Below are 57,671 nucleotides of genomic sequence, written 5' to 3'. Positions count from 1 at the left end.
AAATCCAGCTTTCCGGGGTCGGCATAAACCGGTCCCGGGGCAGCGCCGACCAGCACCTCTTCCGCCAGGGGCTGGAAATCCGCCCGGAAATGCACGGAACTTTTCAGGGCGATGATCGGTTGCTCGGCCGGTTCCAGGCCCAGATGGCGCAACATGGAGGTGTCGCCTGCCTGCATGGCTTTTGAAGCGATAATGACCTTAATTCCGTTTGTTTCCACCAATGCCATTTTGCCAAGCTGAAATTTTGCACCGCCCCACATGGGGCCGGTGCCGGTGAATTTGCCGTCTCCCAGTTTTAGAACCGTGCATTCACAGCGATAAGGGCTGTCTTCGGGAAATTCTTTGCCGCCGATATCAAGGGTAACGCTTGCCCCCTCGCCCGCTTCATGGGCCTGATCTGCCGATGAAGGGTCGATGATCATGGCCACAACCGCACCATTGGCGTTTCCCGCCACCATGGCACGCAACATGCCGGTGGTGTCGCCAGGACCGCCGCCGCCGGGATTGTCCTGAGTATCGGCGATGATGACGGGGCGACTGCTGTTGGCCGACAACTTCTTCGCTTCACGCACGCCATCTGCCGCCTCGTAGATCTTGCCGCCGAAAGCCGGTTCTTTTGCATTGACTGCCGCCAGCATGGCATCGGCGGCCTTATCAGCCGCCTCCTGACTGCCGGCATAGGCAACGACCGATGGTCCCGCATCGTGAATATCCGCCAAATGGAAGCCGGCGGCAAATGACAGCGCCATGAGAGACCGATTGTCGGATAAAATCTCGGGCAAGGTGACTTCATACAGACGCTTGGCTGGTTCCATATAGGTGCAGCCGTGGGTCAGCGCGATCAGAAAATCAGCCTGCCGGAATGCTTTGAATGGTTTTACCCCATTGCATAGGATTTTGTTCAGATGCCTGGCCGTGCGTGCCCCAGTCGCCCCCATATCCACATGGGGATAGGTTCTGAAGATGTCCATTATTGTGGCAAAATCAATCATTTGCGGTGTGACATTGGCATGAAGGTCAAGGCTGACTGCGATGGGGAGGTCAGCGCCGACCAAATCACGAATCCGGCGTAATAACTCACCTTCGCCATCTTCCAGATGCTCGGTCACCATGGCGCCATGCAGATCAAGATAAATGCCGTCCAAGGGACCTGCGGTCCTGATATCTTCCAGGAACATCTCAGAGATGCGTTCAAAGGCGTCCTTGGTCACATGGGCGCTGGGGGTTGCGGAGCACCAGAGCAAGGGCACAAGTTCATGGCAGGCGTCACGCAGGGCATCGATGGCACCTGTCAGCGGAATATGCACACCTTCAACACCATCAAACAGGCCATCGCCCCGGCAAAGGGCCGGCCATCCATCCGCGCGCTCAAACTTGTCAAAGCTGGCTTTGACCGGTGCAAAAGTATTGGTTTCATGCTGGAAACCGCCAACGGCGATGCGTGCCATGTTCAGGACCCTTCCCTGTTTCTTTATTATTGAAGGAATATTCTAAAGGAAAAGGCCGCCCCCAATACGTGGGAAGCGGCCTTTTGACCTATTGTTTGCGACACGCCCGGCTGATTGGCGGCAGGGCGTAGGGGGCCTTATTCAAATTCGCCCAGATCCCTTACTGCGCCCTTATCCGCAGAGGTGGCGAAGGCCGCATAGGCTTTGAGCGCCCGGGAGACTTTCCGCGTCCGAGGTTTGACCGGTTTCCAGGCATCTTTACCGCGGGCCTCCATGGCGGAGCGACGCATGGCCAGCTCATCATCGGAAACCAGGACATTGATGGTTCGGTTCGGGATGTCGATTTCAATAGCGTCACCGGGTTCGACCAGACCAATGGCACCGCCTTCAGCTGCTTCAGGAGAGGCATGGCCGATGGAAAGGCCAGAGGTGCCGCCGGAAAAGCGGCCGTCGGTGAGCAAGGCACAGGCCTTACCCAGGCCCATGGACTTCAAATAGCTGGTCGGGTAGAGCATTTCCTGCATGCCAGGTCCGCCTTTGGGACCTTCATAGCGGATGATGACCACATCGCCTTCAACCACTTCACCCGCCAGAATGCCGGCGACCGCCGCATCCTGGGATTCGAAAATCCGGGCGCTGCCCTTAAATTTCAAAATGCTCTCATCAACGCCGGCTGTCTTCACGATACAGCCATCTTTAGCGATATTGCCAAAGAGAACCGCCAGGCCGCCCTCTTCGCTGAACACATCGTCGCCTTCGCGGATGACACCGTTGGTACGGTCCGCATCCAGTTCCTTATACATGCGGTTCTGGCTGAAGGCCTGGGTGGTGCGCACGCCGCCCGGTGCGGCGCGGTAAAATTCTTTGACCTCTTCACTGACATCACGGGCAATATCCCATTTATCAATGGCTTCACCGATGGTTTTCTCATGGACGGTTGAGGTGTCGCGATGGATCAGGCCCATCCGGTCCAATGACCCCAGAATCCCCATGATGCCCCCTGCCCGGTGCACATCCTCCATATGGACATCCTGAACGGATGGCGCGACCTTACAGGTCTGAGGCACGCGCCGGGACAGCTTGTCCATGTGGGACATGTTGAAATCGACCTCGGCTTCCCGCGCAATGGCCAGGAGATGGAGCACGGTGTTGGTTGAGCCGCCCATGGCGATATCGAGCGTCATGGCGTTTTCGAATGCCTCAAAGGTTGCGATGCCACGCGGGAGAACGCTTTCGTCCTCTTCCTCATAATAGCGGCGTGCTAAACCGACAATAGACTGACCAGCCCGTTCAAAAAGCTGCTTGCGGAAAGCATGGGTGGCCAAAACAGAGCCGTTGCCCGGCAGGGCCACACCAAGCGCCTCTGCAAGGCAGTTCATGGAGTTGGCGGTGAACATGCCGGAACAACTACCGCAGGTCGGACAGGCGGATCGTTCGAATTCGTCCACTTCCTCATCACTGCGTTCCGGGTTGGCGGCTTCGACCATGGCGTCAACCAGATCGACCATGCGCTCGCCGTCCTTTAACTGCACCTTGCCGGCTTCCATGGGGCCGCCAGAGACAAAAATGGTCGGGATATTGAGGCGCATGGAGGCCATCAACATGCCCGGCGTGATTTTGTCACAGTTTGAGATGCAGACCATGGCGTCAGCGCAATGGGCATTGACCATATATTCAACGGAATCCGCGATCAGATCGCGGGACGGAAGGCTGTAGAGCATGCCGTCATGGCCCATGGCGATACCGTCATCAACGGCAATGGTGTTGAATTCCTTGGCGACACCGCCGGCCTTTTCAATCTCGGCCGCGACCATCTGGCCCAGATCCTTGAGATGCACATGACCGGGCACGAACTGGGTGAAACTGTTGACAACCGCGATGATCGGCTTGCCGAAATCCTCGGAACCCATGCCTGTGGCGCGCCAGAGCGCACGGGCGCCAGCCATGTTCCGGCCGTGGGTGGAAGTGCGCGAGCGATAATCGGGCATGATGATGTCCTTAAGTCTTTTGATCCTGATATACTGTCTGGCGGCAAAAATAACTGCGCGACGGGTCTCTGGAAAGTCCTAATCGTGCACGTGTGAGGGTATCACAGGACTTTATATTACCTGTCAAAAATGATTGTGAATTAATGAATGCTGGTTACAGGCCGAGCGTGTCTTTCCAATGGATCCGGCACATTGAGACATAACGGTCATTGCCGCCGATAGCGACCTGGTCGCCATCCTTGACCGGATTGCCTTCTTCATCCATGCGTACAACCATGGTGGCTTTACGGCCGCAATGACAAATGGTCTTGACCTCTTTCATCTCATCAGCAATGGCGAGCAAGGCGTTGGATCCAGGGAATAAATTTCCTTGAAAGTCGGTTCTTAAACCATAGCAGATTACCGGGATTCCCAACCGGTCCGCCACGTCGGAAAGCTGGAATACCTGGTCCCTGGTCAGAAACTGAGACTCATCCACCAGGACACAGGAAAGCTCTGTTTTGGCATGCTGTTCCCTAACTTGTTCCAAGAGATCATCACCATCGGTGAAAATCAACGCTTCTGCTTCAAGGCCGATCCGGGATGTGATCTGGCCCACGCCATACCGGTCATCCAGGGCGGCGGTGAAGAGCAGCGTATTCATGCCCCGTTCCTGATAGTTATAGCTGGATTGCAACAGGATCGTGCTTTTACCCGCATTCATGGTTGAAAAATAGAAATACAGTTTGGCCATGATCTAATCCCTTAAAGACTGATCAGGAATTGATCCGATTCGTAGAGGTTAGACAAGAAAAAGGCCCCGGTGCCAGCACCGGAGCCTTTTAAAGAACAATTTAGTTGATCGATAGCCGTTCACATGGCTGCCAGAATGCGATCCAGGGAAGCCTGCAGCTTTGCGCGGGCATCCTGTTCTTCGGTCAGGCGCGCTTTATTCTCTTCAACAACTTCTTCCGGCGCCTTGGCCAGGAATCCCTGGTTGGAGAGTTTTTTATCGATCTTGGTGATCTCGCCGTCTGCTTTCTTAATCGCCTTTTCCAGACGCGCTTTTTCCTGTTCCAGATCGATTACACCAGCAAGGGGCAGAACAATTTGCGCGCCGCCATGCAGGATCTCGACAGAGCCTTTCGGAGCCTCGCCATCCAACACATAACTTTCCAGGCGGGCCATACGGCTGATCAAGTCCCAATGGGCCTGCAGCCAGCCTTTGGCTTTATCATCTGCGTCATTGAGGAACGATGGCATCTTGGAGGCTGGCGGGATGTTCATTTCCGAGCGGACAGAGCGGACAGAGGTGATGAAGCGCACAACCCAGTCCATCTCTTCCGCGGCGGCCTGATCAATTAGGTCTTCGCCAAGATCAGGCCAGGATGAGGTGATCAGCGGCTGATCAGCACCCTTGCCCAGTTTTTCCCACAATTCCTCGGTGATGAACGGCGTGAAGGGATGCATCAGATGCAGGATTTGCTCAAGGATCCAGCCCGCACAGGCTTTTGTTTCAGCCTTGGCAGCCTCATCTTCGCCATTCAGCAGTGGCTTGGAGAATTCCACATACCAGTCACAGAAAGTGCCCCAGACGAACTGATAGATCGCGTTGGCAGCATCGTTAAAGCGATAACTGGCAAGCGCTTCATCAATGGTGCTGCGGGTCTTGGCCACTTCGCCAATGATCCAGCGGTTCAGGGTTTCCTTAGCTGATTTTGGATCGAATTCACGCCCCGGAAGGCAGTCATTCATCTCGCAGAAACGTGCTGCGTTCCAAAGCTTGGTGGTGAAGTTTCGATAGCCTTCGACCCGGCTGGTGGCGAGCTTGATGTCACGGCCGGGCGCCGCCATGGAGGTCAGCGTGAAACGCAGCGCATCAGCGCCATATTGGTCGATCAGATCCAGCGGGTTGATGACATTGCCCTTGGATTTGGACATTTTCGCGCCTTTTTCATCGCGCACCAGGGCATGGACATAAACCGTATGGAACGGCTCTGTCTTCATGAAATGCATACCCATCATCATCATCCGTGCAACCCAGAAGAAGATGATGTCAAAGCCGGTGACCAGGACATCAGTCGGGTAGTGATGCTTGACCAAATCCGGCGTTTCGTTCGGCCAGCCAAGCGTTGAAAATGGCCACAGCGCAGAGGAGAACCAGGTATCCAGGACATCTTCGTCCCGGGTCAATTCAACATCCTTACCGTAATGGGCCTTGGCGGCGGCTAGAGCCTCTTCCTCGGAGGTTTCGACAAAGACTTCCCCATCCGGGCCGTACCAGGCCGGGATCTGATGGCCCCACCAGAGCTGGCGGGAAACGCACCATGGCTGGATGTTGTGCATCCACTCGTAATAGGTCTTGGTCCATTGTTCCGGCACGAATTTGGTCTTGCCGGAATCAACCGCTTCAATGGCGGGTTTGGCCAGGGTTTTGGCGTCCACATACCATTGGTCGGTGAGATAGGGTTCGATCGGAACGCCGCCGCGGTCGCCATAGGGGACCATATGAACATGATCTTCGGCTTTTTCGAAAAGGCCCAGGGCATCCATATCCGCAATCACCGCATCGCGGGCTTCGAACCGGTCCATGCCACGGTATTTTTCGGGCGCTTCGTCATTGATCTGTGCGGTCGGGGTGAAGATGTTGATCATCTCCAGATCGTGGCGCTTGCCGACTTCAAAATCATTGAAGTCATGGGCTGGGGTCATCTTAACCGCACCGGTGCCCTGTTCGGGATCGGCATAATCATCGCCGACGATTTTCAAACGGATGCCGGTCAGTGGATGCACGCAATGTTTGCCAATCAAATGCTTGTAGCGCTCATCTTCGGGATGAACTGCAACACCAGTATCCCCCAGCATTGTTTCGGGGCGGGTGGTGGCAACGGTCAGATACGCGCCTTCTTCGCCTTCCACCGGATAGCGGAAATGCCACATCTTGCCCTGGGTTTCTTTCTGGTCGACTTCCAGATCGGAAATGGCGGTGACCAGCTTCGGGTCCCAGTTCACCAGGCGTTTATCGCGATAGACCAGACCCTGCTTGTAGAGCTCGACAAAAACCTTGAGAACGGCTTCTGAAAGCCCCTCATCCATGGTGAAACGCTCACGGCTCCAATCACAGCTGGCGCCGAGACGCTTCAACTGGCCGGTAATAGTGCCGCCGGATTCGGCTTTCCATTCCCAGACCTTTTCCAGGAATTTTTCGCGGCCGAGATCCCGGCGCTTGATCCCTTGCGCATCCAACTGGCGCTCGACAACCATCTGGGTCGCGATGCCAGCATGATCCATGCCGGGTTGCCAGAGTACGTCCAAACCAAGCATGCGTTTGTGACGGATCAGGATATCCTGGAGGGTGTTGTTGAGAGCATGGCCCATATGCAGACTGCCGGTCACATTGGGAGGCGGTATCACAATGGTATAGGCATCCGCACCGGGTTTTTGCCCGCGCTTGAATGAACCGTCTTTTTCCCAACGCGCATAATGCCTGCCTTCAACGGAAGCAGGCTCGTATGTCTTGTCCAGCATCTGGACCCTCTAATTCTGTTATATCTATATCTTCAACGGCCAAATAAGGCCGCAACTCAAGAAACGATTACTAACGCTCTTGACCGGTTTGGCCAAGAGCGCTTTTCAATCTTTTCCTTGTATAGGCGGGATTATTCCTCGTCCTGACGCTTTCGTGCACCGCCAGCCATCATTTCAATTTCGCGCTGGACCAATCGCTCCACCAATTGAGGTAGATTTTCATCCAGCCAGGATTGAAGCATCGGGCGCAGCAGGCCTTTGACGATGTCTTCCAGTGTGTCTCCCACCTGGCCCATGCGAATGGATTTCTCCAGGTAGGCAAAAGAAGCCGTGCCAAGAGCATCTGTCGCCTGGGAAACGATCCGGTTCTCCTCTGCAGGAGGCTCTGTCGGAACCGGAGGTGCGGGCGCATAGACAGGTGCCTGTTCCACAAAAGGTTCAGGCTCCGGTTCGGGCTCGACATACTCTTCCGTCAACTCAAGCGCATCATCTTCGAGCTCGTCAGTGAGTTCGAGCGGCTCAGGCTCGGGTTCCGGCTCAGGCTCGGGTTCCGGTTCAGGCTCGGGTTCCGGTTCAGGCTCGGGTTCCGGTTCAGGCTCGGGTTCCGGTTCAGGCTCGGGTTCCGGCTCAGGCTCGGGTTCCGGCTCAGGCTCGGGTTCCGGCTCAGGCTCGGGTTCCGGTTCTGGCGCCGGTTCTGCTTCTGCCGCCGGTTCTTCGTCAGAATCCTCATCTCCATCTTCCGAAATAATTTTCCGGATAGAGGCAAGGATTTCTTCCATCGACGGTTCTTCTTCGGCGTCACTCATTTCTTAAACAGCCTCTATTGACCTTGGCCTTTTGGCATATTTCCCAACAGTTTCTGCCTTTTACGGGTGAAAAGACAGTAATATGGCAATTATGCTATCGTGATTCGCCAGCTGTCACATTTTTTTAGCGCAAAACGGAAAATCTTCTTATCGGAAGACCGGTGAAAGCGGTCCCTCACCCTCGGTTTCCTCACCGATTCCCCACAGCTGGTCCTTTACGTCGTTATAATATTTTTTCTCGTCATAAAGGCTGACCGGCAGGTCAAGGTCGCGTGCCGTCAATCCACCGACGGCGGATAACAACTCGAAACGGGCGACCAATTCATCGCGCTTGCTTTGGACAAGGCTGACGCGTGCATCCAGTAGCTCCTGTTCCGCATCCAGAACATCGAGGACCGTACGGGAGCCGACAGCAGCTTCCTGCTCAACACCTTCCAGGGCAATCGTGGTGGCACGAACTTCATCTTCAAATGCTGCGATCTGAGCCAGGCTGGATTGGAATGTTTCCCAGCCGCTCGCAGCGCTTTCGATTGAACTGCGACGTGCCTCGTCAATCTCACGGGCGGCCTGTGCTGCAGACTGCTTGGCTTCGCGAACCTCGCTATGGGCTGCCCCTTGCTGATACAGTGGCACAGTCAGGGTTGCGGTTACGGTTGCATCGTCGGTGGTCCGGTCATCAAGAGATGTATTTCGGCTGCGGCTGAGGGATCCAGACAGGTCCAGCGATGGCAACAGATCCGCATACTCACCCCGAATAGTACTGACCGATGCCTTATGATCAAATTCCGCTGCGACCACGGAAGGGTTTTTTTGCTGGGCCAGTGCAATGGCATCATCTCGGTTGACCGGTAACTCAAGTTGGATCACCGGTGCAGAGATGCTGTTCGGCTGTTCGCCGATAATTTGCTCGTAAACCGCTTTGCTTGTCTCGAGATTGCCTTTGGCATCAATGCGATCGGCACGGGCACGGGAAACACGGGATTCCGCCTGAGCTACGTCTGTTCTTGTGACTTCACCCACTTCAAAACGGTCCCGGGTGGCTTCCAGCTGTTTTTCAAGGCGTGCTTCATTCTGGATATTGAGTTCCAAAACAGCTTGATCACGCACAACATCCAAATAGGCTGTTGCCGCCTGAAGCAAAATGGACTGTTCCGTGGAATGCAGGCTGGCCCTTGCGGACAAAATATTTGCCTCCGCGGCTTCGATATCTGCTTCGGTGCCACCGCCTTCGTAAAGGTTTTGGGTCACGGACAGCTCGGCAGACCAGAAAGTCCGGTCATTGTCGGAAGAAGAGCCGGTTGAATGGATTTTCTGGTTGCTGCGGCCTTGTGTCCCGGTCAGTGAAATGCTGGGGCGCCAACCATCCTTGGCTTGGGGAAGGGATTCATCCGTGGCTCTCAAGGAAGCCCGGCCGGCTTGCAGCGTCGGATTGTTGAGATAGGCGGCAGCGAGGGCTTCCTGGAGCGTCTGGGCCTGACTCGGGAGACTAAGGGCTGACACCCCCCCTCCCATCAGAAACACGCCAAAAGCAGCCACTGTTACTTTTCTCATACCCTACCCCCTAATTCCTTTGTTGCGGTTTTCGATGACATCCATCACCGGGGCACAGAGCTGAACGCTTCCTGAATGCCCAAAAAATAGTCTCTAAAATTCAAAACCCTTCGGCTTTTCGAAACCGGGAAGGTTCTTGATGTTGGCGTCGAACAAGACGCGGTCAGAAACCACACCATTTTGTTTCCAGAAAAGCGAGGCCCGCCCAACGGATCCCTCTGTGCCGATAACAGCCCCCATGCGGCCGCCTTCATTTAGCTGATCCAGAATGGCGGTCGGTATTTCTTCCACAGCACCTTGAAACAGGATCACATCAAATGGCGCATGTGCCGGACAACCGGCATTCAGGACGCCGTCAACAACAACGACATTGTCGAGAGCAAGGTCGGTTAACGCACGCGAAGCGTCTGCGGCGAGGTCTTCCTGGCTTTCCAAGGCAAAAACAGGCCCACCCAATTTGCCGGCTACCGCAGACATGTATCCAGTGGCGGCACCTATCACCAAAACAGAATCGTTTTCGCTGATCTGAACCGCCTGGATGAGACGTGCCATGGCCATGGGTTCCATTAAGTATCGACCCTTGGATACTTCAAGATCCTCATCAATATAGGCCAGCGAATTCTTGGAGCTGGGCACGAATGCTTCGCGCGGCAGTTCACTCACGGCGGACAACAGGCGTTCGTCGGTGACTTTGTTTGTGCGCAACTGGCACTCGACCATGTTCCGACGGGCTACGGCAAAATCCATGACCCTGACTTCTCCTGAGACTTTGGAAATACAATAAAAATAAAGTTCACAGAGTTATAGGTTGCAATCCACGCTATTGCAATCTGTTGGCGGGTTTAGAGAGAAAAGTTTTTTGTAACTGAAATGTTGCGCTTGACCCGTCCCTCGGGGATGCGTATATCAGCGTCGTCCCGACGGACATGCCATGCTTGGGCCTTCTGGTTTCAGGCATGATGATCGGGGGCGCGATGGCAGAGTGGCTTATGCACGGGATTGCAAATCCCGGGACCCCGGTTCGATTCCGGGTCGCGCCTCCAAATTTCCTTAAAATCTCAATAGGATACCGGAATTAAATGCGTGAAGGCGTTTTTGGGGCCTTCATTGTTGATATTTCAGGTTTACTTGCAGTTTATTAAGGAATTGGGCTGTTTAACCTGTTTTCCTCTATCGAGGACTTAGGTGATTTTTTCTGGGGCCAAAACTAAAGAGCAGGTTTGAACGGTCGGGCGATCAACTGTTTTGCCATGTCAGAAGATTCCGCATCTTCACTTGAACAGATTCGCTCAAGGTCCTCAGATCTTCCCTGATAGTAAAAAGCTGATTGGATCGAATGAATGAGTTTGGGGGGCAGTTGGGCCTGTTCAAGCGCTGTTCGGGTGATTTTGTCCAGCAATTTTGTATCGTTGGTAAACCCCGCCTCGTCGCAAAGTTCGGATAGGAAATGCTGGTCCATCAGATCCAGATCCTGCGATTCGTTCGCTGAGCGGCGGAATAGACGATTTCTAAAATGACGAATAATCTCAATTTGCCGCGCTTCCAGTTCCGGCAGCGACGCGAATAGAGTTTCCCGGACATCTTCATAAAAACGTTTGCGATGTTCATCGCTCATTCTCAAGTCATGGAAACGTACAAAATGCAGGATCTTTAACAATGTGCCGCTCATAAGAATCCGGGTCGCCCGGTCAAACTGATCGATATCGCCTGTCGGTAATGTCAAATCACATAATTCGCGGATGGAATCATGAAACTCGAGGAAATCCCGGCAGTCGTCCGATAGGCAAATCGCATGAAAACGGCGATTCCACTCAACGAGGGAATCTTCCAGTTTCTGGAGATAGTCCACACTGATGAAGCTGCCTTTCCCGATTTGCTCCAGGCTTTTTAATAATCGGTCTTTGGATTCCAGATGATCGGCTTCTTCTGAAAGGATGATTTTCGCCGATCTCAAAGGTTTGGTACCCGCAATCGCTGCACCGTCACTGCAATTGATTATGGTGACTTCGGGCATGGTGAGCGCCAGTAATTCAAGGCTGTTTTTCATGAAGGTCATCAAGGGGCTGGTATGCACCAATTCTCTGAAATTTCCTTCACATGTGAGCGGGTAGTTTTCGATCGCCAGCTTCATATCCTTGACGCGATCACGTTCGCTGGCATCGGCTAAACTGGTGTAAATGGAACCCTCGGCATGATGCTTTGCAGGATTGGTGCTGCCGAGATCAATTCCGAAAAGATACAGGTTGGCAAAGCCCATTTGGATGGCGACGCGGGCACCGGCATTTGTGCAAGAGGGAGAGGCATGGGAAAGCTGGCTTCGATCCTGTTGCATCCAGCGTACAGCGCCGCCACCTTCCCGGAAAAACACCACATGATCTTCAAAGAAGTTAAAGACAGCGGGATGCACCGTTGTTGATGCAATCAGCGTGATGCCTGAAAGATCAAACTTCCCCGCGACCTCTGCAATGACGGGGACCGTTGAAAACACATTTTCCAATTCGCAGTGAAAATCAGGTTTGATACCGTGGGACAGAAGAATTCGGATGGAAGAGCCGCAACTGAAGATAACGGCCTTTTCCCGCAAATTTTTGATGGTTTCGATATCCTGAGACAATGAAGGCCCACTGCCAATGATGAAAGCCGGGCAGTTCTTTTCAGTGCTGAGCGGATGGTCGAGCAGACGCAGGTCCCGATACAGGAAATTGCGCATGCCATTTTTAAAATGGATCATCTCATCTTCCAGCCAGCCGTTGTAGATGATGAGATCGGATTTCAGATTGGAAAGGTGTCGCATTGTCTGCTGAATAACCGGCAACGGATAGTGGCGGAAGATGTAACTTCCATCAATCAAACCGAAGTTTTCCTCGCGCATGAAAGCCATGATCGCTTTTGCAGCCAAATCAGGGTCCATTTCAAATAGGAATTTGATCCGTCCTCCCCGCGCTTCAAGCGTTTCGACGATGGGAACCCAATCAATCACATGCATTGAACATCGCAATGTATCCAGACAGGGGTCGAAAATGATCAGGTCTCGGAAATTGTGCGATGTTACGAGCCCTTGCAGATGAAGGCCCAGGCCGAGACCAAGGCTCAGGCCATATCCCGCGATGGCGTCTGGGGCTGGCTCATCAGAGAGCGGCGCTTGGATTTTCTTTTGCAGATGTTTGATGATCGATAGAGAGAATTCATCATTATCATCATCCGGGCCACTGGTATCCAAGGATTTCAAACCCGCCAAGGAATAGCTGAGGCGCATTGGTGATTCACCATAGGCCTGCAATTGTTCCTCGGCGAAGGTTTCCGCATCTGGCACATATACGGCATTGCCTTCCACCGTCATATTGTGGCGGCCATTTGAAAGCCGGACCGCTTTAACATTTAGCGGTGGCTCCTTTTCCAGCCGCTCCATCAATCCCGGTCTGATATGGGGGCTCAATGCCCGCAAATTGGATGAAAAAAGCGTCATGCCTTCAGAGATTGGGGTACGGGTGTCTTGCGTCATATTGCCTGTGCCAGCCGGATGGATGGGCTTACGAAGTTTGGTAAGCCGGATTGATTAAGTTTATATGATAACGGAAGGTGGAACCAACCCATATGACTGATATTGCAGGCGAAAGGAAATGATTCACCCTTTTGGCGAAAAGGATTAAAGACGAAATCGTAGGGATTTGTCACCCAGCAAAAGTCAGGAAGATTTTTTTCGCTTCCAAAGTCGCAGAAATTAAGGGTTTTTGGGTGAGGATGCACTTTTTTGTAATTTTTATGAAAATGACGTATTGGCAAAGCCAAATCCTATTGCTATATACCGCCTCGCCGACGGGGAAACACAGTTTCCACAACGGCAAAACAGATTAATCCGGTGTAGCTCAGTTGGTAGAGCAAGCGACTGTTAATCGCTGGGTCACAGGTTCGAGTCCTGTCGCCGGAGCCAGTTTTAAAAAGGCCACTTCAGTTTTGAAGTGGCCTTTTTCTTTCATTTATACCCTGCCCTTTTTGCACTGAATGCATCTGTAACTATTTGATGACTTGAAACCAAACAGGTTTTTTACCTACACTTGTTAACCATCGAATGTCGGCTATTAGTTTCTGCCGGATCGATGCCGTGTTGACCGGGCCTTGAGAGGGAGATTTGGCATGTCATCGCACGAGCCGCGTAAGGTCTATTCCATTGAAAAGCGGATGCAGGCGGAAGGTGTTGTCGATCCGGGGCTGCAATTTGCTGCAGGAATGGAATCAGCTGATGGTTTCTCGCCAGTGGATCTCATGAATGAAATCAGAGCATTGAGAGCAGACATTGCCGAAATGCGTAATGGTGGTGCCACTATGGCCGGTTCTGGCAATGGCTTGCCAGAGGCGGATGCAGATCTGGACCGGGACCTTCGGATCGAATTGGCGCAAATGGTCCGCACGATTGCCCGGACAAAAACCGAGCTTGCCCAGATCCGCCACCCGGATGCTGAGGATGATCGTTTGCAGGATGCCAGCGGCGAATTGGATGCGATTGTGATGGCGACAGAGGGCGCCACCAACCAAATCCTGGAAGCGACCGAGACAATTGAAAAAGAAATCACTCAAATTGCCGCCCTCGCCCATGAGGATGAGGATATCATCACCCTCTCGGACAAAATCGCTTCCCAGCTGACGACCATCATGGAGGCTTGTAACTTCCAGGATATCACCGGCCAGCGGATCAATAAGGTTGTTAAGACCATGCATTTTGTCGAAGAGCGTATCCGAGCCATGATCGATATCTGGGGACTGCAGGCCTTCGCCGACCTGCCGGTGCCTACCGGCGGCGCGATGGAGGACGATCCGGATGCGGATCTGCTGGCTGGTCCGCAAATGGAGGGCCAGGGAATCACCCAGGACGAAATCGACAAATTGTTCGACTGACTATTTTTCTTTTTGACTGCTCTTGTTCGGCAGATGGCTGACACCTTCTTTCTTTGGTGCCTTTGCCTTGCCCTGGTCATCATCAAACAAAACACGATGGGCTGCACCCTCAAGATCTTCAAACTGTCCGGAACGGACGGACCAGAGAAAGGCGACCAGTCCGACCAACCCCAAGCCCAGAGCAATCGGTATGAGTATAAGCAGCCCGTCCATCGCGACTAATTCCGATTGCTTGGCAAACGGTTGAAACCGCCTAACCTAAGCGCGTTGGCGACAACAAGAATGGACGAGGATGACATGGCGATCGCCGCGATCAACGGGGTAACAAATCCGGCAACCGCCAAGGGAACTGTCAGGATATTGTAAAGGAAGGCCAAGGCAAAATTCTGCTGGACCAGGCTGGTGGCCCTTTTCGCGGTCAACAGGGATTCCCTGACCGGATGCAGCAGGTCTCCCTGAAACACGATATCGGCCGTGTTTTGGCTAACATCTGCTGCGGATGTGGGTGATAGGGAAACATGGGCCGAAGCCAGTGCCGGCGCATCATTTATGCCGTCCCCCACCATGGCCGTTATCCGACCTCGACGGGCTAGGTTTTCCAACATAGCGACTTTATCGCCGGGGCTGCAAGCGGCTTTCCAGTGATCAATCCCAAGCTGCCGGGCAAGATGGCGGACCGTTGCCTCACGGTCGCCGGACAGAAGATGAACTTCATAACCCAAAGAGCGGAGCTGGAGTATCTCTTCTTTGGCATCAAGCTTTGCACCATCCTCGAAATGGAAGGAAACCTGGTGGCCATCGGGATACTGCATCCAAAGTTCGGCACCGATGCTGTTGTCATCTTCCTCGATCCCAAGCCAGCGCCGCGACCCCAGTCTCATCAACTTGCCATGAGCATTTTCCCATTCCAATCCGCAACCAGGGACTTCGCGGACACCTGTCAACCTGGAGTGATTACCGCCGTCGGCAGCAGCAGTGAGGGACCGGGCCAAGGGATGGGAACTGTTGGCCGCTGCGGAGGCCGCCAGTGCCAGATCTGCAGGAGCATGCCCCTCCCCTGCAATCAGAGATAATTGGGAAAGGGTCAGGGTTCCGGTTTTATCAAACACAATGGTATTAACCGTGTTCAGTCGCTCTAGAGCGGAGCCGGATTTAAGCAATATCCCCTGTTTCATGAGACGACTGCTGGCAACAACCTGCACCACAGGCACCGCCAGGCCGAGCGCACAGGGACAGGTGATGATCAACACAGCGATCGCCACCATCAGGGATTCCTGCCAGCCGATCGTGCCAAAAGCCATCCATCCTAAGAATGTGATGGCGGCAAGCGCATGGACAATCGGCGCGTATGCGCGCGAAATCCTGTCAGCTACGCTGACATAGAGCCCCTTGCGCTGTTCGGCGGATTCCATCAATCGGCAGATCTCCGCCAGCAGGGTTCCCTCACCAACAGCATCCACATGCACCGTCATCGGGGCGCCGAGATTAAGAGTACCCGCATAAAGCTTGTCGCCTTCACGGGCCGATTGGGGCACGGATTCGCCTGTGATAACACTTGTATCGACTTCAGAGATGCCTTCCATCAACGTGCCGTCGACCGGGATACGCTGCCCGTTGGCGACCAATACAGTCATGCCCGCACGAACTTGGGACGGTTGTACATCTTCTGTCCGGCCGTCTTCGTTCAATATGGTGATGGTTGTGGCATTCAGTGAAAGAAGATATTCCGCCGTTTCCTTGGCCTTGCCGCGGGTTCTGACATCGAGATACCGGCCGATCAGCAGAAAAAACAGCAATGTAATCGCGGAATCGAAGTAGGTATGCTCGGCCCCGCGCATGGTTTCCGACAAACTCATCCCTGTGGCCAGCAAGACCCCCAGTGAGATCGGCACATCCATGTTGGTCCGGCCATGGCGCAGGACAGATAATGCCGAGTCAAAAAATGGCCGGCCTGCGTAGATGATGGCCGGAATGGCAACAAGGGCGGACAGCCAATGCATCAGCGATCTGGTATGGGGACCCATATCTGAAAACTGGCCCGCCCAGACCGCGACGGAAAGCAGCATGACGTTGGCAGCGGCAAAACCGGAAACGGCCATGGCCCGCAATAATCCTTTTTCCCGGCTGTCGCGGCCACGGTCCAATTGGTCCGGATCATAGGGCACGGCGTGGTACCCCAGTTCCGCCAGCCGTTCAATCAGTCGGAAAGGATCAAGAGACCCTGTTTGCCATTTGACAGTCAAGCGGCTGGTGGAGAGGTTCACGCGTGCAAAATCAACCCCTTCCAGATCAAGAAGACCTCGTTCAATGGTCTGGATACAGCCCCCGCAATGGATGCCGTCAATCAGGAAACGGATTTCGCTGACGGGATCGTCCCCTTGTCGGACAAAGAGCGACAGGTCGCCGGAATAGAGCGCTCGCTCGCGTGCCTGGCCGTCGGAATCAACGACCGTGACAACAGGACAACAATTTCCGCCAGTCAGCAGAGTCATCTTACTGGTCCGCCTTTTCTTCCACGAAAATCCGATCCATTTTCTGGAAACTGTCCTCCCCGCGGACAACAATCTGTTTCAGATCCCAGTTCCCAGACAGAGGCAGGGTCACCTGCCCTTCATATTGGCCGGGGGTGGTTTCAACCAGTTTAAGATCCTGGTCAAATCCGTGATGCGTTGGACGGATGATCTTTACCAAAACTGAGGCATGGGTCAGCGGTTCGCCATCCGCTTGCCCCATCTGGACAATCAGTTTTCCGCTTAAGCCTGAAATCACTTCAAGGCTGGCCTGGGATGTCCAGCCAAGAGCATCCTGCTTGGCCTGGGCATGAAGGGCTTCGTTATATTGAAGTCCCTTCACATAATGGTTTTTAGTTTCCAGGCCGGTCCAACTGCTTAAGGCAATATAGATCATGATGATGTTGGCAATGAGCACTACCAGGAAAAAGGCAACAAAATAATAGGGGATGATGCTGCGTTTATTAGGAGACTGTGTCATTGCCATTACCATCACTTTCTCGGTTTACGACCAGGTTCAGCGCTTTTTCGGTCCGACGAAAACCGACTCATATTGCGCGGTTTCCTGGTTTTCACGAGCACCTGTCTCGGTCAGCGTGAACAACACTTTTGTGGATTCTCGTCCGTTTAAGACTGACTTAGGTGCGCTTACATACAATTTATAGCTTCGAACGCTATCCGGCTCTGAAGTTAACATCAGAGTATCGGTTTCCGCATTATCGCCGGCGATTTTCATGCCTGCCCCAACAAGGCCATCGAGGGTCAGAACATATTCCCGATGCTCCCTGGTCTTATTGAGGATCTTGAAGGTATAGCCGTTCTGGATGGAACCATCCTTCATCAGCACGAACATCGGATTGCGATCCCGCAGGATGTTAACATCCAGATGGGCCCGCGTGCTCAGCACATATCCCATGATGGCAGCCACTGCCACCATCAAGACGGCATAGATCACAGTGCGCGGCCGGAATATCTTATGTTTTGGCTTCTCATTATGCTGGCGCGCGTTCATGCGGTTGACGGAATCATAGGAAATAAGACCGCGCGGCAAGCCGATTTTGTCCATGACATTGTCACAGGCATCAATGCATAAACCGCAGCCGATACATTCCAATTGGTTGCCGTCGCGGATATCAATGCCGGTCGGGCAGACAACCACACAGTTGTTACAGTCGATGCAGTGGCCACGGTCATCATAATTGCCGTCACGTGAAGGTTTGGCCCGGGGTTCACCGCGTGGGACTTCATAGGTGACAAGCAGCGAATCCTCATCGGTCATGGATGCCTGGATGCGCGGCCAGGGACACATATAGGTGCAGACCTGCTCACGGGCAAAACCGGCAAGTAGATATGTGGTCGCAGTAAAAAGACCTACGAAAAACAGGGTGTTGCCGCTGACAGTGAAGTTGGCAATGTCAGATACCAAGGTTGGGGCATCGACAAAATAGGCAATCCAAGCGCCGCCTGTGACCAGAGCAATCAAAAGCCAGATGATATGTTTAAGTGTGCGTTTCGCAATCTTGGAAGTGCTCCAAGGGGCGGCGTCCAAGCGGATACGCGCCGCGCGGTCGCCCTCGATGAAACGCTCAACCCAGATGAAGAAATCCGTCCAGACGGTCTGCGGGCAGGCAAAGCCGCACCAGACACGCCCCAGAAGCGCCGTGGCCAGAAACAGGCCGAGGGCGGCGAGGATCAATATCCCGGTGATATAATAAAATTCCTGTTGCCAGAATTCCAAAGCGAAGAAATAGATGCGGCCTTCGGTGAAATCGACCAGAATGGCCTGGTTGGCGGCGTCTGCGCCACGATCCCAGCGGATCCAGGGGGCAATATAATAGATGCCCAGCAGTGCGATCAGCACGGCCCATTTCATCTGTCGGAAACGGCCCCAAACCCTTTTCGGGTGCCAGCGTCGACGTTTTTCATACAGCGCCGGCGGGTTGTTGTCGTTGATGTCTTTCTCTGATTTTTTCTGACCATTCTTGGAAGGGCCGCCCGCATTCGAGCGGCCCTTTTCCGTTGGCAATGTATTTGCCTGACCCATTACTAGGTTCCCAATCGTTGTTGACCCTACTGGCCACCCCCGAGGGTGTGGACATAGATGGTCAGCATCTTGATGGTCGTCTCATCGAGACGGTCATCCCATGCCGGCATCTGGCCATGACGGGCATTGGTTAACTGCTTGGTCAGGAACTCTTTAGAGCCATCGCCGTGCAGCCAGATCGCATCCGCCAGGGCCGGAGCGCCGACACCTTGATCGCCGACACCACCTTCGCCGTGACATGCCACGCATTGTTCTTCGAACACAACGGCACCATTTGTCGCAGCGGTAGCATCATGCTCCTGACCGGAAAGCGACAGGACATATTCCGAGACATTATTGATATCGCTGCTTTCGAGAATTTCGTCAGCGCCGAAATTCGGCATCTCGGACAAACGGGTATCATCATCAAGATCCCAGCGAATGCCATGATTGATGGTCTCGTTGATAGCGGCTAAGTCGCCACCCCAGATCCAATCATCATCCGCGAGATTCGGGTAACCCGGGCCACCGGTGGCACCAGAACCATGACAGCCCGCACAGTTATCCAAGAAGACGGCCTTGCCCCCTGCCCGGCTGAAATCGCGCAGGTCTTTGTCGGCCAGGATGGTCTCCAGGTCGGCTGCGGCAATTTTACCCAGGATCTCGGAATTCGCAGCCTTGGCGGCTGCGATGTCATTGGCAACATCGACCCGCTGTTCGTAATTCTCGGTTCCCTTGAAATAGGTCTTACCGAGAGGAACAGAAGGATACATCACCATATAGACCACCGAAAATGCGATGGTCGCGTAGAAAACCCACAGCCACCAGCGCGGCATCGGGTTATCAAGTTCCTGGATCCCGTCCCAGGAATGCCCGGTCGTTTCGACACCGGCAATGGGATCTATTTTTTTATCTTCAGCCATTTCTTCAGGCTCCCTTGCCAGGCTTCAAATCATCATCATTCAGCGGGATGGCGGCATTATGAGCCATCTCGTTCTGAGCCTTGCGGGTTGGCCGCAGGGCCCAGAACACGATGCCAAAGAAGACGATCATCAGCCAAAGGTTCCAAATGTCATTTGCGAAGGTAACGATGGTTTCCATGGTTATCCCCCTTACTGGACAAGGTCTTCGGGCTTGTATTGCGTGAAGTCGACCAGGGTTCCCAGCATCTGGAGATAGGCAACCAATGCATCCATCTCAGTCAGCTTGTCCGGGTTGCCGTCAAAGTCACCAACGACAGCTTTCGGATAACGGGCCTGAACAGCTTCATGGTCGCCATCCGGATCTGCCTGTGCCTTCAGGTCGGCCAGTGCAAATTCGATCTGCTCGTCGGTATAGGACTCGCTATTGATCAACTGCAGGGTTCTCAAATGGTCAGCGACATCATCCATCTTCAACTCCCGTTCTGCCAGGAACGGGTAGCCCGGCATGATGGATTCGGGTACCACGGCACGCGGATCGATCAAATGGGCGACCTGCCAGTCATTGGAGTATTTTCCACCGACTCGGGCCAGATCGGGACCGGTCCGTTTGGACCCCCACTGGAACGGATGATCAAATTTGGATTCAGCCGCAAGGCTGTAATGGCCATAACGTTCCACCTCGTCACGGAACGGACGGATCTGCTGACTGTGACAGTTGTAGCAGCCTTCACGGATGTAGATGTTCCGGCCCGCCAATTCCAGCGGGCTGTAGGGGCGAACCCCGTCTACTTCCTCAATCGTGCTTTCGATCGTGAAGAGTGGCATGATTTCGACAATGCCACCGATGGAGACCGTGATCAGGACGAGCACGGTCATCAGGGCGACGTTCACTTCAACAAGTTTATGACGGATATACATCATCTGTCAGATCCCCCTTATTCTGCCGCACCGGCATAAGCCGGCTGCATTTCATAGGGTTTTTCGTCGCGCAGATCACCTTTGATCGTGCGGAAGACGTTATAGGCCATGATCAGGGCGCCGGTCAGGAAGAAGACACCACCGATGGCGCGGATCACGTAAAACGGATGCATAGCTTCTACGGTCTCAACGAAGCTGTATTCCAGGAAGCCGAGGCTGTCATAGGCACGCCACATCAGACCTTGCAGGATACCGGAGACCCACATGGAAGAGATGTAAAGCAGGATACCGATGGTCGCGATCCAGAAATGGATGGACACCAGGCGAATGGAATAGAGCCGTTCGCGGTTCCAGAGAACCGGGATCAAGTGATACATGGCACCCATTGAGATCAGGGCAACCCAACCCAATGCGCCGGAATGCACATGACCAATGGTCCAGTCGGTGTAATGGCTGAGTGCGTTAACCGCACGGATCGCCATCAGCGGTCCTTCGAAAGTGCTCATGCCGTAGAAGGCTACCGCCGTCACCATAAAGCGCAGGACCGGGTCGGTGCGCAGCTTGTCCCAAGCCCCGGACAGGGTCATCAGGCCGTTGATCATGCCCCCCCAGGACGGCATCCACAGCATCACGGAGAATACCATACCCAGCGTTTGGGCCCATTCGGGCAGAGCCGTATAATGCAGGTGATGCGGGCCGGCCCAGATATAAAGGAAGATCAGGGACCAGAAATGGATGATGGACAGGCGGTAGGAATAAACCGGACGATTGGCCTGTTTCGGGATGACGTAATACATCATGCCCAGGAAGCCAGCCGTCAGGAAGAAACCAACGGCGTTATGACCATACCACCACTGGGTCAGGGCGTCCTGCACACCTGAGAAATAGGTGTAGGATTTTGCACCAAAGAAGGAAACCGGCACGGTCAGGTTATTGACCACATGCAGCATGGCGACGGTGACGATGAACGCCAGGTAGAACCAGTTCGCCACGTAGATATGCGGTTCCTTGCGGCGCATGATCGTGCCCAGGAAAGTGATCAGGTAAACAACCCAGACAACGGTCAACCAGAGATCCACATACCATTCAGGCTCTGCATATTCCTTGCCCTGGGTTACGCCGGTGACATAACCGATCGCGGCCATGACAATGAACAGCTGATATCCCCAAAACAGGAAATAAGCGGTTTCACGACCGCCCCAAAGCGGTGCCTTACAGGTTCGCTGAACTACGAATAGCGATGTTGCGAAGAGCGCATTGCCCCCAAACGCAAAAATCGCCGCGCTGGTATGCAGCGGACGCAGGCGACCGAAGGAAATCCATTCCAGGTCAAAGTTCAATACCGGAAAGGCAAGTTGGAAAGCGATATAAACACCAGCCAGGAACGCGACAACTCCCCAAAATACTGTCGCGATCGCAAATAAGCGCACAGCACCCAATTCGTAGGTGACGGCTTGCCCAGCTGGTGCAGTGTTGGTCTCGGCAACGACTGCCTGGGTCATGGTAGTTCCTCCAGGTTTCCCATTGGTACTTCGCTGATAAGTCCCCTCAAGCGAAGTTCTTCTAACTAATCGTCCTGTTAATACTCTTACGCACGGAAGTGTAAATTGATGTAAGTCAAACTGTCGCACTAACTCGACGGAAAAAATGGGTTTCTCATCATTTCCTAAGCTGGAAACAGCAACAAATTCAGATTACAAACCGGCATGCGCTGTATATCTGATTAGACTTATCGTTCAAGTGACAATTTGGAGCCGATTGATCTCTGGGCTGCAAAGTCGTATATAGCGCGCTCAGAACAGTAACACGAAAACCGTGACAGTAGAAAAACAAGCTACTGTCGCTGCGATAGGAATTCTTAAAATGGGTATTTGGATCACCGGTGTATGCATGGCAGTTGTGGCATTGCTGGGGCTGTTTATTTCCAGTCGCGCCGTAGACGGCACCCTTTCCTGGGTTGGCATTCTTCTTTTTGTGTTTGGTACCGCCTTTATTTATCGTCAGATTGTGCGCAACACCTAATTCTCAATTAAGGTGTCCCGGTTACTTCAGGAAACGGGCTTCGTCTGTTCTCAGATGTGCTTTTCATGACGTGTTCTTGTAACCAATCGCATTTATCAGACTTTTTTGCCGAACAGTATCCGTTCGTCATTAACCGTCTCTTTAGGAGGCGGCGTTGCGAGTTGCGCTTTTCCAGCCTCTTTCTAATCCCGTGTTTCAACAGCGTTTTTCTATCTCTCCTTCATCGCCAGCTGGGACCGGAGAGGATGTTTTTTCGAAAATTTAACTTTTCGATTTTATCGTGAATCCTGCTAAAGCTCTCCTTGAGACATAGTGAGTGAACGTTGCGGAACAGGTTCCTGTTCTGATGCTTGATGGATTGGCGGCATGACCAAGGTACTGAACAGAAGATCGTTTTTTCCGGGCGATATCATTTTTCATGAGGGTGATAACGGATCGCAAGCCTTTGTGGTTCAGTCCGGCCGGATCCGGATTGTCAAAGCCTTGGCCGGTGGTGAAAAAGGAACCTTGGGCTTCGTCGAACCCGGTGGCGTGTTTGGCGAAATGGCACTGCTGGACAATTCCCCGCGTATGGCCACTGCGGTGGCGGAAGAAGCGTCGGTTCTCATTGTCATTCCTGAAAGTGTTGTCAAAGCCAAGCTGAAGAAAACCAACCCGGTGATTCGCATGATGCTGGTCGTGATGATCCGCATGCTTCGGAACATTTCGGAAAAAGTCGACCTGGAAGTTATTGACCTGGAAGCGGTTGCCCAGGCTGCAAAATTTCCGGATGTTCCGCAATCAGCTGGCGAAGAGGATGACGGCGACGTTACGGCACACTGAGAAAACGGTCCGAAAGTACGCAATCCATCAGACATCCAAATGAACCAAGGCAGAAGATGACATGGTAGAAGAAACAAGCCGGATAACCTCGGAAGAGACATTTGAAAATGGCGTTGTTATCTATCGCCGGGGGGATAAAGCGGAACACACTTATCTCCTGAAGGAAGGTAAAGTGGATCTGATCGGTGAAGATGGCACAGTGTCAAGAACGGTCGCCGCGGGCCAGGTTTTTGGGGAAACCGCCTTGGTTTCCATGGATGCGATGCGTATTCACACGGCACGGGTCACAAAGGATTCCAAATGCCTGAAAATCGCGAGGCAGCCCCTTGAAGCGCAACTGCAAAATGAGGATCCCTTTATTGCGGCGCTCTTCCGAATTCTGCAGGGTAACATGTGCAATGTGATGCAGATGAAGAAAATGCCCAAGGAAAAGATGAATGCCCTTGCCAAGGATTTGGCGGAAACAGCTGAATAGCAAGCGAATCGGGTTAGTCTCGGCAAAGTTCCGTACCTTTCTTTGATAGAAAAGACGGCGGAGTTTATGAAGAGGCCAAAGGAAACTTGTAAGAGACTGGCTTTTCGGCATAAATTTTGAAAGTAGATACGCCTGCAATGTTATATGTGAAAAAGTCGGTTTGAAGATGAGCGTGAACACTTCCAGTTCCTTTATTGATTCCGCACGTGAAATACGTGAGAAAATTGGCGGCGAATACGAGCTGCTCGCTGGCTTTTTCGATTCTTTTGCCCGGGATGCCGATTGGCAGAAATTGCAAGAACTGGAAAACACCTACCTGACAGTTCAGCCGGAAAAGCTTTCCGAGCCGACTTTTATGGATTCTGATGAGCCGGACCGTTTTTTCATGATGGTTTCCTGGTTTGTAAATAAATACCGTATTTTGCATTCCTTAGGCCTTCAATCCGCAGAACCCTGCCGGATCCTGGATCTTGGCAGTGGCCCGGGGCATTTTCTGGCGCTGGCAAAATTTGCCGGGCATGAAGCTGTTGGTCTGGATCGGGAAGATCCCTTTTTCTCGGAAATGTCTGAGTTCCTGAATGTTGAACGCAAAGAGGCTGAGATTGCACCCAATACCCCCCTGCCCAATCTTGGTCAGTTTGATTTGGTGTCGGCTCAGAACATTGCCTTCCACATCAACAGTGAGGAAGAGCGTTGCTGGAACGAAGAAGAATGGATTTTCTTCCTGCGTGACCTTTCGGAAAACTGCTTGAATGATAACGGCCGGATATTGCTGCAGTTCAAGAAGGAAGCACCTCTCAAGGATGGGTTATCTCTTGAGGATAAAAGCCTGCCGCGCTTTATGCGGCGAATGGGTGCCCATTTTCTGGAAGACGATTCAGGATTGGGAGTCACCTATTTTGCCGTTTTCACGGAACTGGATAAATTGCGCCAGAAACTGATGATGTTCGGCTGAGCCATTCGAAACTTCCAAGGAAAAACCCCGGTGGATGTTCCCACCGGGGTTTTTTATCTTATTAGAGAAGGTTGTGGTCAGGCCACTTCTTTCTTTGGCTTGACCACGATCACGGGCTCGACCTCACGCAATTGCTCCATCGGGATATGGCAGGCAATCATATGGCCATTGCCGGCATCTTGTGCCTTTGGCATCGCGGAATCGCATTTTTCGCCTAGATAGCGCGGGCAGCGGGTGGAAAACGGGCAACCCTTGGGCGGGTTCAGTGGGCTGGGAATATTGCCCTCCAACACGATTTCTTTCTTATCAATGCTGGTGTCGGCAATCGGCACGGCCGAAAGCAAGGCTTCTGTATAGGGGTGGTAAGGAGGTGCATAAACCTCTTCCACCGTTCCCTGCTCCATGATTTGTCCGAGATACATCACCACAACCCGATCCGATAGGTAGCGCACCACCGACAAGTCATGGCTGATGAAGAGCAAAGTGGTGTCATGCTCTCTCTGGATATCCATCAGCAGACCGGTTACGGCGGCCTGGACAGACACATCAAGGGCGGATACCGGCTCATCGGCAATCACCAGTGGCGGGTTCCCGGCAAATGCGCGGGCAATGCCGATCCTTTGTTTCTGGCCACCGGACAATTGGCGTGGGCGCCTATGGGCAAAATCCCGGGGTAGCTTGACCATATCAAGCAGTTCATCAACTTTTTGCTTAACCTCCTGCGCGTTTTTCGCAACGCCGAATTTGCGCAAGACCCGACCGATCTGGCCTCCCACGGTATGGCTTGGGTTCAAAGTGTCGTTGGGATTTTGAAACACCATCTGCAGGCTGCCGATTTGCTGCGGCGATCGTTTTTGCACTGGCAGGTTGGCAATATCCACATTGCCATAACTGATGTCACCGCCTGTGGCTTGCTCCAGCCCCATCAAAACCTTGGCAAAGGTTGATTTGCCGCAACCGGACTCACCGACGATGGCGACGGTTTCCCGCTTCCTGGCGTTGAAGGTCAGCGTCTCATTGGCTTTGACCCAGCGGGATTTCTTCCCGGTCAGCATGGCCCAAAGGCCGCTGCTCTTTACTTCATAATATTTCTGCAGGTCATTGACCGAGAGCACCACTTCACCCGGTTCCACTTCATCCTGGGGGGGAATCTCAGGATTATAATGTGCCCAGTCAATCTCCTGCCAGCGGGCACAGCGTACCGCATGGCCTGACTGATCATCCACCGTATCCCAAGGGATTCCGGCCATCACATCGCATTGTCCGGATTTGAAATGGTCACATCGCGGCCCGAAATAACAGCCCTGTGGTCGCTGGTGCGGCAGCGGCAGCTGCCCGCGGATCGGGATCAGGGGGGATGCATTCTTATCAGCGGTCGGCAGCGGGATAGAATTAAACAGCCCGCGTGTGTAAGGGTGGCGCATGATATCGAACACTTCATTGACAGTGCCGATTTCAACCGCCTGTCCGGAATACATCACACAAACCCGGTCGCAGGTTTCCAGGATCAGCCCCATATTATGGGAGATATAGATCATGGACGTGCCAAATTCCTCGCTGATCTCTTTGATGAGCTTCACGATCCCAGCCTCGACGGTCACATCCAGCGCCGTGGTCGGCTCATCCAGCAGTAGCAGGGATGGGTTGGAGAGCAGCGCCATGGCGATAACCACTCGCTGCTGCTGGCCACCGGAGATTTGATGCGGATAAGCATTCATAACCCGGGAAGCGTCTGGAAGCTTCACCTTTTCGAGCATTTCCGCGGACCGGCGGAAGGCTTCTTCCCGGGTGCAGTTTGTCTCGTGATACAGGGGCACTTCCATCAGCTGTTCGCCAATGGTCATGGACGGGTTGAGCGCAGCCATCGGCTCTTGATAGATCATCGCAATGTCAGAGCCGCGCAACTGGCGCAATTCCTCTTGGCTCATCTCATTCATGTCCCGGCCCTTGAACTTGATCGAGCCGCCGACAATGCCGCCATTGGAACCCATATATTGCATGATTGCCATGGCGACTGTGGATTTGCCACAGCCGGATTCGCCGACGATGCCGATGCTTTCCCCTGGCTTGAGAGTCAGGTTGAAATCCACCACGGCCGGGATTTCCCCGGCGCGGGTGAAATAGGAAATGCACAAACCTTCAATATCAAGGATCGGTTCCTGGCCGGTATTTTCTGAATTATTCATGGTCAGGCCTCCCTTAATCGCGGATTGAGACTTCACGCAGGCCATCGGCCAGCAGATTGAACCCGAGCACAAGCAGGGACACCGCCAGTGCCGGGACAAGGGTCATATGGGCAAAGCCCGCCCCGGCGAAAGACCGGGTTTGGGTAATCATGCCACCCCAATCCGGGTCCGGAGGTGGCAACCCCAGGCCCAGGAAGCCAAGCGCCCCAATGGTGATGGTGGTATAGCCCATGCGCAGGCAGGCATCGACAATCAAAGGCCCCCTGGCATTGGGCAGAATTTCCACGAGCATGATCCAGAGGCCGCTTTCACCTCTGGTTTGGGCGGCGGCCACATAATCCCTGGTTCTAAGGTCTAGTGTCAGGCCACGCACGATACGCATGATGCCGGGTGAACTGGCAAAGACCACGGCAAAAACAATGTTGGCCCCAGACGCCCCGATCTGGGTGATGATCAGGACATAGAGCACCATAACGGGGAAAGAGAGGATGACATTGGCCACGAAAGAGATCAGTTCATCCACCCAGCCACGGTAGTAACCGGCCAGCAGGCCCATGATGATACCGACGATATAGGCCGATATGGTCGCCAGTGTCGCATAGAACAAAACCCGTTGCCCGCCCCAGACGACGCGCGAAAGAATGTCGCGCCCAAGATGGTCAGTTCCCAACAGGAAATATTCCCCATTGGGTCCTTCCGTGCCCGGCAGGGCAAATGGCAGGATCGGGAGGTTCGGATCATAAGGAGCCACAATCGGGGCCAGAATGGCCAGTAGGAAGAAGAAGGCGACAATGCTGCCTCCCAGCAAACCCACAGGGCTTTCCCTTAGCAAAGCGATCCCTCTCAGGATCTGAATGATCATCGGGGTCGGTTTGGCGACATAGTCGTTGTTGGTGGTATCGGTCATAATCACCCGTCCCCTTAATTGAACCGGATCCGGGGGTTCAGCAGCGTATAGCCGATATCCCCGATGGTTTGTGAGAGAACGGCCACGAAGACCGCGGCCAGGCCGCAGGCTTCGATCACGAAGATATCCTTACGCAATGCCGCATCCAGCAGTAATGCGCCAAAGCCTTTGTAACCAAAGGCATATTCGGTGACCACCACGCCCGAAAGCAACCAGTTGAGCTGCAGCATGATGACGGTAAAGGGCGCAATCAAGGCGTTGCGCAGCGCATGTTTCACGATGACGCGCTTATAGGGGATGCCTTTGAGGATTGCGGTCCGAATGTAATGGGTCGTCATCACTTCGGCCATGGAGGCACGTGTCATACGGGCGATATAGCCAAAACCGTAGAGCACCAGAACCATGGTCGGCAGGATCAGCTGCATGATGTCAAAACCATTGGACATGGCAGATGACCCCGGCAGCAGATCCAGGCTGTAGACAAAAATAACGGAGAGCAGAACAGCGCTGGCATATTCCGGAACAGAGGTTGTGCCGATCGAGAGGACGGAAATGAACCGGTCCAGGAAGGAGCCTTCTTTCATGCCGGCCAGCACACCGAGGATTAGCGCCATGGGCACCATGATTGCAAATGTGGCGGCTGCCAGGATGCCGGTATTGCCAAGACGGCTCCAGAATATCTCCGCAACAGGGCGCTTATACTGAACCGAGACACCGAGATCACCGGTTACAACCCTGCCCAGCCATTCGAGGAAGCGCACGAGGATAGGCTTGTCATAGCCATGCTCCTGCAACCAGATAGTCAATTGTTCCTGCTGGGCGTAAGGGCCGAGCACACCGCGTGCGATCGAATAAGGATCGCCTTCATTTGCCAGAAATAGAAGAAATGCAACAACAAGCATAACAAGCAGCATCATGCCCAGTCGCTTTAAAAGTAAAATACCCATGAAATGTCACCCTGATCAGAGCCCGGAAGGATTATCCGGCAAATGCATTAAGTTCCATTGAACTGCACCAAGACCCGACTGTTTTTATGAACAGTTTCTGGATCTGAGACTTCCCAAAGAGTGAGAAGTCGGGGGCCGCCGTTCGGCAGCCCCCTCTTCTTCAAATCAGGCATCGTCGAGATAAACATTCTCGAACTGATGATAGAAGGTCGGGTGGGTCTTGAAGTTTTTGACCCGTTTATTCGCGGCCTTGAAGATGGATCGCCAGAACGGCTGCGGGATGACGGCGGCATCCTGCAATATCTGTTGCGGTTTTTCCATTTTCTTGGTGCGTTCCGCCACGTCCAGGGTCCCTTCTGCCTCGCTGAGCGCGGCGTCGAATTCAGCACTGGCAAAATGGGTTTCGTTCCACGGCACGCCGGAACGATAGCCCAGAGAAAGCACCATGGTGCCGAGCGCCCTGTGGGTCCAGGTGGTAAGGCCGAATGGGGTTTTGTCCCAGACCTCCCAATATTGGTTGGACGGCATTTTGTTGATGTTGAGACGAATCCCACCAGGCTCACATTGGGTTTTGAAAGCTTCGCATACAGCTGTTTCCCAAGGACCATTGGTATCACCAACGTCAATAGTGAGCTCGATGCCGTCTGCATAGCCGGCCTCAGCCAGCAAGGCCTTGGCTTTTTCCGGATCGCGCTTGAGCGCCGGAAGTTGGAAATATTCCGGATGCAGTGGTGCCACATGATGGTCTTCCGCCGCCGTACCGCGGCCACGATAGGCAATGTCCAGAAGTGCCTGGCGATCCATACAGGCCTGAACGGCTTTGCGGACCCGGATGTCATCAAACGGTTTTTGATCCACCTGCATGCGCAACACACCGGTCTGGGCGGTGACAGCTTCATGGATATCCACATTCGGCAACCGCTCAATGATGTCCAACTGGGTGACGCCCAACTGATAGATCATGTCGACCTGATCCGACGCGATTGCACCTACGGCAGCGTTCAGATCCTCGCCCAGATCGATATAATGGATTTCATCAAGGTAGAAATTACCTTTCCACCAGTCTCGGTTTTTACGCAGCACCGCTTTTTCACCGATTCGGAATTCAGCCAGTTCAAAGGCATGGGTGCCGATCGGGTTTTTGGAGAGATCCGGTTCATAATCTTTGCCGAAACCGCGATGGGTGATAGCAGTCGGATAGTTATAGAAGTTTTCCGGCATGGCCAGGGCGGCTGACTTCAGATTGAACCGGACCGCGTGATCATCGACCTTTTCAATGGCACCGGCAATGCCTTGTTTGGTCATAACCGCATTGCCGTTTTCATCTTTTTTGCCGGAATCGACCTGCTCAACCATGGCATCGAAGAGGCCCAGGTTCGAAGACCCGGTTGCCGGATCCAGCCAGCGGGTTACGGCCGCCACAACGTCGTCGGCGTTGAAATCATCGCCGTTGGACCATTTCACGCCCTTCTGAAGATAAAAAGTCCAGGTCTTCAGGTCGGCAGAGGCTTCCCAACGTTCTGCAAGATAGGGCCGGGTAATATTGTCGGTGCCTGTGACGGTCAGATATTCGACCAGGAAACGGGCAATATTTGATTTTTCAACCCACGGGAAAGTGGCCGGGTCTGTCATGTCCTGAACCGGCATAGCCATACGAAGCGTGCCGCCGGGTTTACCCTGAGCCATTGCTTCAGGGATGAAGCGGTTGCCGGTCAAAAGGCCCGACATTCCGTAAGCAGCGGGTGCGGCCATGCCCAGAAGCGCCGCCGTGCGAACAAATTCGCGCCGGTCGACAAGCCCGGTGCGATGCTGTTCCGCGATCTCAGGTATATATTCGTGGATTTCCCCACCAAGCGCCCTGGTTGCGCGCCCGATAAATCTGTACTTGCTTCGCATATGCCGTCTCCCTCCTGGCCACTCCGTGGCAGGGCACGTCATGCGCACGCGATCAAGCCCGTGAGAAACTTTTCTCCCGAGAAGAACTGCTGAATTTAGATTTTCCTAGCAAGTCCTGTTTCACGCCCGTTTTGGTGCCTACGCTGGCCAGATTGTCTAGCTCGTTATTAGTTTTGCCTGCAATTTCAACAGGCCTCCCAATCGGTTCACCTGCAAAGTATGAACGTCCCTTATATTCATAGTCAATGGAAGAGGTTCTTTTTTGTCCGGAATCCGGCATGCTTTATTCGAAAAACGCCACGGCCTGTCGCGAATAGTGAAAACTGAACAATGTCAACCACGCACACAGCAACAGGTTTGTGGATTTGAGTTATTGATTTTTCTAATTATTTTTAGTGTGACACAATTTTGTGATGCTTGCCGAAAATGTCCGGTGAGCACTTCAATGTTTATATCTGCCGCTTTAGCTTTTCGATAAAGGCGGGAATCTCATTTGCCTGAATGGTCGCGGCTTTCACCAAGCCGTCAAAATGGTCAATCAGTGTTCGGATATGTTCTCTGGTGTTAAAGACAAAATACATCTGCCCCATGTAGATCGCAGCGCGTTTTGGTCCGAAAACCGTATAGGGTGCGGCATGATGTGTGAGGCCGTTATAGAGAAACAAGCGCAATTTCGGATAGAGCTCATCCATGACAGTGGCGATGCGATCAAGTTGTTCAAGGCGCACTTCCCGGTCCAACCCATCCCAAATCCCCTCGCCCCGGGCAAATGTTTCAAGCATCTGGAAAGATGTGCATATTTCCATGTCTGCATCGGGAAGCCTGGAATATTCCAATTTGTCTTCACTGGCGGTAATGGCCTGGATTGGTGATTTAGAGGCAAAGGACTGAAATTCGAACTGTAAAACCGCCTGTGTTTTTACAAGATCCGGAAGACCGGCCGGGACATAGCGTATTTTATATCCGACAGCTTCCTTATGCCAAACCGCGAGGCATTCGTCTGTCGGCACATCCGATGTCAGTGAAATCTCGATAGAATCCTTTAGGATAGCGGCACCAAGACGGGCTTCGTTGCTTAGTCCTAGCAGCCAGTCCAGGCTGACTTGAAGGGATTTGGCCATCGAAGCAACCGTTTCAGCGCGTGGAAGGCGTTCGTTGTCCGTGGACAGCAGCTGAGACAGGGTAGACCGGTCTATGCCTGATACGCGCGCCAGTGCAGATTTGTTCATATCCGCTGCTTTCATGGCCTCTGTCAGCCGGTTACGAAACAGGCGGACGGTTTCGCGTCTATCCCTCGTCAGCATATTCTCTCCTGATCGAACTATCTCAGTGTGGTGATAAAAATCAACATAATAATATTAAATCAACTAGTCATATGAATTGTATCGTTGCGTGATAAAAGATTACAACTCCCTCGTTGTTCCATGCAAGTTTTGAAGCCATCTAATTGTTTAGATGGAAAAATAAGCATGAGGATGAAAATTAGCGATGTCACAGGACCGGATCAGGGCAGTTTATCGTGCATATGAATGGCCGACCTGGCTTGTGATTATTGCCGTTTATGGTGGTTGGTTCCTGCTGACGTTCCATGCGTCTTCAATGAGCTGGTGGCAACTGATGCCACTGGGGGCGATCTTGATTTGCTGGCATATGCATATTCAGCATGAAATCTTGCACGGCCATCCTACCAAATGGACCTTTGTGAATTCCTTGCTGGGTTGGCCGCCGTTAAGTCTTTGGATCCCCTATTCCATCTACCGGGAAAGTCATATCCGGCATCATGCCGCAGACCAATTGACCAGCCCCGGTCAAGACCCCGAAAGCTTTTATGTGGATGCATCGGAATGGTGTCGCTATCCGCGTTGGAAAAAGCGACTATATATCTTCAATCAGTCCCTGCTAGGACGCTTTCTGGTCGGGCCGTTTCTGGCCATGGGTGGGTTATTGACACAGGAAGGAAGGATGCTGTTACAGGGAGATTTCAGGCATTTACCGGCATGGGGGTTTCATGGCGCACTGGTGGCTATTATCGCCTGGTATCTTGAAAATGTGTGTCAGTTACCGTTTTGGCAATACATCCTGACATTTGCGCTACCGGGCACGTCTTTGGCATTGCTGCGGTCGTTCCTGGAACATCGACCTGCCGCAGAACCAGGCCACAGGACGGCTATTGTCGAAGGAGGCTTCTTCACACGCTTCCTGTTTTTGAACAACAACCTGCATGTGGTGCATCATGATCACCCCGGCCTGCCCTGGTACCGGATTCCCGCTTTTTATCGTGCCAATCGCGAAGCGATTTTGATGCATAACGGCGGTTATTTTTACAGATCCTATAGCGAGGTTTTCCGGCGTCATTTCTGGAAAGCTAAAGATATCCCGAAATATCCCTTTGCGAGAATCTGAACTCAAGACTGAGGATGCCCGGCCAATTGTGCCGGGCATTTCTTTTACGGGTTTTACTCGTGCCTGCTTTCTGACCTAATGGCCGCAGCAAAGGGATTAACGACCTCAATTCGGGAAAAAACAAAATGACGAACCCAACAAGGTTTACCCGTGGCGATGTGGAGCTGATCGCCCGGGAAACCCGCTTTAAAGGCTATTTCCAAGTCGATGAATATACCCTCCGCCATCGCAAATATGATGGTTCCTTTTCGGATCCCATCAAGCGGGAGATTTTTGAACGAGGTCACGCGGTCGTCTGCCTTCCTTATGATCCGGTTCGTGATGAAGTTGTCCTGATTGAACAGTTCCGACCCGGTGCCTATGCCAGCGGGCGGGAGGATTGTTGGCTGGTTGAGACGATCGCAGGAATCATTGAGAAAGGTGAAAGCCCTGAAGATGTGGCCAAGCGTGAAGCGTTTGAAGAAGCCGGATGTGAAATATCGGATCTGGTGGAAGCCGGCAACTTCATGCCCAGCGCCGGCGGTTGTTCAGAAGAAAATGTTCTTTTTATCGCCCGTTGCGACGCGAGAACTATTTCCGGACATCATGGACTGGATGATGAAGGCGAGGATATCAGAGCTTTCACACTGGCTTTTGATCAGGCGCTCGAGGCTGCAATCCAAGGAAAACTGGTGAATATGTCGCTGGTGACAGCACTCTTTTGGCTGTCATTCAAAAGGCAGGACTTGCGTTCACGCTGGCTAGGACTTAAATAGAATGTAGATTCATTTAAAGGACACTAAAGAAATGGAATTTAGAGCGGATTTCGTGGATGCCGTTGGCAATACGCCCCTGATCAAACTGCGCGGCCCATCCGAACTGACCGGCTGCACCATTTTGGGTAAGGCGGAATTCATGAATCCCGGCGGTTCGGTCAAGGACCGGGCGGCTAAGGCCATCATTCTGGATGCTGAGCAAAAGGGATTGCTGCGGCCGGGCGGTGTTATTGTTGAGGGAACGGCGGGCAACACCGGTATCGGCCTTGCGCTTGTTGGTAATGCCCGCGGCTATCGGACGGTGATCGTCATTCCGGAAACGCAGTCTCAGGAAAAGAAGGACATGCTCAGACTGGCGGGTGCCGATTTGCGTGAAGTGCCTGCTGTTCCCTACAAGGATCCCAACAACTATGTGAAATATTCCGGGCGTTTGGCAGAGGAAATCGCGGCCAGCGAGCCCAATGGTGCGATCTGGGCCAATCAATTCGACAATATCGCCAATCGCCAGGGACATATCGAGACAACTGGTCCTGAGATCTGGGAACAGACCCAGGGTAAGGTCGATGGGTTTATTTGCGCGGTTGGCACCGGGGGAACCCTTGCAGGGGTTGCTATGGCCCTGCGCGAACACAATAAGGATATCGTGATTGGCCTGGCTGATCCGATGGGCGCAGCGCTCTACAATTTCTATAAAAACGGCGAATTGAAATCTGAAGGCAGTTCCATCACGGAAGGCATTGGCCAGGGGCGCATTACAGCCAATCTTGATGGCGTGGATTTTGATGAACCGTTCCAGATCTCTGACCAGGAAGCCCTGCCCGTTTTGTTTGATCTCTTGAAACATGAAGGGCTTTGCCTGGGCGGTTCTTCCGCTATCAATGTTTTGGGCGCGATGAAACTTGCCAAAAAAATGGGGCCGGGGAAAACCATCGTCACCGTTCTGTGTGATTCCGGATCTCGCTATCAATCCAAGCTCTATAACCCCGAATTTCTCAAAAGCCAGGAGCTGCCCGTACCTGACTGGCTTTGACCTCGCTGTGCCGGCAATATCTTGGAAAAGCGCACTTCCGGGTGCGCTTTTCTTTTTGTTCGGCTGTATCGAGACAATTAAGACGTTGACCCCTGCCCGGCTTGTGCGGACCATTGCATGAAATGATGAAAATATCTGGCCAGGTGAGGATGAAGTGACTGAAGCCTTGTATCGTGAAGATGCCTATCTGCGTGAATGCAGTGCGACCGTAACCGCCATAAATGATCGTGGTGGTATTATTCTTGATAAAACGGTGTTTTATCCCACTGGTGGCGGCCAACCAGGTGACAGCGGTTGTTTTGAGCTTCCGGGAGGACGTCGGCTGGTTATCGCGACCACGGTTAAGGGGGATGGCCCGGACGAAATCATCCATGTGCCTGCCGCTGAACAGGACATGCCAGCGGTTGGAGATCAGGTGAAAGCCGTCATCGACTGGGAAAGACGCTATCGCCATATGCGCATGCATAGCGCCATGCATCTAATGTGTTCTGTTGTCCCTTGTGGAGTGACCGGCGGGCAGGTCGGTGAAGCCAAAAGCCGCCTTGACTTTGATATTGGTGACCACGTCCTTGATAAAGAAGAAATAACCAGATCTATCAATGAATTGGTGGAGAATGATGAACTGGTTTCTGCGCAATGGATTTTGGATGCAGAGCTGGATGCGAGCCCGGACTTGGTGAGGACCATGTCTGTGCAACCGCCGCGCGGCAGCGGCAGGATCCGCCTGGTCAAGATTGGCGAGGCTACGGATCTTCAACCCTGTGGTGGAACCCATGTGAAACGAACCAGTGAAATCGGGCGGATATCCGTTTCAAAAATCGAAAATAAGGGGAAGCGGAATCGACGGGTGAATATTATTTTTGAATGACTTATCAATCGGTTCTTACGGCAAAGGGATGACAACTGTCAGCGATTCGAGCGGTTCCTTTTGCTGTTCGGGTGTGCAGGCCGACGAAATATGCTGGCCGGTCTGCCCCTTCCGGTCCGACCGGTAAAAGCAGCCGCTCGAACAGGATCATCGCATTCGGGGCCGAAGTTTCCAGATAGGACATGTAACGCGGCTCACAGCTGTTGATCGCATCCTGATAATCCTCCATCAGGATCTGATAGCTTTCCGCTGGGAATATTTCGTCAAGAAACCGGCCATTGACATCTGTTCCAATGGTTTCAACCATCTCTTTTCCGGCCAAGCGATATTGAAAACGTATCGGCCTGTCATTCTCATAGATGATATCTATGATGAACAAACCACCGGATAAGTGAGGAAATTCCAAGAGGTCAATCTCATGGATATCCGGCATCTGCCGGCTGCCTTTTTTGTTCCGCCAGAATTTAATAAAATTCTGCAGGTCCGGGTGCATTTCCTTTGGCAGGCCCTGGCACCGTTCAAATCTATTCATTTCTTTTCATCACCCACACTTTTGCAGCCAATATCACTTAATCGGACAGGTGTTAAGATCGCGTTAAGAGAAGGCGAATTCAGTCATTTGCCTTCTCGTATAACGGAAAGGTCCTATTCTTACTGCCTAAGCGATCCCCTCCACAGCACAGGACTTGGAAAAAGCAATGAAATTCGGGTGCAAAATGGGCCGCTAAGGGCTAAACCGTTCTAATGGATGCGCGAAATCATGCCAGGGAGGCACAAGATGACCACTAGTGAACTGCCCAGTCTCGTCGAAGCTGGTTGGCTGAAAGAGAATATCGATCGTTCAGACCTTCGTGTTATTGATGCATCCTGGCATATGCCGACGTCCGGCCGGAATGCCCGCGAGGAGTATGGTAACGGCCATCTGCCGGGGGCGGTTTTCTTCGATATCGATGCGGTTTCAGACCCCACCCATGACATGCCCCATATGCTTCCGCAGCCGGTTGATTTCGAAAAAGCGGTCGCGGATCTTGGGATTAGGAATGATGATTGCGTAGTGGTCTATGACGTACACGGCCTATTTTCCGCGGCGCGCGTCTGGTGGATGTTCCGGGTCTTTGGCCATGAAAAAGTGGCGATCTTAAATGGTGGGTTAGAGGCCTGGAAGGCAGTAAACGGGGCCATGGAAACCGGTTTCCCCAATGTAACCGCAAGCCGTTTCAGAGCGACATATCATGCCGAACGAGTGCGGTCTTTGAAGGATATGGAACATAATCTGGTTGAAAACAGGGATTTGGTGATCGATGCCCGCTCCGCCGCCCGGTTTTCCGGCGAGGCTCCTGAACCGCGCCCTGGTCTACGTGGGGGCCATATGCCGGGTGCCAAGAACTTGCCTTTTGACACGTTGTTGGAAATGGATAGTAAAAAGGTCCTGCCGATCAGCAAGCTCCGCAGCCTGCTCGCACCCCTAGCGCCCGCGTCAGGGCAAGGCCTCGTTTTCAGCTGTGGTACCGGTGTGACGGCTTGTGTGTTGGCCTTTGGATTCCATCTGATCGGTAAGGATGATACGGCTGTTTATGATGGGTCCTGGACGGAATGGGCTTCTCAATCGGACACACCTGTCGAGGTGGGGTAAGAATGCCAGAACTCTCCATTCGTGACTTTCGGGACGGGGATTTGGATGCTGTGGTCGGTCTTTGGACGGATTGCGGCCTTGTTCGCCCCTGGAATGATCCGGAAGAGGATATTGCTCTGGCTCTGAATACCCAATCATCCAGATTGATTGTCGGGCTGCTGGACGACCGCATTGTCGGGTCGGTTTTATGTGGTTTGGATGGCCATCGAGGCTGGCTCTATTATTTTGCCGTTGCCCCTGATTGTCAGGGAAAAGGCTTTAGCAAGCCTCTGTTGACTGAGGCGGAAGAATGGCTGGCATCCCAGGGGGCGCCGAAGGTGGAATTGATGGTCCGCACCAGTAACAACGGGATTCTCTCATATTATCATGCAGCGGGTTATCAGCATGAAGATGTCGCCGTCCTGTCCAAATGGCTCAATGATGAAACTGAGACCAGAAAAGAAGAGAGCCGTGATTTACCGGTAACGGTGACCTGGCTGGAGATGACGGCCCCCCCTTTGCGCCCGGCCATACCGGTTCCCTCAATTGGCATTCCGTTATCCCTCACCCGTGTACAGTCACCATCCCTCTCCTTCTATCGTTATCTCTATAACACCGTGGGAGAACCCTGGTTGTGGTGGGAACGTCGGGCGATGCCGGATGAGGATCTGCAAAGGGTGATTCAGTCCGCCGACACCGAGATCTATCTCCTGTCTGTCGGCAGTAATCCGGCGGGGTTTGTTGAGTTGAATGCAATCCGGACACTAAGGACCGTTGAAATTGCCTATTTCGGCCTGGTCCCGGATTTCATTGGCATGGGGCTTGGTGGTTACTTGCTGGACTGGGCTATCCGCACAGCCTGGGCCCATGAAAGCCGGCCGGAACGGCTGGAAGTTAATACCTGCACGCTGGATCATCCTGCTGCACTGGCAACCTATCAAAAAGCTGGCTTCACGCCATATAGGCAGGAAGAAAGGCAAGTGCCGGATCCAAGGCTAAATGGCATTCTGCCATATGATTTACCCTTGCCTGCCCGAGATCCGCGGGCATGAACAATGAAAAAGTATGAACGGAGAGACAGTGAAATGATGATCGGTGTTCCAAAGGAAATTAAGCCACAGGAAGGCCGCGTGGCTCTGTTGCCCAATCTTGTGTCTGATTTGGTCAGGGATGGCTTTGGCGTCAATGTTCAATCCGGCGCAGGTTTGCTTTCCGGTGCGACAAATGACGACTATGCTGCGGCCGGTGCAACCGTCATGAACAGTATGGAAGCGGTTTATGCGGAAAGCGGACTGATCTTCAAGGTGAAGGAGTTTCTGGAGCCGGAATATCCGCTGCTGCGCGAAGACCATATCCTGTTTACCAATATCCATCCGGCGGCAACGCCCCAGCAAGTGGATGTCCTGCTGGAGCGCGGCCTTGTGGCTTTTGCGGCTGAAGACACCCATGAATTCGGTTCGCCAAACTGTGCGCTGGCCGGTGAGGTTGGTGCGTTTGAAGGCATTCGTCTCTGTTTTGCCCAGCATGGCGGGTCTGGGCGCCATTTCCTGCCGCATTTTGGATCCCAACCGATCAAGGCGGCTGTTATCGGTCTTGGCAATGTCGGGCGTGGTGCCTTACGGGTCTTGCTGTCGCTTGGCGTGGAAGTGGTTGGTTTCGATATTTCTGACGGCATCCGCTATCGCACTGAACAGGATTGGGATGCCACGAATTTCAGCACTGCAGACATCGGTGACTTCGTCCATCGCACGTCAGAGTTCGACCTGATCGTGAACTGCGTGTTATGGCCAAAGCATCGTGATGATCATCTGATCAGTCGGGCACAGTTAAAACAGCTGAAACCGACCGCTGTGATCACAGATATTTCCTGTGACGCGGGAGGTGCGGTTGAAACCTGTCGCCCGACCACCTGGCAGGAACCGACCTATCGCGAGGAGGGGATTACGCATTTTTGCGTCGACAATATTCCTGGCAGCGTGCCCGTGGCGGCAAGTGCCGGATATGGCAAAGCTCTGGTGCCCCATATCCGCAATATCCTGGCCAATGGCTGGCGCGAGGCAGCACGCTCCAATGCCTGGCTGCGCCGTGGCTTGGTTTGTGCCGAGGGCACTTTGACCCATGCGGAAACTGCCCGCTTGCAAAACCGGGAACGGTTGGATCCCGAAGCCTATCTCGCGGAGTGAATAGGATCGTTTGATTTAGCCGTCTGTGAGGCGGCAAACATAATCGGCGATGGCCAGGGACGCGGTCAATCCGGGTGATTCTATGCCAAACAGATTGACCAGTCCCGGCACTCCATGATCAGACGGGCCCTGGATGACAAAATCCGCGGCCGCCTCATTTGGGCCGGCAATTTTGGGCCTGATGCCGCTATAACCAGGCATCAACGCTCCATCTCTTAATCCTGGCCAGTAACTGCGTACGGCGTCATAGAAACTGTTTGCCCGGGCCGGGTCCACCGGATATTCCAGCTGATCAATCCATTGAGTATCGGGTCCGAATTTTGCCTGGCCCCCCAGATCCAGTGTCAGGTGAACGCCGAGCCCAGCCTCGTCCGGCATGGGATAAATCAGATGGCTGAAGGGTGCCTTGCCATCTAGAACAAAATAGTTCCCTTTGCACAGATATTCCTTGGGTATATTGTCCGGATTCAAGCCCGCTATTCTGCGGGCTAGAGACGGTGCCGCAAGGCCCGCAGCATTGATAACCAGATTTGCAGTCAGTTCCATGGGAGCCTCCCCGCCGGTTATCAGACGGATGGCTCCGTTATCCAGTGTTTCTCCTTCGCGAACCGGGGATTGGAATGCGATCATGGCGCCATGGGCCTCACTGTCGCCTTGCAGAGCCAGCATATAGCCGTGACTGTCTATGATGCCGGTCGAGGGGGATAATAATGCGGCGACACAGTTCAATTCTGGCTCCAATGATTGAGCTTGCCCCTGATCAAGGGGGGTAAGGTCATCCACGCCGTTGGCAATTGCTTTTTGCTGAATACCTTCTATCTGCGCGACTTGCGCATTCGCACTGGCCACGATCAATTTGCCGCACCGCCGATATTCCACTTTAAAAGCTTCACAGAATTGATAGAGCGCTTTATTGCCTTCCAGGCAAAGGCGTGCTTTCAGGCTGCCTTGCGGGTAATAAATGCCGGCATGGATCACCTCACTGTTGCGCGAGCTGATTCCGGTACCAATAGCATCTTCTGCCTCAAGGATAATCACATCACGGCCTTGGCGGGCCAGAGCCCTTGCGACCGCCAGGCCTACGACCCCGGCACCAATGACCACACTGTCGACAGTTGCCTTGTCCAACTTACCATTCCCTCGCTTGCTCAATACCTATACCGCTGCTATCACGTCCTAAATGCATGATCAATCGGCCTTTGGCAGGCATCGTGTTGCTGAGAGAATGACTTGGGCCCAGAGTGAAAGAGAGATTCATGAAAGACGACAGCCTTTTGGCCCATGCCGGGCGCCATCCGTTCAAAAACAAAGGTGTGGTCAATCCGCCGGTCTATCATGCCTCGACCATTCTATTTCCCACATTGGATAGCTTTCACGGCCGCGATCCAAAAGTGAAAGTGACCTACGGTCGGAAAGGCACACCGACCAGCCACGCGCTGGAGGATGCGGTTTGTGCGCTGGAAGGCGGTGCCGGCACGGTGACAGCCTCTTCCGGCCTTGGTGCAGTTACAACGGCCATTCAGGCCTGCACCAAAGCAGGTGATCATGTTCTGATCACAGACAGTGTTTATGCGCCAACCCGCCTCTATATGGATAAGATGTTGGCCCGTTTCGGCGTGACAGTGGAGTATTACGAGCCGACGATTGGGGCCGATATCGAGAAATATATCAAACCAGAAACAGCCATGATCTTCATGGAAGCGCCGGGATCCTGGACCTTTGAAATGCAGGATGTGCCGGCCATCGTTTCGGTGGCCAAGAAACATGAAATTTTGACCATCATCGACAATACCTGGTCCGCCGGATATTTCTTCAAACCCCTGTCGCTTGGGGTGGATATTTCCGTCCAGGCCGCGACAAAATACATCGTGGGCCATTCCGATGCCATGATGGGGGTGATCACCTGTAATGAAGCCACCCTACCCCGGGTGCGTGAAGCCGCATGGCTTTTGGGCATGTGCGCCGGTCCGGATGATTTGTATCTGGCCCAGCGCGGGCTTCGTTCCATGGGAACCCGACTTCGCCAGCATCATGAAAATGGGGTCAAGCTGGCCAATTGGCTCAAAAACCGGCCGGAAGTGACGCGAGTCATGCATCCGGCCCTGCCTGATGATCCGGGGCATGAGATTTGGAAGCGGGATTTCACCGGCGCCTGCGGTTTATTCGGGTTTGTCATGAATGAAGTGCCGGAAAAAGCCCTGGCTGCCATGCTGGAGGGCCTGCATTTCTTTGGCATGGGTTATAGCTGGGGTGGATTTGAAAGCCTGTTGATCCCGGTCAACCCCAATAGCGTGCGTACCGCAGCGAAATGGGATGGCGAGGGCCAGACTATGCGTATGCATGTCGGTCTTGAGGATGTGGAGGATCTGATTCTGGATCTAGAAGCCGGGTTTGAACGCCTGAAACAGGCTCTTTGATACTCCGACAGGTGAAAATCTGTAAGTTTGCTGGAAAATCAACAAAAAACGCTTATCTTGAAGGAATGATTCCATAGCCCTGAGATCCAGCACCCGGCTCTCCCAGGGCTTTCCTGCCGGGGTTGCTAGGAATGACTATGGACAGCCATCAGATTCCCAACATTCTTGCACCGGAGGATCAGGCAAGACTGCTGTTGCGCGAAACCGACGGCTGGGCACTTTCCCCTGTTTTGGACTGGATGTTCAGTTCTTCGGCAAAAACGCTGGATGCCACGGAATTGTTGCGTGGACTTGTGGATGAATTGCTGGCGGTCGGCGCGCCGATTAATCGAATCCGTTATTCCTTTTGGACCATTCATCCACAAATTGCGGCGATTACCTTTATCTGGACCAAAACCGATGACCATATTGAACAGGTTTCGGTCCCGCATGGCATTCGCGAAACGGGTGCATGGATCGGCAGCCCGGCGGAAAAGGTTGTCAATACTCAGCAATTGCAGCGCTATCGTATGGATGAGCTGGATTTTGATAAAGAACATCCGGTGTTGCGGGAACTGCATGTACAAGGCGTTACAGATTACGTCGGTATTCCCATGCGGGCTGCCAGCGGCGAGTATCACACTGTTTTTATCTCCACAGATCGGCCAGTTGGGTTTTGCGACCAGGACATAAGTAAATTCAACAGGATGTGTGACTTCCTTCAGCCAAAAGTCGAGGTTTTGGCCATGCGAAGCATGTCTGTGGAATTATTGAATACCTATGTCGGAGCCAGGACGGGACAGCGCGTGTTGCGTGGCCAGATCAAGCGGGGCGACGGAGAGTTGATCGAAGCGGCCTTGTGGTTCAGCGATCTGCGGGATTTCACTGCACTGACCGAGAGCCTCCCTGCTGAGGAATTGCTTGATGTGTTGAACACATATTTTGAATTTGTGTTTGACGCCGTCAATGAATTTGGCGGTGAAGTGCTACGCTTTATCGGCGATGCTATGTTAATCGTCTTCACCGCTGAAACAGCCGGCGGCCCCAAAGAAGCCTGCCGTGCCGCCCTTAAGGCCGCAGAAAGAGCATTCCTGTCCCTCGCATCTTTTAACGAAGGCAGGGAGAAACAGGGAAAACCTGAGATCCGGTTTGGCGTCGGCCTGCATGAAGGCACCGTCATTTACGGTAATGTCGGTGCGCCGGCACGCCTTGATTTCACTGTCATGGGGCCTGCAGTGAACAGAACGGCACGCCTTGAAGGGTTGACCAAGGATGTGGGCTGTCCCTTGTTAATGTCTAAGGATTTCGCGGCCATTGCAGATGTGGAGACCGTGTCCAGAGGCATTCACAAAATGCGAGGGGTGGAAGAACCTCAGGAAGTATTCTCGCTGCAATCTTGCCAGGGGATTTGACTGTCTGGAAAAACGGCAATGTTATGTCGGAATAATTTACAAAATTAACTTTCCCCAAATTTCTCATTACATTTCAGTGTTGAAATGATTAAGAGAATCTGACTGGCATTTCTATTGCTTGAAGATGTCAAACGCCTATATGCGTTGAACAGACAATGACGCGGCATTCAGATCGCATTCACATCTGGGAGGGGACGGGGCATGACGGCGGCTTGGATATTGGATATCTATGCTAAATCTCCTGCAGCGTTGTTCGATCCGCGGGACATGAAGCTGTTTTCAGAGCTATATGACTTTATTCAGATCAGGGATATCGAATTGTTGCGGCATGCAGATTTGACCGACAGCATCCCTTATTCCCGGATACGTTTCCTCAAAAAACTCGTGCTGCGTTGGAATAAAGGCGGCTATCGGTTTCAGGATCGCGAGTTGCAGGAGAAACTGGAACGTCTGCTGGCGACAGCAGACGACCTGGATATTGAAATTTTCAAACATGGAATGCCCCTGCCCTCACAAGCCAACAGATTCCTGCTTGTGCCGCCGCGAGAAAAGCTGGCTGGGGAATATTCCGCCGTGACCCGGCAAAACCTGGCTCAGATTCGAAGCCTCATCAGGCTTCTTTGGCAACATTTTGCCGCCTTGGAGCGTTCGGCCTCAGCCAAGTTTTATCCGATGGGTGTGACGGAATAAGTGTTAAGGCGCGACTTTGCGCTGCATGATTGGATGAAGAGCGTGACAGCAGTCAGTTTGACGCCAGCTCAATCGCGGAAATTGACGAATTGCAAAGGCAGTTCGATATCCATGGACTTAAACAGGGTGATTGCCTCTTGCAGATCGTCCCGTTTTTTGCCGGTCACCCGAACTTCATCACCTTGAATTGCGGCTTGAACCTTCAGTTTGCTCTGCTTCACTGCCTTGGTCAGCTTTTTTGCAAGTTCCTTATCGATGCCCTGCCGGATGGTGACCGTCTGTCGCACCATGTTGCCGGAAGCAGCCTGCGGCGTTCCATAGTCCAGGGCGGCGGCATCCACATTCCTGCGCGTCATATGAGTTGCCAGCAGTTCATGGATCTGGCGCAGCTTCATGTCATCATCCGCCAGGATCGTGATGACCTCTTCAGCCTGAGTGACTTCGCTTTCTGACCCTTTGAAGTCATAGCGTTGTGCAATCTCACGTTTTACACCATCCAGAGCATTGGCAACTTCCTGCATGTCGGTTTTTGAAACAACGTCAAATGATGGCATCTGTGGATCCTCGTCACGAATTTTTTGGAAGTGATCAGAATAAAATCTATATTGTTTTGCCTATTTCCTGGCAAGTGGATAGAGTTCCACCTTCCTGAAGATGACAGTCTGTTTCCCTTCATTTATTTGTTCTTAGATACTAATGATAAACCGTTTTCTCCAATCCCTTGTTGCTGTTTTTCTTGTGGCTGTGTTGGTGGTGTCCGTTCAGGTGATGAAGAAGGGCGAACGATATCCGCAGTCCGATGAATACCGCTATCTTCATATGGCTGAAAACCTTGTTGATTACGGTGTTATAACCGAACGACCCCGAAAGGATGGGGATGTTAAACTGACGCCCAGCATGAAATTTGCGCCGGTGACGCCGCTATATTTCGCCGGGATCATGTCGGTTGATCCGGTTTTCAAGGAAACCATCTCCTGTATTCTTAAGGCAGGCGAAAGTCAGGCACCTGCACAATGCGCTCTGAATTATGGTGCCTATCTTCCCATCCAGATTGTTGTTGCAGGGCTTGGCCTCGTTTTGATCTGGCAGATTGCCGCATTATGCGGCGCGGGTGTGAAAACCAGGTGGTTCTGTCTTTTTGTGGCTTTGTCATCGGGCCAGCACGCCTATTTTGCCCGTCATTTCCTAACAGAAGGATTGGTTCTGTTTTTCTTTTCCGCCTTCACGTTTTTTCTGTGTCGCGCGGCCCATTTTCTAATTGAAACAAAAGCAATCAGAACCTGGGATTGGGTGTTGGCGGGCTCAGCGCTGGCTATCTGCAGTTTGAATCGCCCCACTTTTGTTTTTCTTGGTTATGCCATTATCGCCTGCCTCCCGGTTTTGCTCATTTGGGCAAAATATAAGAATCCCGCGGTCCGGAAATCCCGGGCAAAGGCCTTTAAGCCGGCATTATTCTTTGCCCTCGGTTTCGGGCTGTTACTGCTTCCCCTGCTGATTCGCAACTGGGTGCAGTTTGAGAGCCTTGCCCTGACCAGCGGTCACGGAGCCCATATTTTGATTGAGCGGGTTTCTTATAATCAAATGACCATGACCGAGTGGCTGGCCGGATGGATATATTGGCTGCCGGATTTTGGCGACAACCTGGCCTTTCACTTATTTGGTGCGGAAAACATTGAACGCCTAAGATGGTATGCGGAGGAAGGGTTTTATCGTGTCGGCAATGATGAACTTCAAAAACAGATCCGCGCGGAAGCCGCAGCGTCAGAACAAAACGTCTTGGCCTATACGTTGCAAACTTATGTCATCCGGGATTTACCAACCCATGTGATTGTTACATTGCTGCTTTGTTGGCGCGGCATGTTCCTGGCAAAGAATTTTGGTCTGATCACCCATGTCTTTGCTGCCGGTCAGATGGTTTCACAAATACGCAGTCGAAGGATTGTTTCGATTTTAACCGTCGCGGCGCCGGCTCTTTTCATCCTGGGTCTGAATGGATTTCTCTCCGTCAACGCCAAGCGCTACAATGTTGGGCTATTGCCCTATCTCTCCATATTCGGATCGATCGGTCTTTTATCCATCGGTCAATGGATATTTGCCGTCATATGCAGGAAGGCTGGCCGGTCAAATACATAGCCCATGCATCACAGCTTGATGCGATTAAAGGATGTAAGGCAGTCTTGATTTGAAAGAAGAGATGGCGATCCCGGCAGGACTCGAACCTGCAGCCGTCAGATTAGAAGTCTGGTGCTCTATCCAGTTGAGCTACGGGACCACAAAAGCCGTTCTAGTATTAGACGGCGCATTAATTCCCTGATCAGTGTGTCCAGGGAGCAATGCGATGATAGGCGAAATTGTCAGCATAAGCCTTCGGCTTGATCTTACGGCTGCGCTCTTCATGGATGGTATAGGAATGGCCGTGCTTCTCAGCATAGGCAACCGCGTCTTCCCGACTGTCAAAGCTGAGCCGAACCTGTTTGGACGTGTCGGCAGAACCAGACCAACCCATCAGAGGATCCGGTCGTACGGCATCGCGTGGTTCAAATTCCATAACCCAGCTGTTGGATTTTGCCCGTCCGGACTGCATCGCTGTTTTCGCAGGTTTGAAAATGCGTACTTCCATCAAACTGGCTCCACATGAATTAGAACGAACAGCCCAACAAAACCATCCTGTCGGATTGCTTTTATCTTATGGTCGGGGCACGAGGATTCGAACCTCGGACCCCCTGCTCCCAAAGCAGGTGCGCTACCAGACTGCGCCATACCCCGTCACAAGATTTGCTGCGGCTTAAGTACTGATTTTGTGAACGTCTGGCAAGCCCTTAAATTGCATGAAATCAACGTAAAAATCCATACAGTGCCGGAAATACGTCAGAATTCACGTCAGAAAGTCCAAAGTGTGATGAGACTGCTCCTGCCCGTCGTTAATGATCAATGAATTGCGCCAGCGCTTGGGCGCTTGGCTGCAGAGCTGCTAATCAGAAATCAACCAGGTAAGGCTTGCAGGTTATCCTGCAGAACAGTTGGGAATGAATTCTTCACTAAAAGCGGGCAACACATATACCGGCATTTGATAGGCAAAATCCATTTTTCGGTTATCAGTATGATTCATGCTAACCCGGACATCAGAACCGTTCTGTGAAACCTTCACTACCCAATAGTCATATATGCCAAACTTGGCATAAGTCGATGTGAAGTCTTCTTCAATTGGGCGTCGGATCACAATGGTTTGGCTTTCCGGCATATTCTCCTTAGTGATGGCCAACATTACCAATGCATCCAGCTCTTCTTCTGTTTCTCCAAAAGTAATCCCAGCGTGGTGATGTTTGAATATCTTCGTATATAAACACGCTCCCACATCCATGTAGTCTTTATTTGAGACGTCTACATCGAAATTCATAGGCCCTTTGTAGGTTGAGCATCCTGTCAGGCTGACCGCGAGAAATGCGGCAGAAATCAATCGGTAATTCATAACAAATCCAAGATATAAGGCCTTAATCAAAGGCCCAAACTATTTCCCTGTAACGGAGGTTACAACGGTTCCTTGACAATCAACCCCGAACCCAAAGGAACACCTTTTTTGGAGTGCGAATCGAGGGAAACCTCTAATCATTATTTTTAATAGCTGGATATCGAAGGAGAAAACTGAGTTATTGCAGGCTTTAGATTCATCCGATCATTTCAAAGGAACGCTGCGCGGTGCTGTAGAGCTCATCCAGCATTTTTGCCATTTCTTCACTCGGCTCTTCAAGGTTGCCCAAGTCCGTGCATGTCAGGCCATATGGTGCCAGATCGAGGATATGAACCATCTCCAGGCGCGTATTATCTTCCTCTTTCTCCCGGGATAGAAAGCGGTGCAGCAGGATGGGACTGTCCAAATCGGGGAAACGATTCTTCGCCGCTTGCTCATAGGGGGCAATCGTTTCATCTTCCGTCGGATTATCGGCATCAAGACAATGGGCATCGGAGACCAATTGGTGACGCCCAAACACCAGGACGCGGCCCGAAGGGTCTTCGACGGTTTCAGCCTCTTCCCGCACTGAAATGAACAGTATTTTGCGATCTTCCGCTGGGTCTCTTTCTATATAGGCCCAGCTTTTTGCATCAAACATCCCCGGAGCAGAAATCCCGGTGGTGTGGTCAAACAGATATTTGTAATTAATGTTCACAATGGCGGCGTTGGGTGAGATTTTGTCCAGCCTGTTCCAATAGTCAAATGTATTGCCTGCGGCCAGGGGGATATCGCTGGGATCAACGCTGGCGGGGATTTCATATCCCGGATCCGAAGATTCGGCATACTCGCATCCGGACAACAGATTTGCGGCCAACAGAAACAGGCAGGCAGGTTTAGCAAGGATTGACCGGAACAAGTTTTTCTCCTCATTGAGATCAAACTCTCAGAACTTTGTTCTGAACTAATCTTCATGATGCTATCATTATCAACGCTCTGTTAATAAACTCTGCGCGATAATCATCCCATGGCTAATATTTCCTATCGCATAAACTCCATCCGTTCAATTGATCTGCAGTTGAACGAATCCGAAGAAAGAGTGGTGGCCGTTGCCTTGATCGAAAAGGCGATAGAAATCTGGGTCAGCCAAGGCTATTCCGATGATACGGTCAAACAATTGATCGATACGGTATTCACCCGCTATCAGGAAGGGAAGTGAATATCTCGGTTTGTGGGGCTGTTAGGGCCGGAAGATCGGATGCTGCACCCGGTCACCAACCGCTATTCCCAGCTTCTCCGCCATTCCCCCCTTCAACTCCAGGACCGCTCGAACCTCTCCCTTTGACGAAATCGTGGATAATGAATGCGGGGTCGTACGCTCGACAATCTTTTCTATGATGCCATTGCTTCGGACGAACAGCATATCCAGCGGAATCAATGTGTTTTTCATCCACATGGAGGCACGTTGAGGATAACCATAATCAAATAGCATCCCAGCACGTTCTTCCAGTCCCTTGCGGAACATCAAGCCGCGGGCTCTCTGCTTTTCTGTGCGTGCGACCTCTACCAGAAATTCCTGTTTGCCTTCCTGAGTGATAATGGTGAGGTGATTCGTTTCGAATAGGGTCTCCTGTTGGGCACTGGCCGGAGCCGCCAAAAACAGCAAGAAGAGCACTGGATACAACATCTTCATCTCTCACCGGTTTCCTTCATCTTTATTCGCCTGGAATCCCAACCGGTTGGCCATTATTGTCAGCGGCCTCCTGCTGTCTGGTCCACATCTGGGCATACAGCCCGTCTTGTGCGATCAAATCCGGGTGCCGGCCTGATTCGACAACCTGTCCATTTGATAGAACCAGGATCTGATCCGCGTCGACCACGGTGGAGAGCCGGTGGGCAATCATAAGAGTGGTTCTCCCACGGCTCACTTCTTTCAGACTCATCTGGATTTCACGCTCTGTCGCCGTATCCAGGGCGGATGTGGCTTCATCAAACAACAGGATCGCTGGTTGTTTCAAGATCGTCCGCGCTATGGCGACCCGTTGTTTCTCGCCGCCAGATAGTTTTAGTCCTCTTTCGCCGACAACCGTATCATATCCTTCCGGCAGGCTGAGGATGAATTCGTGGATGCTGGCTAATTTGGCAGCATGTTCCACCTCTTCCCGGTTGGCACCCGGGCGGCCATAGGCAATGTTATAGAAGATCGTGTCATTGAACAGAACGGTATCCTGCGGCACGATCCCGATAGCCTGACGAAGGGATTTCTGCGTCACATCGCGCAGGTTCTGCTGATCAATGGTGATAGCTCCCTGATCCGCGTCATAAAAACGGAATAGCAAGCGGCTGATCGTCGATTTTCCGGCGCCACTGGGACCGACAATAGCAATGCTGCCACCGGCAGGAACCTTGAAAGAAACATCTTTTAGGATCGGTCGTCTTGGATCATAGCCAAAAGAAACTTGTTCGAAGCGAAGTTCTGCGCCGTTAACGTTGAGAGACGTGGCATTTTCATTGTCGGAGACTTCCTGGGATACGCGCAGTAATTCGAACATATCCTCCATATCAGTTAGCGACTGGCGGATCTGTCGATAGACAAAGCCTAGAAAATTGAGGGGCAGATAGAGTTGAATCAGATAAGTGTTTACCATGACGAAATCACCCAAAGTCATGGTGCCTTCTATGACGCCCTGCCCAGCCATCATCATCAGAATCACCAGGCCTGCCGCGATAATGCCGCCCTGGCCGATATTTACCGCCGACAGGCTGACGGTAGAGGTGATCGCCGCTTTCTCGTAGCCGCGCATTGCCCGGTCAAACCGCTGGGCTTCGTGGTCTTCATTGCCAAAATATTTGACAGTTTCAAAATTCAGCAGGCTGTCAATAGCTTTGGTATTGGCTTCATTATCCTTGTCGTTCATCTGTCGCCTGAATTTCAGGCGCCATTCCGTGACCAGCATGGTGAAGGCGATATAGGACCCAATAGTGACGAAAGTGACCAGAGCGAACCAAAAATCGAAGAAAGCCCAAAGCAACCCGCAGACCATGAAGATCTCAAGCAGCGTCGGCAGAATGTTGAACAGGGTGAAATTGAGCAGGAATTCAATCCCCTTCACACCCCTGTCAATCGCCCGTGACAATCCACCAGTCTGACGATCCATATGAAACCGCAGCGAGAGGGAATGAAGATGCTGGAAGGTTTGCAGAGCGACAACCCGAAGCGCGCGCATCTTAACTTTGGCAAATAATGCTTCTCGCATTTCCTGAAAAACCACGGTCATCAGGCGGGCCAGCCCATAGGCCAGCAACAACGCCACAGGCAGGGCCAGGATCGCCTGCTCGCCATCCAGCGCATCAACGACGTCTTTGAAAATCACCGGGACGGTTACATTGGTCACTTTGGCCAGCGCCAGGCAAAACAGCGCCAGGGTCACACGCAGCCGAATGCCGGGTTTGTTGCGCGGCCAGAGATACGGCAGCAACGTCATCAATGTTTTCCATTGATTGCGCCGTTTTTCACGATTGGCGGATGCGTCAGTCATAAAAACATTTTTCCTGATCGAGATCATTATTCGAATATCTTCGAAATAAGAAGATAGGGGCAGAGAAGCATGATTACCAGCCGCGATTTAACCGATTTACGATTTAGCAATTGACCTGGCCCGGTACAGAAGCAAAGATCAACACGATTCCGAGGGGAGCCCGGAGAAAGGGCTGAGAGACCGTTATCGCCAGTTTTGGTGCCACGGAGACCCTTTGAACCTGATCCGGGTTATACCGGCGGAGGGACGGGAAAAACTGTGGCTTGGCCGCAAGACGAACCAGATTATTCATCTCCCCATCCAATCCGCATCCCGGGTCTTCTGTTTATCAATCAGGAGGTCCAGAATGCCCTATGACGACAAGACAATGCCGGTGAAAGTGACCACCGGCCCCCTGCCCGCATCGAGCAAGCTTTATGTGCCGGGCGAAATCCATCCCGAAATCCGGGTTCCCATGCGTGAGATCGAATTGCATCCAAGCGCCGAAGAACCGCCGGTCCGGGTCTATGATACATCGGGAAAATATAGCGAGGAAAATCCTGATATTGATCTGGATGCGGGTCTGACACGCATCCGAGAGGAGTGGATCCGATCCCGTGGCGATGTAGAGGAATATAAGGGCCGTGCGGTGAAACCGGAGGATAACGGTTTTGCCGAGGGGGACCGATTGGTGCCGGAATTCCCTTCGAAACGGGCGCCACTGCGCGGCCGTGACGGTGCCTGTGTCACACAGCTGGATTATGCCCGACGCGGTATTATCACGCCGGAAATGGAATTTATCGCAATCCGCGAAAATATGGGCCGACAACAGGCGGCTGAAGAAGCGGCGGAACGGGATGGTGAATCTTTCGGTGCAGATATACCGGATTTCATCACGCCGGAATTCGTCCGATCCGAAGTGGCCCGGGGGCGTGCTGTGATCCCCGCCAACATCAATCACCCGGAAGCCGAGCCGATGATCATCGGACGGAATTTTCTGGTAAAGGTTAATGCCAATATCGGCAATTCGGCAGTGACCTCTTCTGTGGCGGAGGAGGTCGAAAAAATGGTCTGGTCGACCCGCTGGGGCGCGGACACTGTGATGGATCTGTCCACGGGTCGCAATATTCACAATATCCGGGAATGGATCATCAGGAACTCACCTGTGCCGATCGGTACAGTGCCAATCTACCAGGCCCTGGAAAAGGTGAATGGCATCGCAGAGGATCTGACCTGGGAAATCTTCAGGGACACTCTGATTGAACAGGCGGAACAGGGTGTCGATTACATCACCTTCCATGCCGGTGTCCGGCTGGCTTACATCCCGATGACGGCAAACCGGGTGACCGGGATCGTCAGCCGCGGCGGATCCATCATGGCGAAATGGTGCCTGGCCCATCATCAGGAAAATTTCCTCTATACGCATTTTGAGGAAATTTGTGATATTGCAAGGGCTTACGACATGTCTTTCAGCTTGGGCGACGGCATGAGGCCGGGGTCTATCGCAGATGCCAATGACCGGGCGCAGTTTGCGGAGCTGGAGACCTTGGGTGAGCTTGCCAAAACTGCTCGGGAAAAAGGGGTCCAAGTGATTATCGAAGGCCCCGGTCATGTGCCCATGCATAAAATCAAGATCAACATGGACAAGCAGTTGAAGGAATGCGACGAAGCCCCCTTTTACACGCTTGGGCCGCTCACTACCGACATTGCGCCGGGATATGACCATATCACCAGTGGGATCGGGGCGGCTTTGATCGGCTGGTTCGGCTGCGCTATGCTATGTTATGTGACCCCCAAGGAGCATTTGGGCCTGCCCGACCGTGAAGATGTGAAGGTCGGTGTTATCACCTACAAAATTGCGGCTCATGCGGCGGATCTGGCCAAAGGGCATCCCGGCGCCCAGATTCGGGATGATGCGCTGAGCCGCGCCCGGTTTGAATTCCGCTGGCAGGATCAGTTCAACCTGGCGTTGGACCCGGAGACGGCGGAACAGTATCACGACCAGACCCTGCCAAAACAGGCACATAAGGTGGCGCATTTCTGTTCCATGTGTGGGCCGAAATTCTGCTCCATGAAAATCTCGCAGGATATCCGCGATGAAGCAGCCAAAGGCATGGAAAGCATGTCCGAGGCCTTCCGAAGTGCTGGGTCACAGATTTATCAGGACTATTCGGATGTAGAAGTGGTCCGGAAATCAAACAGGGCGCTGGAAAGCTAAACCGACAAATCGGAACCGGTCTGCATTCTTCAGACCGGTTCCCTTTCTTCCACCCATGTAAAATCCGGTAAAGAAAGCCAGCGATCCGTGGGACAGCCCTCGGCACCGATGCCGACGATCAACCGGTGGGCTGCGGCCCCTTCTTTCAGGGTTAACAGACCTTGTTCCGCCAGATGGCGCAGATCGGCGGCGGCTTGCATTGTATCTGGCAGCTCCAGGACTATATCCCTTAGAGTGAGGCTGTTTTTTTGCAATGGCACATCCCGGTCCCATTGGTCCGGCCGTTCGGTGCCCGGTGAACGGAACAGGAAGGGCTGCTGAATATCCCTTGAAAGTTCGGCCACAGGTATGGTCAGGCCATAGGGTGCTTCATATCCCCAACAGGATACAGGCAAGTCCTTATCCAGTGCGTTACCGCGACCGCGATAGGCGATGCCAAATGGGCTGGCGCCGTTTGATTGCCATTGGGCGCGTTCATGAAGCCTGGTTTCCAGGACTGCAGGGCTGGTGATCTTGTCCAGTTCGTTTACGAAAAGCAGTTCCAAATAGGCATTGCCGAAAAAGAAATTTTTATTGCTGGTTCCCTGCCCTGGATGGTCGCGACCGCCGCCGGAAACAAGGCCAAGCTTTTCCAGATACCGGACTTCTGGTGCGCCCGGTGAGACCCAAACGAATATATGGTCCAGTTCCATACGCGCCTCTGCTATGCCCATTCACGCGTCAGAAGAAGACGAATGTGATCAGGACGAAACAGGGAACCAGGAAGATGCAGGACCAGACCATATAGCCGAAGAAACTGGGCATGGAGATTCCGCGTTCTTCCGCGATGGAGCGGACCATGAAGTTCGGCGCGTTACCGATATAGGTATTGGCGCCCATGAAGACCGCACCGGCAGAAATGGCAAGCAATGTGTTTGCCAACGGCCCCATCAAATGGCCTGCGTCGCCGCCAGCGGTGTTGAAGAATACCAAATAAGTCGGTGCGTTATCCAGGAAACTGGACAGGATTCCGGTCAGCCAGAAATACATGTAATTCACCGGCTCGCCAGACTCACTGGTAACCGCAGAAACCACAGGCTCCAGCGCACCGGAGGTCCCTGCCTTCAGGATGGCAATGGCAGGAATGATGGTGATGAAAATCCCCGCAAACAATTTCCCAACTTCCAGAATTGGGAACCAGGAGAAACCATTGGCAACCCTGCTGGACCGGCTGGTCAGTTTCAATGAAAGCAAGGCAAGGCCGATCAAAGCCAGATCGCGCAGAACATTCTGTAATTCCACATGGACATGGAAAACGGTAAATTCTATGCCCGGCTTCCAGATGCCGCTCATCAGAACCGCAGCGACAACGCCGCCCAGGAGCAGGATATTGATGCCGCCCTCGATTTTGATGCCGTCAGGTTCATCCTTATGCAACTCATTCAAATCCGGAAGACTGCCCTCTTTCTTGTAATAATAACTGTCCAGCAGGAAGAAAACCGCCAGCAGAATTACCGAAACCAATGCCATCGGGGCCAGCATATGAGATGTCGGCCAGAAGAAGCTGACACCTTTCAGGAAACCCAGAAACAGCGGCGGGTCGCCCAGCGGCGTCAGGGAGCCACCAATATTGGCCACGAGGAAAATGAAGAAAACAATCACATGAACTTTATGGGTCCGCCACTCATTGGCCCGGATCAAAGGGCGGATCAGCAGCATGGCCGCACCGGTGGTGCCCATCCAACTCGCGATAACGGTCCCGATCAGCAGGAAGGTGGTGTTGACGATCGGCGTTCCCTGCAGCTTGCCGCGCACCCGCACACCGCCGGCCACGGTGAAAAGTGCGAATAACAGGATGATGAAGGGCAGATATTCCAGGAAGAATACATGCAACGTTTCAAACAGGGCCAGTTCCCAGCCGAACTGAAGGGTGAATGGAATCATGAAGGCTAGGGCCCAAGCTGCGGAAATCTTACCAAAATGATGGTGCCAGAAATCTTCGGCCACAAGCGGGAAGATGGCGATTGACAATAAAATGCCTGCGAAGGGAACAGCCCAGATCAGAGCCATTTCCCCACCATCGAGATGAGGGGCACCGGCACCAGCGGCCTGCGCGGGTATGCTGTACAAAATCGCGAACAAAATCGTGAGAGTGGCCGTGGTGATTTTCTGGTACATCCCTGTTCCTCGGTATCGCCCTGAGAGAATTTTGCCAAACATGATGAATACGCCGGAGGAGTCAACTCCGGAACGGCGAATCTGCCTTGTTTAACTGATTCGTCCTGCCGGCAGGAATAAAATATGCCATCGGCCCTCTGCCACAGATTGCAATGGGTATAGGATTATCGATTGGTTGGGCGGGATGTTGCCTGGGCTGTCGGCAACCATTTTTCAAGCTTGCGCCCATCAGCCGTAACCACCTTCTTCTGCTTGCGCTGGATTTTCGGTTTCTCGCGACCGGAAAAGAACCTTACGATTTTATCAAACGGGATTTCCTCAAAATGGCCTTTGCGGATCGCCTCCATATAGATCTCGTGATACTGGATCTGCTGATTGATATAGTCTGTAGAATGATGGCAATATTTGCGCCAGATCCGGGCCAGAAAATTCTCGATCTCGGGCGGCATTTTATAGGCGGTGATCTTTGGCCGTCCCAATTCAAAAACGCGATAGACATTGGGTTCCAGCGGGCCCGTTTCGTCCGCAACAAAGGTCGCGGGCATGAGTTTGCGCCCATAATTCATTGCTGCATAGGATCCTTGAGAAATATAGAGCAGGCGCTGGAGTTTCTGCGGCTGGAGATAGATATCTTCCTTGCGGGCAATCTCCGCAAACCAGTTTGCGACATCGATGGCGGATGGAACAGCTGGGGTGGTCATTACGCTAAGGATTCTCCCGGAAACGCCCAATGGTTTTGACAAATGCTACTGTATACCATGCAGAAAGGGCGCGAGTCGCGCTTGTGATCAATAATTTATTCCCCCACTTGCACCCCATGCGGGAGGCGATTACCTTTTTTCAGTCAACCGGCGCAACAGATGTCCGGACCCAAGTCACAGATTAGCACCAGGGAGTCCCGAGATGAAGATGGCAGGCGAAGAATTGATTGCAATCCCACGGCAGCAGGTCTGGGACGGCTTGAATGATCCGGAAGTGCTCAAAGCCTGCATTCCCGGTTGCCTGGACTTGGTCGCAAACGGGGAAAATGGCTATGAAGCGACGGTGCAGGCGAAAATCGGTCCGGTGAAGGCGAAATTCAGCGGCGTGGTGACATTATCCAATGTGGATGCGCCAAACAGCTATACGATCACTGGTGAAGGCAAAGGCGGCGCTGCCGGTTTTGCAAAGGGAGCGGCGGATGTTTCACTTAGTGAAACAGAAGGCGGGACCCTGCTCCGTTATGAGGTTGATGCCAAAGTTGGTGGCAAACTGGCCCAGATCGGGTCCCGGTTGGTGGATGCCAGCGCCAAGAAGCTTGCCGGCGACTTTTTTGCCACTTTTACCGAGGAAGTGAAAAAGCGCGCGCCAGATGAAAATATGGCGGCCCAGCCTAATCCGGCAATGGCGGCTCCGAAGGCAATTGAAAATGAACCGGATCGTGCATCCGAAGAAACGATGCATGCTATGCCGCATCCTGCCCCAATTCCACAGTCGCCAATGCCGGCACCTGGTATCAATCCTGCGGTTTGGGTCATTGGCCTTGTGGCGGTCGCAACGGTGCTTGTTTACGCATTTTATCAATGATCCGCGAATAATTCGTATCGTAATAATGTTGCGCTGCGGTAGTATTAATATTCACAAAAGTTTTATGCGTTTCTCTTGACCTGATTTCAAAGCCGTCCCAAACTTCTCTCAATAAAAGAAATAGTTCCGACGTGTTCAACGCACGATACGGGGATAATAGCACTATAATCAGGGAGAAGCCGCATGACGAATGTGAGCATGACGGTCAATGGCCGTCCGGTCTCAGCGGATGTTGAGCCGCGCACGCTGTTGGTTGAGTATCTTCGTGAAAATATTGGTCTTACCGGAACCCATGTAGGCTGTGACACCAGCCAATGCGGGGCCTGTGTGATCCATGTAGATGGCAAGTCGGTTAAAAGCTGCACCATGCTGGCTGTTCAGGCAGCGGGATGTGAAGTGACTACCATTGAAGGGCTGGCCAATGGGGACGACCTGCACCCAATGCAGGCGGCTTTCCGGGAAAATCACGGTTTGCAATGCGGGTTCTGTACCCCCGGCATGGTGATGAGCGCTGTTGACCTGGTGACCAAAAATCCTGATCTCACGGACACGGAAATCCGAGACGGGCTGGAAGGCAACATCTGCCGCTGTACCGGATACCACAACATCGTCAAATCCGTTCGTGCTGGCAGCAATGC

Annotated in this window: 52 protein-coding genes, 4 tRNA genes and 1 riboswitch (2 of these 57 cut by a window edge); of the genes, 22 read left to right on the top strand and 34 right to left on the bottom strand. The window is 52.8% G+C overall.

Annotated features, from left to right (window positions below; genetic code table 11):
- The 7 genes from DFP90_RS12455 to DFP90_RS12425 all read right to left on the bottom strand — a co-directional run.
- Positions 1-1,448, bottom strand: the 5' portion of a protein-coding gene (locus tag DFP90_RS12455) for a M81 family metallopeptidase (protein ID WP_115936807.1). The gene continues 31 nt to the left of window position 1, outside the view; 1,448 of the gene's 1,479 nt are visible here — the first part of the coding sequence; it begins with the start codon at positions 1,446-1,448; its stop codon lies off the left edge, out of view.
- Between the two features lie 137 nt (positions 1,449-1,585).
- On the bottom strand, positions 1,586-3,436 hold the full coding sequence (gene ilvD / locus DFP90_RS12450; RefSeq protein ID WP_115936806.1) for a dihydroxy-acid dehydratase: 1,851 nt from the start codon (positions 3,434-3,436) through the stop codon (positions 1,586-1,588).
- A 154-nt stretch (positions 3,437-3,590) separates the two neighbouring features.
- Positions 3,591-4,169 (bottom strand): thymidine kinase, encoded by a 579-nt coding sequence (locus DFP90_RS12445; protein WP_115936805.1) that lies wholly within the window; start codon positions 4,167-4,169, stop codon positions 3,591-3,593.
- Positions 4,170-4,288: 119 nt separating this feature from the next.
- Complete coding sequence (locus DFP90_RS12440) at positions 4,289-6,943, bottom strand: valine--tRNA ligase (protein ID WP_115936804.1); 2,655 nt, start codon at positions 6,941-6,943, stop codon at positions 4,289-4,291.
- A gap of 131 nt (positions 6,944-7,074) precedes the next feature.
- Positions 7,075-7,749 (bottom strand): DUF2497 domain-containing protein, encoded by a 675-nt coding sequence (locus tag DFP90_RS12435; protein ID WP_115936803.1) that lies wholly within the window; start codon positions 7,747-7,749, stop codon positions 7,075-7,077.
- A 147-nt stretch (positions 7,750-7,896) separates the two neighbouring features.
- On the bottom strand, positions 7,897-9,300 hold the full coding sequence (locus tag DFP90_RS12430; RefSeq protein WP_115936802.1) for a TolC family outer membrane protein: 1,404 nt from the start codon (positions 9,298-9,300) through the stop codon (positions 7,897-7,899).
- A 93-nt stretch (positions 9,301-9,393) separates the two neighbouring features.
- Positions 9,394-10,047, bottom strand: coding sequence for a protein-L-isoaspartate O-methyltransferase family protein (locus DFP90_RS12425; protein WP_115936801.1), 654 nt, complete (start codon positions 10,045-10,047; stop codon positions 9,394-9,396).
- A 221-nt stretch (positions 10,048-10,268) separates the two neighbouring features.
- Here DFP90_RS12425 and DFP90_RS12420 point away from each other — a divergent pair.
- A tRNA-Cys gene (locus DFP90_RS12420) sits at positions 10,269-10,343 on the top strand.
- Between the two features lie 164 nt (positions 10,344-10,507).
- Here DFP90_RS12420 and DFP90_RS12415 read toward each other — a convergent pair.
- A complete protein-coding gene (locus DFP90_RS12415) occupies positions 10,508-12,802 on the bottom strand; it encodes a motility associated factor glycosyltransferase family protein (RefSeq protein WP_115936800.1) in 2,295 nt (764 codons plus the stop codon).
- 353 nt (positions 12,803-13,155) lie between these two features.
- Between DFP90_RS12415 and DFP90_RS12405 the strand changes: the two genes are divergently transcribed.
- Positions 13,156-13,231, top strand: a tRNA-Asn gene (locus tag DFP90_RS12405).
- A 203-nt stretch (positions 13,232-13,434) separates the two neighbouring features.
- Positions 13,435-14,193, top strand: a complete 759-nt coding sequence (locus tag DFP90_RS12400) for a protein phosphatase CheZ (RefSeq protein ID WP_115936798.1) — start codon at positions 13,435-13,437, stop codon at positions 14,191-14,193.
- Here DFP90_RS12400 and ccoS read toward each other — a convergent pair whose 3' ends face one another.
- From ccoS to ccoN, 8 genes are read right to left on the bottom strand one after another with little or no spacing between them, the layout of a single operon-like run.
- On the bottom strand, positions 14,194-14,406 hold the full coding sequence (gene ccoS / locus DFP90_RS12395; protein WP_115936797.1) for a cbb3-type cytochrome oxidase assembly protein CcoS: 213 nt from the start codon (positions 14,404-14,406) through the stop codon (positions 14,194-14,196).
- A 5-nt stretch (positions 14,407-14,411) separates the two neighbouring features.
- On the bottom strand, positions 14,412-16,685 hold the full coding sequence (locus tag DFP90_RS12390) for a heavy metal translocating P-type ATPase (protein ID WP_115936796.1): 2,274 nt from the start codon (positions 16,683-16,685) through the stop codon (positions 14,412-14,414).
- Between the two features lies 1 nt (position 16,686).
- Entirely contained in the window at positions 16,687-17,184 is a 498-nt protein-coding gene (locus DFP90_RS12385) for a FixH family protein (protein ID WP_181905330.1), read from the bottom strand.
- Between the two features lie 36 nt (positions 17,185-17,220).
- The gene (gene ccoG, locus DFP90_RS12380) at positions 17,221-18,747 is read right to left on the bottom strand and encodes a cytochrome c oxidase accessory protein CcoG (protein WP_115936794.1); all 1,527 of its coding nucleotides are present in this window, start codon (positions 18,745-18,747) and stop codon (positions 17,221-17,223) included.
- Between the two features lie 26 nt (positions 18,748-18,773).
- The gene (gene ccoP / locus DFP90_RS12375; RefSeq protein WP_115936793.1) at positions 18,774-19,649 is read right to left on the bottom strand and encodes a cytochrome-c oxidase, cbb3-type subunit III; all 876 of its coding nucleotides are present in this window, start codon (positions 19,647-19,649) and stop codon (positions 18,774-18,776) included.
- Between the two features lie 4 nt (positions 19,650-19,653).
- Positions 19,654-19,827, bottom strand: a complete 174-nt coding sequence (locus DFP90_RS12370; RefSeq protein WP_115936792.1) for a cbb3-type cytochrome oxidase subunit 3 — start codon at positions 19,825-19,827, stop codon at positions 19,654-19,656.
- Between the two features lie 11 nt (positions 19,828-19,838).
- Positions 19,839-20,570: a cytochrome-c oxidase, cbb3-type subunit II gene (gene ccoO / locus DFP90_RS12365; RefSeq protein WP_115936791.1), complete on the bottom strand. Its 732-nt coding sequence runs from the start codon at positions 20,568-20,570 to the stop codon at positions 19,839-19,841.
- A gap of 14 nt (positions 20,571-20,584) precedes the next feature.
- Positions 20,585-22,069 carry a cytochrome-c oxidase, cbb3-type subunit I gene (ccoN, locus tag DFP90_RS12360; RefSeq protein WP_115936790.1) on the bottom strand — a complete coding sequence of 495 codons (1,485 nt, stop codon included), beginning with the start codon at positions 22,067-22,069 and terminating at the stop codon, positions 20,585-20,587.
- Between the two features lie 361 nt (positions 22,070-22,430).
- On the opposite strand from ccoN, the gene DFP90_RS22880 reads away from it, so the two are divergent.
- From DFP90_RS22880 to DFP90_RS12345, 4 genes are all read left to right on the top strand, one after another.
- Positions 22,431-22,589, top strand: coding sequence for a hypothetical protein (locus DFP90_RS22880; protein ID WP_181905329.1), 159 nt, complete (start codon positions 22,431-22,433; stop codon positions 22,587-22,589).
- Between the two features lie 366 nt (positions 22,590-22,955).
- Positions 22,956-23,411 carry a Crp/Fnr family transcriptional regulator gene (locus tag DFP90_RS12355; protein WP_115936789.1) on the top strand — a complete coding sequence of 152 codons (456 nt, stop codon included), beginning with the start codon at positions 22,956-22,958 and terminating at the stop codon, positions 23,409-23,411.
- Between the two features lie 61 nt (positions 23,412-23,472).
- Entirely contained in the window at positions 23,473-23,886 is a 414-nt protein-coding gene (locus tag DFP90_RS12350) for a cyclic nucleotide-binding domain-containing protein (RefSeq protein ID WP_115936788.1), read from the top strand.
- Positions 23,887-24,052: 166 nt separating this feature from the next.
- On the top strand, positions 24,053-24,841 hold the full coding sequence (locus DFP90_RS12345) for a class I SAM-dependent methyltransferase (RefSeq protein ID WP_115936787.1): 789 nt from the start codon (positions 24,053-24,055) through the stop codon (positions 24,839-24,841).
- A gap of 77 nt (positions 24,842-24,918) precedes the next feature.
- Here the strand turns inward: DFP90_RS12345 and DFP90_RS12340 are convergent, their stop codons facing one another.
- The 5 genes from DFP90_RS12340 to DFP90_RS12320 all read right to left on the bottom strand — a co-directional run bounded on the left by DFP90_RS12340 (position 24,919) and on the right by DFP90_RS12320 (position 32,081).
- Positions 24,919-27,027: a dipeptide ABC transporter ATP-binding protein gene (locus DFP90_RS12340; RefSeq protein ID WP_115936786.1), complete on the bottom strand. Its 2,109-nt coding sequence runs from the start codon at positions 27,025-27,027 to the stop codon at positions 24,919-24,921.
- Positions 27,028-27,040: 13 nt separating this feature from the next.
- Positions 27,041-27,934, bottom strand: coding sequence for an ABC transporter permease (locus tag DFP90_RS12335; protein ID WP_245957055.1), 894 nt, complete (start codon positions 27,932-27,934; stop codon positions 27,041-27,043).
- A 14-nt stretch (positions 27,935-27,948) separates the two neighbouring features.
- Positions 27,949-28,881 carry an ABC transporter permease gene (locus DFP90_RS12330; protein ID WP_115936785.1) on the bottom strand — a complete coding sequence of 311 codons (933 nt, stop codon included), beginning with the start codon at positions 28,879-28,881 and terminating at the stop codon, positions 27,949-27,951.
- 165 nt (positions 28,882-29,046) lie between these two features.
- Positions 29,047-30,777, bottom strand: coding sequence for an ABC transporter substrate-binding protein (locus DFP90_RS12325; RefSeq protein ID WP_115936784.1), 1,731 nt, complete (start codon positions 30,775-30,777; stop codon positions 29,047-29,049).
- A 449-nt stretch (positions 30,778-31,226) separates the two neighbouring features.
- Positions 31,227-32,081, bottom strand: a complete 855-nt coding sequence (locus DFP90_RS12320; RefSeq protein ID WP_115936783.1) for a helix-turn-helix domain-containing protein — start codon at positions 32,079-32,081, stop codon at positions 31,227-31,229.
- Between the two features lie 184 nt (positions 32,082-32,265).
- Here DFP90_RS12320 and DFP90_RS12315 point away from each other — a divergent pair, with 184 nt between their 5' ends.
- From DFP90_RS12315 to DFP90_RS12300, 4 genes are all read left to right on the top strand, one after another.
- Complete coding sequence (locus DFP90_RS12315) at positions 32,266-33,180, top strand: fatty acid desaturase (protein ID WP_115936782.1); 915 nt, start codon at positions 32,266-32,268, stop codon at positions 33,178-33,180.
- A gap of 125 nt (positions 33,181-33,305) precedes the next feature.
- The gene (locus DFP90_RS12310) at positions 33,306-33,935 is read left to right on the top strand and encodes an NUDIX domain-containing protein (RefSeq protein WP_115936781.1); all 630 of its coding nucleotides are present in this window, start codon (positions 33,306-33,308) and stop codon (positions 33,933-33,935) included.
- Positions 33,936-33,966: 31 nt separating this feature from the next.
- Positions 33,967-34,965 (top strand): cysteine synthase A, encoded by a 999-nt coding sequence (locus DFP90_RS12305; RefSeq protein WP_115936780.1) that lies wholly within the window; start codon positions 33,967-33,969, stop codon positions 34,963-34,965.
- A 154-nt stretch (positions 34,966-35,119) separates the two neighbouring features.
- Positions 35,120-35,833, top strand: coding sequence for an alanyl-tRNA editing protein (locus tag DFP90_RS12300; protein WP_115936779.1), 714 nt, complete (start codon positions 35,120-35,122; stop codon positions 35,831-35,833).
- Positions 35,834-35,837: 4 nt separating this feature from the next.
- On the opposite strand, the gene DFP90_RS12295 is transcribed toward DFP90_RS12300, so the two are convergent.
- On the bottom strand, positions 35,838-36,365 hold the full coding sequence (locus tag DFP90_RS12295; protein WP_115936778.1) for a PAS domain-containing protein: 528 nt from the start codon (positions 36,363-36,365) through the stop codon (positions 35,838-35,840).
- A 246-nt stretch (positions 36,366-36,611) separates the two neighbouring features.
- Here DFP90_RS12295 and sseA point away from each other — a divergent pair, with 246 nt between their 5' ends.
- Genes sseA through DFP90_RS12280 form a run of 3 tightly spaced genes read left to right on the top strand, consistent with a single transcriptional unit; the run spans position 36,612 to position 39,628 of the window.
- Positions 36,612-37,466: a 3-mercaptopyruvate sulfurtransferase gene (gene sseA / locus DFP90_RS12290; RefSeq protein ID WP_218044659.1), complete on the top strand. Its 855-nt coding sequence runs from the start codon at positions 36,612-36,614 to the stop codon at positions 37,464-37,466.
- Between the two features lie 2 nt (positions 37,467-37,468).
- Positions 37,469-38,497, top strand: coding sequence for a GNAT family acetyltransferase (locus DFP90_RS12285; protein ID WP_245957054.1), 1,029 nt, complete (start codon positions 37,469-37,471; stop codon positions 38,495-38,497).
- A gap of 33 nt (positions 38,498-38,530) precedes the next feature.
- Positions 38,531-39,628, top strand: coding sequence for an alanine dehydrogenase (locus DFP90_RS12280; RefSeq protein WP_181905328.1), 1,098 nt, complete (start codon positions 38,531-38,533; stop codon positions 39,626-39,628).
- Between the two features lie 15 nt (positions 39,629-39,643).
- Here DFP90_RS12280 and DFP90_RS12275 read toward each other — a convergent pair whose 3' ends face one another.
- Positions 39,644-40,756, bottom strand: coding sequence for an NAD(P)/FAD-dependent oxidoreductase (locus tag DFP90_RS12275; RefSeq protein WP_115936776.1), 1,113 nt, complete (start codon positions 40,754-40,756; stop codon positions 39,644-39,646).
- A gap of 128 nt (positions 40,757-40,884) precedes the next feature.
- On the opposite strand from DFP90_RS12275, the gene metC reads away from it, so the two are divergent.
- From metC to DFP90_RS12260, 3 genes are all read left to right on the top strand, one after another.
- Positions 40,885-42,045 carry a cystathionine beta-lyase gene (metC, locus tag DFP90_RS12270; protein ID WP_115936775.1) on the top strand — a complete coding sequence of 387 codons (1,161 nt, stop codon included), beginning with the start codon at positions 40,885-40,887 and terminating at the stop codon, positions 42,043-42,045.
- 131 nt (positions 42,046-42,176) lie between these two features.
- Positions 42,177-43,436 carry an adenylate/guanylate cyclase domain-containing protein gene (locus DFP90_RS12265; RefSeq protein WP_115936774.1) on the top strand — a complete coding sequence of 420 codons (1,260 nt, stop codon included), beginning with the start codon at positions 42,177-42,179 and terminating at the stop codon, positions 43,434-43,436.
- 201 nt (positions 43,437-43,637) lie between these two features.
- A complete protein-coding gene (locus tag DFP90_RS12260) occupies positions 43,638-44,126 on the top strand; it encodes a hypothetical protein (protein ID WP_115936773.1) in 489 nt (162 codons plus the stop codon).
- Positions 44,127-44,194: 68 nt separating this feature from the next.
- Here the strand turns inward: DFP90_RS12260 and DFP90_RS12255 are convergent, their stop codons facing one another.
- Positions 44,195-44,680: a YajQ family cyclic di-GMP-binding protein gene (locus DFP90_RS12255; protein WP_115936772.1), complete on the bottom strand. Its 486-nt coding sequence runs from the start codon at positions 44,678-44,680 to the stop codon at positions 44,195-44,197.
- A gap of 142 nt (positions 44,681-44,822) precedes the next feature.
- Between DFP90_RS12255 and DFP90_RS12250 the strand changes: the two genes are divergently transcribed.
- Positions 44,823-46,259, top strand: coding sequence for a hypothetical protein (locus tag DFP90_RS12250; protein WP_115936771.1), 1,437 nt, complete (start codon positions 44,823-44,825; stop codon positions 46,257-46,259).
- Between the two features lie 62 nt (positions 46,260-46,321).
- Here the strand turns inward: DFP90_RS12250 and DFP90_RS12245 are convergent.
- The 5 genes from DFP90_RS12245 to DFP90_RS12225 all read right to left on the bottom strand — a co-directional run bounded on the left by DFP90_RS12245 (position 46,322) and on the right by DFP90_RS12225 (position 48,493).
- A tRNA-Arg gene (locus DFP90_RS12245) sits at positions 46,322-46,398 on the bottom strand.
- A gap of 42 nt (positions 46,399-46,440) precedes the next feature.
- Positions 46,441-46,746, bottom strand: a complete 306-nt coding sequence (locus DFP90_RS12240; protein ID WP_115936770.1) for an ETC complex I subunit — start codon at positions 46,744-46,746, stop codon at positions 46,441-46,443.
- Positions 46,747-46,815: 69 nt separating this feature from the next.
- A tRNA-Pro gene (locus DFP90_RS12235) sits at positions 46,816-46,892 on the bottom strand.
- 238 nt (positions 46,893-47,130) lie between these two features.
- Positions 47,131-47,595, bottom strand: a complete 465-nt coding sequence (locus tag DFP90_RS12230) for a hypothetical protein (protein WP_147301002.1) — start codon at positions 47,593-47,595, stop codon at positions 47,131-47,133.
- A gap of 196 nt (positions 47,596-47,791) precedes the next feature.
- Positions 47,792-48,493 carry a hypothetical protein gene (locus DFP90_RS12225; protein WP_115936768.1) on the bottom strand — a complete coding sequence of 234 codons (702 nt, stop codon included), beginning with the start codon at positions 48,491-48,493 and terminating at the stop codon, positions 47,792-47,794.
- Between the two features lie 108 nt (positions 48,494-48,601).
- Here DFP90_RS12225 and DFP90_RS12220 point away from each other — a divergent pair, with 108 nt between their 5' ends.
- Complete coding sequence (locus DFP90_RS12220) at positions 48,602-48,793, top strand: hypothetical protein (protein ID WP_115936767.1); 192 nt, start codon at positions 48,602-48,604, stop codon at positions 48,791-48,793.
- Between the two features lie 21 nt (positions 48,794-48,814).
- On the opposite strand, the gene DFP90_RS12215 is transcribed toward DFP90_RS12220, so the two are convergent.
- Together DFP90_RS12215 and DFP90_RS12210 are read right to left on the bottom strand one after the other, a co-directional pair.
- Entirely contained in the window at positions 48,815-49,267 is a 453-nt protein-coding gene (locus DFP90_RS12215; RefSeq protein WP_115936766.1) for a DUF192 domain-containing protein, read from the bottom strand.
- A 22-nt stretch (positions 49,268-49,289) separates the two neighbouring features.
- Positions 49,290-51,113 (bottom strand): ABCB family ABC transporter ATP-binding protein/permease, encoded by a 1,824-nt coding sequence (locus DFP90_RS12210; protein ID WP_115936765.1) that lies wholly within the window; start codon positions 51,111-51,113, stop codon positions 49,290-49,292.
- Between the two features lie 142 nt (positions 51,114-51,255).
- Positions 51,256-51,377, top strand: a riboswitch (TPP riboswitch).
- Between the two features lie 82 nt (positions 51,378-51,459).
- Here DFP90_RS12210 and thiC point away from each other — a divergent pair.
- The gene (gene thiC, locus DFP90_RS12205; protein ID WP_115936764.1) at positions 51,460-53,310 is read left to right on the top strand and encodes a phosphomethylpyrimidine synthase ThiC; all 1,851 of its coding nucleotides are present in this window, start codon (positions 51,460-51,462) and stop codon (positions 53,308-53,310) included.
- A gap of 29 nt (positions 53,311-53,339) precedes the next feature.
- Here the strand turns inward: thiC and DFP90_RS12200 are convergent, their stop codons facing one another.
- From DFP90_RS12200 to DFP90_RS12190, 3 genes are all read right to left on the bottom strand, one after another.
- On the bottom strand, positions 53,340-54,002 hold the full coding sequence (locus tag DFP90_RS12200; RefSeq protein WP_218044658.1) for a VOC family protein: 663 nt from the start codon (positions 54,000-54,002) through the stop codon (positions 53,340-53,342).
- Positions 54,003-54,030: 28 nt separating this feature from the next.
- Positions 54,031-55,467: a sodium:proton antiporter gene (locus DFP90_RS12195; RefSeq protein WP_115936762.1), complete on the bottom strand. Its 1,437-nt coding sequence runs from the start codon at positions 55,465-55,467 to the stop codon at positions 54,031-54,033.
- A 164-nt stretch (positions 55,468-55,631) separates the two neighbouring features.
- A complete protein-coding gene (locus DFP90_RS12190) occupies positions 55,632-56,168 on the bottom strand; it encodes a Panacea domain-containing protein (RefSeq protein ID WP_115936761.1) in 537 nt (178 codons plus the stop codon).
- Positions 56,169-56,370: 202 nt separating this feature from the next.
- Here DFP90_RS12190 and DFP90_RS12185 point away from each other — a divergent pair, with 202 nt between their 5' ends.
- Together DFP90_RS12185 and DFP90_RS12180 are read left to right on the top strand one after the other, a co-directional pair.
- Positions 56,371-57,033 (top strand): SRPBCC family protein, encoded by a 663-nt coding sequence (locus DFP90_RS12185; RefSeq protein ID WP_115936760.1) that lies wholly within the window; start codon positions 56,371-56,373, stop codon positions 57,031-57,033.
- A gap of 183 nt (positions 57,034-57,216) precedes the next feature.
- Positions 57,217-57,671 carry the 5' portion of a (2Fe-2S)-binding protein gene (locus DFP90_RS12180; RefSeq protein ID WP_115936759.1) on the top strand. 19 nt of this gene lie beyond the right edge of the window, so the window shows 455 of its 474 coding nt (coding positions 1-455); the start codon lies at positions 57,217-57,219; the stop codon falls past the right edge of the window.

This window comes from Aestuariispira insulae, assembly GCF_003385955.1.
GTDB classification, from domain to species: Bacteria; Pseudomonadota; Alphaproteobacteria; order UBA8366; family Aestuariispiraceae; genus Aestuariispira; species Aestuariispira insulae.
This window is presented reverse-complemented; position numbering and strand designations above follow the sequence as displayed.

Excerpts from the sequence above, each read along its gene's own strand:
- DFP90_RS12390 (WP_115936796.1), bottom strand. The coding sequence starts at position 16,685 with ATGACTCTGCTGACTGGCGGAAATTGTTGTCCTGTTGTCACGGTCGTT.
- DFP90_RS12255 (WP_115936772.1), bottom strand. The coding sequence starts at position 44,680 with ATGCCATCATTTGACGTTGTTTCAAAAACCGACATGCAGGAAGTTGCC.
- DFP90_RS12435 (WP_115936803.1), bottom strand. The coding sequence starts at position 7,749 with ATGAGTGACGCCGAAGAAGAACCGTCGATGGAAGAAATCCTTGCCTCT.
- DFP90_RS12315 (WP_115936782.1), top strand. The coding sequence starts at position 32,266 with ATGTCACAGGACCGGATCAGGGCAGTTTATCGTGCATATGAATGGCCG.
- DFP90_RS12330 (WP_115936785.1), bottom strand. The coding sequence starts at position 28,881 with ATGGGTATTTTACTTTTAAAGCGACTGGGCATGATGCTGCTTGTTATG.
- DFP90_RS12385 (WP_181905330.1), bottom strand. The coding sequence starts at position 17,184 with ATGACACAGTCTCCTAATAAACGCAGCATCATCCCCTATTATTTTGTT.
- DFP90_RS12430 (WP_115936802.1), bottom strand. The coding sequence starts at position 9,300 with ATGAGAAAAGTAACAGTGGCTGCTTTTGGCGTGTTTCTGATGGGAGGG.
- DFP90_RS12200 (WP_218044658.1), bottom strand. The coding sequence starts at position 54,002 with ATGGAACTGGACCATATATTCGTTTGGGTCTCACCGGGCGCACCAGAA.
- ccoG (WP_115936794.1), bottom strand. The coding sequence starts at position 18,747 with ATGGGTCAGGCAAATACATTGCCAACGGAAAAGGGCCGCTCGAATGCG.
- DFP90_RS12250 (WP_115936771.1), top strand. The coding sequence starts at position 44,823 with ATGATAAACCGTTTTCTCCAATCCCTTGTTGCTGTTTTTCTTGTGGCT.
- DFP90_RS12325 (WP_115936784.1), bottom strand. The coding sequence starts at position 30,777 with ATGCGAAGCAAGTACAGATTTATCGGGCGCGCAACCAGGGCGCTTGGT.
- DFP90_RS12305 (WP_115936780.1), top strand. The coding sequence starts at position 33,967 with ATGGAATTTAGAGCGGATTTCGTGGATGCCGTTGGCAATACGCCCCTG.
- thiC (WP_115936764.1), top strand. The coding sequence starts at position 51,460 with ATGCCCTATGACGACAAGACAATGCCGGTGAAAGTGACCACCGGCCCC.
- DFP90_RS12285 (WP_245957054.1), top strand. The coding sequence starts at position 37,469 with ATGCCAGAACTCTCCATTCGTGACTTTCGGGACGGGGATTTGGATGCT.
- DFP90_RS12335 (WP_245957055.1), bottom strand. The coding sequence starts at position 27,934 with ATGACCGATACCACCAACAACGACTATGTCGCCAAACCGACCCCGATG.
- DFP90_RS12220 (WP_115936767.1), top strand. The coding sequence starts at position 48,602 with ATGGCTAATATTTCCTATCGCATAAACTCCATCCGTTCAATTGATCTG.
- DFP90_RS12190 (WP_115936761.1), bottom strand. The coding sequence starts at position 56,168 with ATGACCACCCCAGCTGTTCCATCCGCCATCGATGTCGCAAACTGGTTT.
- DFP90_RS12415 (WP_115936800.1), bottom strand. The coding sequence starts at position 12,802 with ATGACGCAAGACACCCGTACCCCAATCTCTGAAGGCATGACGCTTTTT.
- DFP90_RS12370 (WP_115936792.1), bottom strand. The coding sequence starts at position 19,827 with ATGGAAACCATCGTTACCTTCGCAAATGACATTTGGAACCTTTGGCTG.
- DFP90_RS12260 (WP_115936773.1), top strand. The coding sequence starts at position 43,638 with ATGACGGCGGCTTGGATATTGGATATCTATGCTAAATCTCCTGCAGCG.
- DFP90_RS12240 (WP_115936770.1), bottom strand. The coding sequence starts at position 46,746 with ATGGAAGTACGCATTTTCAAACCTGCGAAAACAGCGATGCAGTCCGGA.
- ccoO (WP_115936791.1), bottom strand. The coding sequence starts at position 20,570 with ATGATGTATATCCGTCATAAACTTGTTGAAGTGAACGTCGCCCTGATG.
- metC (WP_115936775.1), top strand. The coding sequence starts at position 40,885 with ATGAAAGACGACAGCCTTTTGGCCCATGCCGGGCGCCATCCGTTCAAA.
- DFP90_RS12340 (WP_115936786.1), bottom strand. The coding sequence starts at position 27,027 with ATGAATAATTCAGAAAATACCGGCCAGGAACCGATCCTTGATATTGAA.
- DFP90_RS12355 (WP_115936789.1), top strand. The coding sequence starts at position 22,956 with ATGACCAAGGTACTGAACAGAAGATCGTTTTTTCCGGGCGATATCATT.
- DFP90_RS12215 (WP_115936766.1), bottom strand. The coding sequence starts at position 49,267 with ATGAAGATGTTGTATCCAGTGCTCTTCTTGCTGTTTTTGGCGGCTCCG.
- DFP90_RS12350 (WP_115936788.1), top strand. The coding sequence starts at position 23,473 with ATGGTAGAAGAAACAAGCCGGATAACCTCGGAAGAGACATTTGAAAAT.
- ccoN (WP_115936790.1), bottom strand. The coding sequence starts at position 22,069 with ATGACCCAGGCAGTCGTTGCCGAGACCAACACTGCACCAGCTGGGCAA.
- DFP90_RS12185 (WP_115936760.1), top strand. The coding sequence starts at position 56,371 with ATGAAGATGGCAGGCGAAGAATTGATTGCAATCCCACGGCAGCAGGTC.
- ccoP (WP_115936793.1), bottom strand. The coding sequence starts at position 19,649 with ATGGCTGAAGATAAAAAAATAGATCCCATTGCCGGTGTCGAAACGACC.
- DFP90_RS12195 (WP_115936762.1), bottom strand. The coding sequence starts at position 55,467 with ATGTACCAGAAAATCACCACGGCCACTCTCACGATTTTGTTCGCGATT.
- DFP90_RS12280 (WP_181905328.1), top strand. The coding sequence starts at position 38,531 with ATGATGATCGGTGTTCCAAAGGAAATTAAGCCACAGGAAGGCCGCGTG.
- DFP90_RS12400 (WP_115936798.1), top strand. The coding sequence starts at position 13,435 with ATGTCATCGCACGAGCCGCGTAAGGTCTATTCCATTGAAAAGCGGATG.
- DFP90_RS12310 (WP_115936781.1), top strand. The coding sequence starts at position 33,306 with ATGACGAACCCAACAAGGTTTACCCGTGGCGATGTGGAGCTGATCGCC.
- DFP90_RS22880 (WP_181905329.1), top strand. The coding sequence starts at position 22,431 with ATGGGTATTTGGATCACCGGTGTATGCATGGCAGTTGTGGCATTGCTG.
- ccoS (WP_115936797.1), bottom strand. The coding sequence starts at position 14,406 with ATGGACGGGCTGCTTATACTCATACCGATTGCTCTGGGCTTGGGGTTG.
- DFP90_RS12210 (WP_115936765.1), bottom strand. The coding sequence starts at position 51,113 with ATGACTGACGCATCCGCCAATCGTGAAAAACGGCGCAATCAATGGAAA.
- DFP90_RS12265 (WP_115936774.1), top strand. The coding sequence starts at position 42,177 with ATGACTATGGACAGCCATCAGATTCCCAACATTCTTGCACCGGAGGAT.
- DFP90_RS12440 (WP_115936804.1), bottom strand. The coding sequence starts at position 6,943 with ATGCTGGACAAGACATACGAGCCTGCTTCCGTTGAAGGCAGGCATTAT.
- DFP90_RS12345 (WP_115936787.1), top strand. The coding sequence starts at position 24,053 with ATGAGCGTGAACACTTCCAGTTCCTTTATTGATTCCGCACGTGAAATA.
- DFP90_RS12320 (WP_115936783.1), bottom strand. The coding sequence starts at position 32,081 with ATGCTGACGAGGGATAGACGCGAAACCGTCCGCCTGTTTCGTAACCGG.
- ilvD (WP_115936806.1), bottom strand. The coding sequence starts at position 3,436 with ATGCCCGATTATCGCTCGCGCACTTCCACCCACGGCCGGAACATGGCT.
- DFP90_RS12230 (WP_147301002.1), bottom strand. The coding sequence starts at position 47,595 with ATGAATTACCGATTGATTTCTGCCGCATTTCTCGCGGTCAGCCTGACA.
- sseA (WP_218044659.1), top strand. The coding sequence starts at position 36,612 with ATGACCACTAGTGAACTGCCCAGTCTCGTCGAAGCTGGTTGGCTGAAA.
- DFP90_RS12425 (WP_115936801.1), bottom strand. The coding sequence starts at position 10,047 with ATGGATTTTGCCGTAGCCCGTCGGAACATGGTCGAGTGCCAGTTGCGC.
- DFP90_RS12445 (WP_115936805.1), bottom strand. The coding sequence starts at position 4,169 with ATGGCCAAACTGTATTTCTATTTTTCAACCATGAATGCGGGTAAAAGC.
- DFP90_RS12295 (WP_115936778.1), bottom strand. The coding sequence starts at position 36,365 with ATGAATAGATTTGAACGGTGCCAGGGCCTGCCAAAGGAAATGCACCCG.